Origin of the sequence: Shewanella sp. WXL01, assembly GCF_012263345.1 — a bacterium.
In the GTDB taxonomy this organism is placed as follows: Bacteria; Pseudomonadota; Gammaproteobacteria; order Enterobacterales; family Shewanellaceae; genus Shewanella; species Shewanella maritima.
This window is the reverse complement of sequence record NZ_JAAIKQ010000001.1, coordinates 692,060-749,730: the sequence shown is the minus strand read 5'-3', so window position 1 is coordinate 749,730 and position 57,671 is coordinate 692,060. Positions and strand designations below refer to the sequence as shown.

The following is a 57,671-nucleotide window of genomic DNA, read 5'->3' as shown; positions in this document are numbered from 1 at the left end:
TGCACCAAAATTTAATCCAATTACCGAAAATGGCGACAGCGTTAAAGTGGCGCTAGTACAAGGTAATATCCCCCAAAGTATGAAGTGGGAGCCAGAGAACTTATGGCCAACCATGGTCAAGTACATGGACTTAACCCGCAATCATTTTGATGATGAATCTAGCCTAGACATAGTCGTGTGGCCAGAAGCGGCGATCCCAGCACCAGAAGTGTTAGTCAGCGACTTTTTAGTTGGCACTAATGACGTGGCACGCTTTAACAATATCGCCATTATTACCGGCATTATCAGCAAGAAACCATCAGGTTATTACAATGCGCTCGTAGTGCTTGGCAATCACTTTAATAAACAGCAAAACCAGGGTGATTATGAGATTAATGGCAGCAACGAGTTTTTAAAACATCACTTACTGCCGATAGGTGAATTTGTGCCGTTTGAGTCGCTACTAAGGCCGCTGGCACCTTTCTTTAATTTGCCTATGTCATCGTTTATGCGCGGTGACTACCAACAGCCTAATTTGAACGCACTGGGTTATCAGGTCGCGCCAGCCATTTGCTATGAAATCGTCTTCCCAGAGCAGGTTCGCGCCAACACCAACATAGATACCGATTTACTACTTACCGTGTCCAATGATGCCTGGTTTGGCACGTCAAATGGCCCGCTGCAGCACATGGAAATAGCCCAAATGCGCGCCATTGAATTAGGTAAACCACTGCTAAGGGCAACGAACAATGGTGTAACAGCTGTAGTCGACCCTTATGGCAAAATAACCGAGCAATTACCTCAGTTTGAAACAGGTGTGCTGGTTACCGAGGTGCCTTTATATCAAGGTGAAACCTTGTTTATGCGATTTGGTCAACTCCCTCTACTACTCTTCTCTACTTTATTGCTACTATTATCCTTAGCATTTAAGTACAGAACTAAGTATGAAAAATAACCTATGCAAATCCGATAACATAAGAAAAGTCCAACAAGGGTTTACCTTAGTTGAGCTGATCGTTGTCATCATCATTCTAGCTATCCTCGCCATTGTAGCTGCGCCTAAATTTATTGGTTTAAGTTCAGAAGCGCGAACTTCAATACTTAGCAGCATTTCAGCGTCTGTAAAAACCGCCAACTCATTAGTGTATGCAAAATCACAAATGCCGAGTCTACAGGTGCAACCTGTAAGCGGTAGAGATGATTTGATTGATATAGATTTAGATAATGATGGTATTTTTGAAACGCGATTAAAATGGGGATATTTAGACAATACTGATATTGAAAAATGGATTGAGTTAGATGACGCTTTCACCATTCAGTATCAAGGTATTGCCAATACTTACATTGGTTATGACCTAGACAAAAATGGCCAAACGCTAAACGATAATTGTTACTTCCACTACGTACAAGCAGCTAATGCAACTACGCCCCCGCAACTAAGCATTGAAGCATCTGGCTGTTAGTCTGTTCAGTTCAGGACCTCTTTAGGCACTGAGAATAATCGAATTACACACACCATGCCCTCAAAATGCGACGTTGAAATAAGATAATTATCAGCTGTAAATCTACATACAGCTATGCTGCTACAGCACTAGTCGAACCTAGAGCCAATCGAACCTAGTGCCAAGTTAATGCAAAAATTATCTCTACTTGATAATGGTACATTGTTTAATTAAGCGCTTTCTGACAAGGTAAATCTAGTTCATGAGCCTGGTTCAAGTACCTATATTGCTAATATCTCCCTGGTTGCTTTTCGCCGGACCAACCCTAGGTGAAGATAAAAAGTGTATTCGTTCAAGGACACTGATGACCCATGCTCACACTCGTTGAATCCGTTTCTCTTTATTTCCAACGAAACCTCTTCTAGTAAACACGTTTGCTGGCAACTGACGTAAGTTGAACAAAAAAACGCATTAAACATGATTCACTGCAAGTCACTGAAACTATGAAACTTCCCTCTAGCTCATTAACACCAAGACATGCAGCCGTATCTGGCTCACTTAAAAAACATTGTTCGCAAATCACATCGCAGTACAGCTATAGACGGAGGTTATAGCTCGGCGTATAGTTCATCGCATAAGTCATTATGTTTATTAGCTTTTATTCGCACTTATTTAGTACTTGTGACGGTTTAGCCTAGTTTAAAACAACTAAACCATCAGCTAGTAAACGTATTTCAGTAGTAGGCATCAGGGATATCGCCATGACACATTACAGCAAAATCATTTTCGTTAGCCTTTTATCATTCATGCTCGCAGCTTGCTCGTCAAAGCCACCACAGGATGAAGTTGAAACAGTAAGAGTTGGCAAGGTGCAGCGAGTGTTGTACCAAAAAGTTGAGAAAAAGCCATCTATTGTCACTGTATTAGCTGGTGCCGCGGTCGGTGCGCTTATCGGCAATCAAATCGGTGATGGCAATGGTAAAACCATCGCCACAGGTGTAGGTGCGTTAGGCGCAGCTGCAATCACAGACAAAGCGCTAACTAAAGAATTCAATCAAGTGGTTTATGAAGTGTATGTGCCCGCTGAGCGCAAAAATATTGCCGTTGTCAGTGGCGATTTAGCGTCAACTATCTTTAAAAATGATCTGGTGGTGGTTTATAAAAAAGGCAAAAAAGTGACCATAGATGCTTACGGCCAATACTCGAAAGACAAGTATCAATTAGCACTGCAAAAGCTAGCAGATGGAACTTTAGAGTAACCGCCTTCTTATTAAGTCAGCGCGCGATTCAACCCCATGCGCAGCGAAGATAATGAACACTAAATCGCTGCTCTATGGTTACTCTAATCGTATTACTTCTGTTATCCACACCAAACATCTAAGCCTTGCATGAATGATGTGGATACTTAGATGTAATGGCATTTAAAGCCGTCGAAAACATGGATGTTTTCGTCTAGCATTCTTGTGAAACAAAGAGCTGTCGTGCTTGTGGCGTGCTTTAAATGCCATTGCAATGTAGAACACTAGCTAATAGCTACAATACCCGACAAATAACCCCTAAGGCACTAATACCAAAGGCTCTAGCTTACACCTAGGGCATCAGAGCTTCACGACTAAACTCAGTGCTATCGCATTCAGGACAGTCAGGAATAATCGATGGAAATTCAATATCCATTTCATGCTGGCACTGATTACAGACCACTTTCCCCTGATTAATCACTTCACCTGAACGGTAAACACCTTGGTGTTCAAAGTCGCTGGTAATTTCGTGCCATTGCACCTGGCTGCGATCAGACAGCTCGCCCAACCAATGCCAAAGCGTTTTTTCAAAAGCAATGACTGACGGGCTATGAAGAATATCTTCGGCGTGGGACTGTTTGATGTAGCTAGCGATGTCGCGTTTTAAAAACTCTTCCACTAACTCCAGTTCTTGATCAGAAGCGGCGCTTTTGAGCTTTAAAAACTCGCGCCCTTTGATAACAGAGACAAACAAACTTTTTGCAGTCAATGAGTTATCTTCTTCGTACTGGCGTTTTACTTGGTCGATTAAGGCTTGATATAAGTCTAATAAAGCAGAACTTCTGTCACTCATAATAAATACTCCTTCATCCGAACCTTTTTAATACATCACATCTAGTTTATTCTATGCAGTTATTCGTCACGCTAATCAGCGTTAGATCAAACAATGGGCGGCAAAGCCGGAAATAGATTGATGCAAGAGCAATATAATCCCTCAGAAATTGAATCCTCAGTACAACAGCACTGGGAACACAAAAAAACATTTGAAGTCACCGAAGATGCAAGCAAAGAAAAGTTCTACTGCTTGTCTATGTTTCCATACCCTTCAGGTCGACTGCATATGGGACACGTGCGTAATTACACCATAGGTGATGTTGTCGCTCGTTACCAGCGTTTACAGGGTAAAAATGTACTGCAACCTATTGGCTGGGACTCATTTGGTCTACCTGCTGAAAACGCGGCAATTAACAACAAGTCTGCACCAGCACCTTGGACGTACCAAAACATCGACTACATGAAAAACCAGCTTAAGCTTTTAGGCTTTGGTTACGATTGGAGCCGTGAAATTGCCACCTGTACCCCTGAGTACTACCGCTGGGAGCAATGGTTCTTCACTAAGCTTTACGAAAAAGGCTTGGTTTACAAAAAGACAGCTTCAGTTAACTGGTGTCCAAACGATGAAACGGTACTGGCAAACGAGCAGGTACAAGACGGTTGTTGCTGGCGCTGTGACACAGAGGTAGTACAGAAAGAAATTCCACAGTGGTTTATCAAAATCACTGACTATGCTGATGAGCTACTAAGCGATATCGACAAGCTAGACGAATGGCCTGAGCAGGTTAAGTCTATGCAACGTAACTGGATTGGCCGCAGTGAAGGTATTGAAATGACCTTTGGTGTTGCTGATAGCGATGAAACATTCGATATCTACACCACCCGTCCTGACACAGTAATGGGCGTGACTTACGTGGCGATTGCCAGCGGTCACCCGTTAGCAGAGCAAGCGGCAAAGAATAACCCAGAGCTTGCTGCATTTATCGAAGAGTGCAAAAACGTCGATACCACTGAAGCTGCGATGGCGGCGATGGAGAAAAAAGGTGTTGCTACTGGCTTATATGCTGTTCACCCAATCACAGGTGAGCAAGTGCCAATCTGGTGCGCTAACTTCGTATTAATGAACTATGGTACTGGCGCAGTAATGTCAGTTCCAGCGCACGATCAGCGCGACTATGAGTTCGCTACTAAATACGGTCTTGAGATCAAAGCAGTTATCAAGCCAACTGAAGGCGAGCTAAACATCAGCGAAGAAGCCTTCGTTGAAAAAGGCATTCTATTTAACTCAGGTGACGCTTTCCCTGAGCTAGACGGTCTTGAGTTCCAGGCAGCATTTGATGCAATCGATGCCAAACTTAGCGCTGAAGGTAAGGGTAAACGTCAAGTGAACTTCCGTCTACGTGACTGGGGCGTTTCACGTCAACGTTACTGGGGCGCGCCGATTCCTATGGTAACTTTGGAAGATGGCACTGTAATGCCAACTCCGGAAGAGCAACTACCGGTTGTATTGCCTGAAGATGTGGTAATGGATGGTATCCAAAGCCCAATTAAAGCTGACAAAGAGTGGGCTAAGACTCAGGTTAATGGACAAGATGCGCTGCGTGAAACCGACACCTTTGACACCTTTATGGAGTCATCTTGGTACTACGCTCGCTACTGTAGCCCGCAAGCTGATCAAATGTTAGATCCAGCAAAAGCGAACTACTGGCTGCCAGTCGATCAGTACATTGGTGGTATCGAGCATGCATGTATGCACCTATTGTACTTCCGCTTCTTCCACAAGTTACTTCGCGATATTGGTCTAGTTGATTCTGACGAGCCAGCAAAACGCCTACTGACTCAAGGTATGGTACTAGCAGACGCTTACTACTACACCAACGACAAAGGCGGCCGCGTTTGGGTATCGCCATCTGAAGTAACAGTTCAAGAAACTGACGACAAAGGCCGTGTCACCAAAGCAGTTGACTCACAAGGCAACGAGCTGGTTTACACCGGCATGAGCAAGATGTCTAAGTCGAAGAACAATGGTATCGACCCACAAGAAATGGTTGATAAATACGGCGCTGACACAGTGCGTCTATTTATGATGTTTGCTGCGCCACCTGAGTTGACTCTTGAATGGCAAGAATCAAGTGTTGAAGGTGCGCACCGCTTCATTAAGCGTTTGTGGAAAACAGCGTCTGACCATGTAGCTAAAGGTGAAGTTGTAGCGCTTGATGTTAAAGCACTAGACAGCAACCAAAAAGCGCTGCGCCGTGAATTACACAAAACCATCGCTAAAGTGAGTGATGACATTGAGCGTCGTCAGATGTTCAACACAGCGATTGCTGCCATCATGGAGCTAATGAACAAGCTGCAAAAAGCGCCAAGCAACAATGACCAAGACCGTGCATTAATCCAAGAAGCACTATCAGCGGTAACACGTTTGCTTTACCCAATTATCCCACACACTTGTTTCAGCATGTGGAAAGCACTGGGTAACCAAACTGATATTGAAGATAGCCTATGGCCAACGGTTGACGAGTCAGCTTTGGTTGAAGACAGCAAGCTAATCGTGGTGCAAGTGAATGGTAAGGTTCGCGCTAAAATCACAGTTGCAGCAGATGCATCTAAAGAAGATGTAGAAGCAGCAGGTTTAGCTGAAGCTCAGGTACAAAAATACACCGACGGTTTAAACATCGTTAAAGTAATTTATGTTCCAGGCAAACTATTAAGCATCGTTGCTAAATAAAAACTTAAGTAACATAAGCCACAACAGAGCGCACTAAGCTAATCAAGCTCACATGTGCACTCAAGGCTTAAGTTAGTTAATATAAGGCTCAGTATCCATGGTACTGAGCCTTATTTTTTGGCACACTATCGCCCACATGGCGCACCCGTTTACATTTACAGGAACAGTAATGCCTGCTCTTAGAACTTCTTCAATTACAACACTTTTATCGGTTGTATTACTTAGCCTAGCGTTAAGCGCCTGCGGCTTTAAGCTGCAACGTAGCTATCAAATACCAGAGCACTTATCGCAGCTGCATTTAGCCAGTAGCGACCAATACAGCGAGTTAACTCGTCTGCTAAGCGATCGCCTGCGGGTAAACAGCATCGACCTCGTTGACGCCAATAAGCAAACCCCAACATTGAGGCTGATAAACGACTCGTTAGAGCGCGCTACCCTGTCACTGTACCCAAATGGTAACGTGGCTGAATACGAGCTTATTTATCACGTGAATTACTCAGTGGCACTGCCTGATGGCGAGCCAGAATTTTTCGAAACCGCCATTCGCCGTGACTATAAAGACGATCCACGTACCGCGTTGGCAAAAAGCCGCGAAATGGAGCTACTCGTTAAAGAGATGCGTCAGCAAGCCGCTGACCGTATTGTGCAAACCTTAGCGACCATTAACTAGGCGGCAGTCGATTTAGCAAATAGCGTCTATGTAACAAGCGACTAAGTGCCCAGCAACCAAACCAAAAGCATTTAGACCAACAGCAACTGCTAGCTAACCATTTAAGCGTGATTGAGACAGATTAATGCGGGTTTATCCAGATCAACTAAAACACCAATTATCGCCCCTACCAAACGTCATCATGCTGTTTGGTGATGATCCTTGGCTCGTGGATAACAGCAAGCAACAAGTGCTGCAAGCCGCCCGCAAACAAGGCTTTGAAGAGCGAATTCAACTTACCCAAGAAACTGGCTTTAGCTGGAACGACCTGATCCAAGAGTGGCAATCAATGAGCTTGTTTGCCAGCCGCCGCGTGATAGAGCTAACCCTACCGAATGCCAAACCTGGCACAGATGGCGCGAGCGCATTTCAAACTATCATGGCAGACAACAACCCAGATGTGTTGCTCATTTTACAAGGTCCAAAACTGTCAGCTGAAACCAAAAGTAAATGGTTTAAAACCCTCGATGCCAAAGGCGTGTATGTACCTTGCACCACACCAGAGGGTAAACAATTTGAGCGTTGGTTAGATGGCCGCATCAAACATTACCAGCTGATCATTCATCATGACGCCAAAGCCATGATGTTTAGTTTGTTTGAAGGCAACTTGCTCGCCGCCGAGCAAGCAATGCAAATGCTGCAACTGCTTAGCCCAAATGCAGATATTAGCGCCCAACAACTGCAAGATTACTTTGAAGATCAATCACGCTTTAGCGTATTCCAGCTAACTGATGCTTTGTTATTGAACCAGCAAAAGAAAGCGCAGCACATACTGGCACAGTTGCAGGGAGAAGGCACTGCTATGCCAATCCTAATGTGGTCACTGTTTAAAGAGATAAATTTGCTGATGACCCTCAAGCTTGCCATGGCGCAAGGTGAGCCACTCGCTCAGCTATATGGTAAGCATCGCATTTGGGACAAACGCAAACCTTTATACCAATCAGCCCTTAGCCGTTTAGAGCTTGATCATATCGAGCACATGCTCGCCTTTACCTCTAAATTAGAGCTCAATCTCAAACAGCATGGTATTGAAGACTGGGTTGGCACCAGTCACTTATGTTTGTTGTTCGACCCGCGCGCCCATAACCGTCTGGCCCACATAGAGCTAAGTTAGATGCGTATCGGCATTTTAGGTGGCACGTTCGACCCTATCCACCAAGGGCATATTCAACCTGCGCTCGCAGTGCAACAGCAGCTTGAGCTCGATGAAGTTTGGCTGATGCCAAATCATATTCCACCCCACAAAAGCTCGACTCAAGTCAGCACGGCGCACAGGTTGAACATGGTTAAGCTTGAATGCGCGCAGCACCCAGAGCTTAAACTATGCGATATTGAAATTAACCGCGATTCGCCGTCTTACTCAGTTGTCACTTTGCAGCAACTTAGCGAGCAATACCCGCAGCATGAGTTCTACTTCATCATGGGAATGGACTCATTTGTCAATTTAGACAAATGGCATCAATGGCAACAACTATTCCAGTATTGCCATATTGCCTTATGCGCTCGTCCTGGCTGGCAGTTAGCGCAAGGCTCAAGCATGGCAAAGGTGTTAGCCAAGCGGCAGACAAGCCATCCAAAGCTGGCGAATTATTCAAAACGGGCAAGCACTCTAAGCCAAGCACTAACACGCGCTAAGTCCGGTAACGTTTTTATTGTCGATGCACCGCTACATGCCATTTCATCAACAGATATTCGCAACGAATTAGCTCGCGGGTTAAACGTTAAAGACAAACTCAGCCAAACGGTACTCGACTACATCAATCAGCAGCAGCTTTATCTAACCTAGATACAAACCGCTTGTTATCACTTGTGAGTATGCGGTAAAAAATCTACCGCGATGACTGCCTCATAATTGCGCACAGATAGCCATTTTGCGTATAATGCCCCGTTATTTTTGACTAATGAGGTACTTCGCGTGCAAGGCAGCGAACTTAAAGATTTCGTTCTCGATAAAATCGATGACTTAAAAGCCAAAGACATCACAGTATTAGATGTTTCAAATCAATCATCTATCACCGAAACTATGGTGATCTGCACAGGTACTTCTAAAACCCACGTGCGTGCGATCAGCGAGCACATCGTTGTTGAAGCGAAAGGCGCTGGTGTACAACCACTTGGCGTTGAAGGCCGTGACAGCAGTGAATGGGTACTGGTAGACCTAGGCGACGTGATTTTGCACATCATGCAAGATCAAACTCGCGAATATTACCAACTAGAAAAGCTATGGGCTGATCAAGACGCCTAATGAAACTTCAGCTTATTGCCGTTGGCACCAAAATGCCCACTTGGGTAACCACAGGTTTTGAAGAGTATCAGCGCCGTTTCCCTCGTGACATGGCGTTAGAGTTAATCGAAATTCCTGCTGGTAAGCGCGGAAAGAACGCTGACATTGCCCGCATTTTGCAAAAAGAAGGCGAGCAAATGTTGGCGGCGGTTAACAAGGGCAATCATATTGTCAGTCTCGACCTTCCTGGTAAAAACTGGACCACTCCTCAGCTAGCGCAGCAGATGGAAAAGTGGCAACTGGACGGTCGCGATGTCAGCTTATTGATTGGCGGCCCTGAAGGGTTAGCACCAGCATGTAAAGCCGCTGCAAGCCAAAGCTGGTGTTTGTCAGCCTTAACCCTACCGCATCCTTTGGTACGAGTTCTGGTTGCCGAAAGTTTATACCGCGCCTGGAGTATCAATAACAATCACCCATATCACAGGGAATAAAACTCACTAGCACGCAGATTACGGCTTTTGTTCCCTGCACTCTCCTGCTAAAGTGAGCCTCTAGGCAGCCCTAGCACCAAGCTAAACCCCAGATACATTATCAAAGTTGGAGAAAACTGAGTGTCGCCAAGAAAGCGCGTAACTATGCACGATCATGCTGCTGAGGCTTCGCTATTTAAGCGCCGTGCACTATTTACCTTTGTCTGTGTGGTGGCGTTACTTGGGGTGTTGTTGACCAACCTGTATAACTTGCAGGTGTCAGAATTTACCGATTATGAAATGCGCTCTAATGACAACCGCATTCGTGTTGTCCCTACTGCGCCAAGCCGTGGATTGATTTTCGACCGCAACGGCCAATTACTTGCCGAAAACCAACCTTTTTATTCCCTTGAACTCATTCCTGAAAAGGTCAAAAAAGTCGATGACGCCCTCGATAAGCTCAATAACATCATTCCACTATCCGCCGATGAGCGCGAATCAATCAAAGAAAAGCTCAAATACCATCGCCGCTTTAAGCCGCTGACGATTAAAACTCGCCTTACTCCAGAGCAAGTCGCAAGTTTTAGCGTCAACCAGCATGAATATCCGGGCATCTTTGTTGAAGCAGGTTTAAAGCGTTACTACCCACACCAAGAGCTAATGACGCATGTACTGGGTTATGTAGGTAAAATTAATAGTCGTGACAAAACCACGCTTGAGAAAAGCGGCGCATGGAAAAACTACGCCGCCACCAAAGATATTGGCAAGCAAGGTATCGAGAAATACTATGAGAGCCTGCTACACGGTAAGCCAGGGCATTTAGAAGAAGAGGTGAACAACCGTGGCCGAGTGATCCGCACTTTAAAAGTCACGCCACCAGAGCCGGGGCAAGATATTTACCTCACCCTAGATTTAAAACTGCAGCAAAAAGCCATGGAGCTTTTAGCAGGTAGACGCGGCTCAGTAGTCGCCATCGACCCACAAGATGGCGGCATTTTGGCAATGGTGTCGAGCCCAAGCTACGACCCAAACGCATTTGTGCATGGCATTAGTGGCAAAGCCTACAGTGCACTACTTAATGATAAATCCCGCCCACTAATTAACCGTGCCACTCAGGGGCAATATGCACCGGCTTCAACCGTTAAGCCACATATCGCCTTAATGGGGTTAGAAGAAAAAATCGTTACCGAAAAGACCCGAGTGTGGGACCCTGGCTACTGGCAAATTCCGGGTGTTGAGCGCAAGTGGCGTGACTGGAAAAAGTGGGGCCATGGTTGGGTAGATGTGTACCACTCTATCTCAGAGTCTTGCGATATCTACTTCTACGATCTGGTTTATAAATCAGGTATCGATAAACTGGCCAACTTTATGGAGCCATTTGGCTTTGGTCAAAGCACCGGCATAGACATTTTTGAAGAATCTATCGGTATCATGCCTTCAAGAGATTGGAAACGTATGCGCTACAACCAACCTTGGTATGTCGGCGATACCATTTCGGTGGGTATTGGTCAGGGATACTGGACCAGCACACCGCTGCAACTTGCCAACTCAGTGGTTACCCTTGCCAATAAGGGGCAACGCTTTACCCCGCATCTGCTCAAGTCACTCAAATCTGGTACGGTAAAAATCGACACACCAATTGATGAGCTACCACCTATTGAATTAAATAACCCAAGAAACTGGGATATTATCAATGAAGCCATGCGCCAAACCGCCCATAAATCGCGCTTTACCGATGCCAAATACACAGCAGCGATGAAGACGGGTACGGCTCAGGTATTTAGTGTCGGCCAAGATGAAAAGTACGATGAAGATACCATCGCTGACCACTTACGCGATAACGCGTTAATTGTTGCTTACGCCCCATATGAAAACCCAACAATTGTGCTTGCCGTGGTACTAGAAAATGCCGGTTGGGGCGGCGCTAATGCAGGCCCATTGGCACGAGCATTATTAGATGAATACTTATTACGTGATGAATTTATGGTGACTCAGTGACAACCCATCATCAAAAAAAGACAGTCTGGCAACGCATTCACATAGACCCGCCTTTGTTGCTTGGTCTACTTGCCCTGATGCTGTTTGGCGCCTTTGTCATTTACTCGGCTAGCGGCGAAGACCCAGCCATGATGAAGCGCCAATTTACCCGCATTGGTTTATCACTTGGCATCATGTTTATTGTTGCGCAAATTAACCCTGAAATATTGCGGCGTTGGGCATTAGAAATCTATCTCGCTGGCATAGGTTTGTTGGTGGCTGTACACTTCTTTGGCACCATCAATAAAGGTGCTCAGCGATGGCTTAACCTCGGCTTTATGGAGTTTCAGCCATCGGAGCTGATTAAGCTTGCTTTCCCTATCACTATGGCCTGGTATATCAGTCAATTCCCGCTGCCTCCGAAAAAACGCTACCTTGCGGGCGGCGCGATTATTCTGCTTATTCCAACGTTGCTCATTGCTAAGCAGCCCGATTTAGGCACCTCCATTTTGGTTGCAGCATCAGGCATATTTGTGCTGTTTTTATCAGGCATGAGCTGGATGATTGTTGGCGGCTGTGTGCTATTTGTACTCGCAATGCTGCCCATTTTGTGGTTCTTCCTGATGCATGATTATCAGCGCACCCGAGTGATGACCTTATTTAATCCAGAGCAAGATCCATTAGGCGCGGGTTATCATATTATCCAATCGAAAATCGCCATTGGCTCTGGCGGTATTTGGGGTAAAGGCTGGCTTGAAGGCAGTCAGTCACAGCTTGAATTTTTACCCGAGCGTCATACCGACTTTATTTTTGCGGTGATTGGCGAAGAATTTGGTCTGGTAGGCAGCTTACTGCTGCTGGCCATGTATTTGTTTGTTATCGGCCGTGGCCTAGTTATTGCCTCGCGAGCGCAAACCAGTTTCGCCCGCTTATTAGCCGGAAGTATTACTTTAACCTTCTTTGTTTATATCTTCGTGAATATCGGCATGGTATCTGGCATCTTACCTGTAGTAGGGGTGCCTTTGCCGCTGATCAGCTACGGCGGTACCTCCATGCTGACGCTAATGACAGGTTTCGGTATCTTGATGAGTATTCACACCCACCGCAGATTTATTGATAGGTAATACATGAAACAACGCTTTTTAACGCCGCTAAAAATCATGCTGACCTGTGCACTAAGCGCAAGTATCTCATTCACCGCGCAGGCTGAAGATGACGCCCAGGTAACCGAGCGCAAACAAGAGTTTATGCAAACTCAGCTTGAAAAAGGTTTTAGTAAAACCGAAATTCAGGCCTATCTTGACTCAGCTAACCATAATCAAGCCGTGCTTGATGCTATTTCAAAACCTTGGGAAGCCAAACCTTGGCATCAGTATTACCCCATCTTCTTAACCGACAAGCGTCTTGCTAAAGGACTAGAATTTTGGCGAGAAAACGCTGGCATCATTAAAAAGGCAGCTGAAAAGTTTCACGTCGACGAGCAAATCATTGTCGCGATTATCGGTATCGAAACTTTTTACGGCGGCTATATGGGCAAATATAAGGTGCAAGACGCCCTATATACTTTAGGTTTTTACTACCCGCCACGAGCCAAGTTTTTTCGCAGCGAATTTGCTAACCTGATGTCGCTGGCAAAAGAAGAACGACTCACCCTAGACAGCCTTTATGGCTCTTACGCTGGTGCCATGGGTTACGGTCAATTTATTCCATCAAGCTATCGTCATTACGCAGTAGATTTTAATGGCGACGGTCGCCGTGATTTACTTGGCAGTAAAGCTGATGCCATTGGCAGTGTGGCCAATTACTTCCACCAACATGGCTGGCAAAAAGATGCGCCTGTGGCACTAAAAATGACCTACAGTGGCGACAGTAAACCACAAGCTAAAGTGTGGAAGAGTGAGCGCCTGCATTATAAAGTGTCAGACATTATTAGCCCTGAGCTTAGCCTAGAGACAGCGCAAGATATCGACGTTTCTCAGTTAGCAATGCTTATTAAACTAGAACAAGTCGAGGCCGATGAGTATTGGCTGGGCTTAAATAACTTTTACGTCATCACCCGTTATAACCGCAGCCCACTGTACGCCATGGCCGTATACCAATTTAGCCAACAATTAAAAGCCGCTTACTATGCAAACTAAGTTTCAATCACTTACTGTTATCGCCATTGCGGCTGCAGCCTTGATGCTTAATGGCTGCTCAAGTAACAACCAGCCTAAGAGCCAGGATGAGCGTTATAGCATCAAGCATGATAAGCCTCCTAAAAACGCGCCAGATGTTAGTAAGGTTGAAGACGCTTACCCTAAATACGAGCCCTACAGTAAGCAAGGTAACAACATGACCTACACTGTGCGCGGTAAAAGCTACACAGTGCTCGATACAGGTAAAAACTTTAAGCAATCAGGCTACGCCTCATGGTATGGCGCTAAGTTTCATGGGCACCTCACCTCAAACGGTGAAACCTACGACATGTACTCAATGTCAGCAGCTCACAAAACCCTGCCGCTTCCAAGTTATGTCAAAGTCACTAATCACGCCAATAACAAGCAAGTTGTGGTGCGAGTGAATGATCGCGGCCCGTTCCATGAAGGTCGCATTATCGACTTATCTTATGCCGCTGCTTACAAGCTAGACATGCTAAAAACTGGCACGGCTAAAGTGTCTATTGAAGTTATCCATTTTGACTCACCTCGCTCTATTGCACTGGAGGAGCTGCGCGATGACTCAATTCACTTTGTGCAAGTGGTTGCTTCAAGCAATAAAGCCAAAGTTGAGCAAATTGCTGAGCAAATGGCCAAGCAGTTTCAGGTAAATACTCAAGTAGTGTCTGGTGATGGTTTACACCGCTTGCAGCTGGGTCCTATTGGGCAGCATTACCTTGCTGAGCAACTACTACTTAAAGTTAAACAAAGTGGTTACCCACAAAGCTATTTGCTACAGCAAAAGCCGCAGCAAACTCAATAGAAAACTCAGTTGTGACCTCAATATAAAGTTCAGTATAAACATCAATATTGCACTAGCAGAGCACCGACTCCTTCATTGGCTGGTTAATTTTCGGCTAATGAAGGAACCTTAACAATAATTCATTGCCTACTAGTGATATAATCTGCAAAATTACAGCTGCTCGACTAGCTAGTTAGCCTCATTTGTGTACCAGTTTTCAGCCTACGGCGCTTTTTCGGCCCTTGGTTAGGCGCTAAGGCAAAACACAAGATGCACTAAAATATTTCACAACTAGCCTGTAAATAGTCATTACAAAAGTTCCATTAAATAGAGACGTGCCAAATTCATGAAGAATATTGTTAATCGCCCAATGAAATCACTGTTCCTACTTTGTGCAGTATCCTTCTCAACCCTTGCTGCAACGCCGCAACCTGATCCACGTCCAACGCCAAACCGCGCGCCTGTTGTTACTCCTGATGCACCCAAAGTTGCAGCTAAAGCATTCGTGCTTATGGACTACAACACGGGTAGAGTCATCGCTGAAGAAAACGCTTACGAAAGCCTAAACCCTGCCAGTTTAACCAAGATGATGACCAGTTATGTGATTGGTCATGAAGTGAAAGTAGGTAATATCTCATTAGATGATGATGTAGTTATCTCAAAAAATGCTTGGTCAAAGAACTTCCCAGACTCTTCTAAAATGTTCATTGAAGTTGGCAAAACGGTAAAAGTAGAAGACCTTAACCGCGGTATTATCATTCAGTCTGGTAACGATGCTTGTGTCGCGATGGCAGAGCACATTGCTGGTACAGAAGATGCGTTTGTTGACCTAATGAACTCATGGTCAAAACAGCTAGGCATGGAAGACAGCTACTTTGAAAACTCACACGGTCTAGACTCTGATAACCACAAAACTACCGCTTATGACATGGCAATTCTAGGCGCTGCGCTTATTCGTGACGTGCCAGAAGAGTACCGCGTGTATGCCGAGAAATCATTTACCTTTAACGGTATCAAGCAATACAACCGTAACGGCCTGTTATGGGATAAAAGCTTAAACGTAGATGGCATTAAAACCGGCCATACATCTGGCGCAGGCTATAACCTAGTAACCTCTGCGACTAACAACGACATGCGTTTAATCACCGTGGTGATGGGCACTAAGAGCGAGTCAGCCCGTAAAGCAGAAAGTAAAAAGCTACTAAACTATGGCTTCCGCTTCTTTGAAACGATTACTCCATACAAAGCAGGCGACACCTTTGTTACCCAGAAGATCTGGTACGGCGATCGTGAAACGATCGATTTAGGCCTAGTCAGTGACACGCCAATCACCATAAACAAAGGCCAAGCCAAGAACCTAGAAGCCAACTTTGAGCTGGTAAAAGAACTGAAAGCGCCATTAGCTAAAGGCGAAACTGTTGGTCATGTTTACTTCCAGCTTGATGGTAAAGACATAGCTCAGTTCCCACTTGTTACCTTACACGAAGTGCAAGAAGGCAGCTGGTTTAGCAAGTTAATGGACTACTTCAAGCAAATGTTTGCTAGTTGGTTTGGTTAATCTGCAAGGGTTACACCTGAACCAGCTAAGTTCAAATAAACCTAATTTCAAATAGTTAAAGCCACAGTTATGTGGCTTTAATTTTTTAGCGCCCCAAAAGACTTGAATAAGGTATAATCAGCACCATATTTAGAGTTAAATCCAATCCAGCCCAAAAGAGTAGCGCATGTTAAACACCACTTTTGACGAAGTAATGGAATTTCCAAATTCTTGCCCATTTAAAGTTATCGGCGATGCTGATGACTCCTTAGCTGACCGTGTTGTAGCCGTTGCTCAGCAATTAGCGCCGGGCGATTACACACCAACAGTAAAGGCTTCAAGTAAAGGCAGCTACTACTCAGTTACCATTCGCATCACTGTGACCAGTAAAGAACACATTGAGCAAGCTTATACTGACCTAGCGGCAATTGAAGGCGTAAAACGCGTCCTTTAACACAAATCATTTCACGATTAGCGCTAAAGTCGAGTATAATCCCGACTAAATTAGTCAGGTACTTAACGTTAGCCTAATTCACTAACAGCTGATATCGATTCGCTGCCTAGTGACGCTCGTGCATCAATAAGGGGAGAGGTTGCCCTTGCAAACTCCAGCATTACACATCAGACATTTGGGACGTCAAGATTACGAGTCAATTTGGCACGCAATGCAGTCCTATACCGATAATCGCGACGAAAACAGCCAAGATGAGCTGTGGATTGTTGAGCACAACCCAGTGTTCACTCAAGGGCAAGCCGGCAAAGCCGAGCACATCCTTAATCCAGGCGACATCCCGGTTATTCAAGTGGACAGGGGCGGCCAGGTGACATACCACGGCCCAGGCCAACTGGTGGTATATCCTCTTATTGATATTAAACGCGCTAAAATTGGCGTACGTGAATTAGTCAACAAGATTGAGCAAAGCATTGTCGACATGCTCAACACCTATGGTGTTGAAGCATATGCTAAAGCTGACGCGCCAGGTGTCTATGCCAACGAGCGTAAAGTTGCCTCACTTGGATTACGCATCCGCAAAGGCTGCTCATTCCACGGTTTAGCACTAAACGTCGACATGGACTTAGCACCATTTCAACGCATCAACCCATGTGGCTATGCCGGAATGGAGATGGTGCAATGTAAAGCATTAAACGGCCCTCAAACGGTCGATGAAGCCAGTGAAAAGCTGATTCAAACATTAAGTAAAATATTGGGTTACCAAGAATTGGTACATCATCAAGGATTAGTAGAATAATTATGAATAGGCCTGAAAGATTACAACCCGGTGTTAAGCTGCGTGATGCAGACAAAGTCGCCCGTATCCCAGTTAAAGTCGTGCCATCTGAGCGCGAAACTATGTTGCGTAAGCCTGATTGGCTACGTGTAAAACTGCCAGCATCTAATCAGCGTATTACTGAAATCAAATCAGCACTACGTAAAAATGGCTTGCACTCTGTGTGTGAAGAGGCTTCATGCCCTAACCTATCTGAGTGTTTTAACCACGGCACAGCGACCTTTATGATTTTAGGCGCGATCTGTACCCGCCGTTGCCCGTTCTGCGATGTAGCTCATGGCCGCCCACTTAAGCCTGATGCTGATGAGCCAAAGAAACTGGCGCAAACCATCAAGGACATGAAATTAAAATATGTGGTGATCACCTCGGTTGACCGCGATGACCTGCGTGATGGCGGGGCTCAGCACTTTGCCGATTGTATTCGCGAAATCCGAGCTCTTAACCCAGAGATCAAGATTGAAATCTTGGTGCCAGACTTCCGTGGTCGTATTGATGCAGCACTTGATATCCTAGCGGTCGAGCCACCTGATGTATTCAACCACAACCTGGAAACTGCGCCAAAGCATTACCGCAAAGCGCGCCCAGGTGCAAATTATCAGTGGTCACTTGATCTACTTAAACGCTTTAAAGAGCGCCATCCAGATGTGCCGACTAAGTCAGGTCTAATGATGGGCTTAGGTGAAACCAACGAAGAGATTGCGCAAGTACTTCGCGATCTGCGTGAGCATAATGTAGAAATGCTTACCTTAGGTCAGTACCTTCAGCCATCTAAGTTCCACTTACCTGTAGAGCGTTATGTGCCACCAGCAGAGTTTGATGAGCTTAAAGACTATGCTGAAAGCATCGGCTTTACCCACGCAGCTTGCGGCCCTATGGTGCGTTCAAGCTACCATGCAGACTTACAAGCACAAGGTAAAGAAGTGAAGTAACTTAGACTCACTCGCAAATCAAAATAGAAAAGCCACTGTTATCAGTGGCTTTTTCGTTTCTCAATCATCAACCACCGCAAATAGACAAGACTAGATAACTCTCCAAAATGTGGTTTTACTACAAAATTAAAGCGATATTTTTCAATATCTTGAAGGTTTACTCTGACCCAAAAGCTATTCACCAACCTTGTCAGCTTAAATACTTAGCCCCCGATGCAATGACATTTAAAGCACGCGGCAAGCACGTCCTGTGGGCTCGACGAAAACATCCCTGTTTTCAATGGCTTTAAATGTCATTACACGCAGTCGCTGAAAAGTAGCAAACGTTGCTCCATTTTAGGGAGCTCACACAAAGTCACATTCTTTAGAAAGGAGTGATAGTTTACTTCTAAATCATCAAGCGCCACAGATAAACAAGGCTATGTAAAATCGCCAAAGTGTGGTTTTACTACAAAATTTAATCGATATTTTTCAATACCTTGAAGGTTTACTCTGACCCAAAAGTTACTGCCCCAAAAATTAGAATGCTCTTACCTAAATTGATAATCCATTAAAACGGCATCTTCTTTGCCGCTGTCAGTTGGGTAGTAGTTTTTGCGAATGCCACTTTGATTAAAGCCTTGTGATAGGTACAAGCCAATCGCGGCCTGATTGGAGGCTCGCACTTCTAGCAATATGCTCACGGCGTTATGTTGCTTAGCTTCAGTGATCACCTGCTCTAGCAATTGTTTACCTAAACCTAGGCCTTGAGCTTGTTGATGCACGCAGATATCCATTAAGGTCACTTCATCAACAATTTGCTGCACTATGGCGAACCCGAGCAGGGTTTGTTGGTCATTATAAATTCCAGTGACTCGATACAATTTACCAAAACAGCTTGCCAAAACCGCCTGCGACCATGGATGGCTATGGGCGCTTTGTTCTACTAGCAACATTTGTTCTACATCGGCTTCAGTAAGGGGTTGTAGAATGTACTGATTGGCTGATACTGAGTGAGATTCTGACATTGGTTAAACTATGATTGGTTAGACTATTAACTATGACTAGTGATGATAGCGTAAGTAGCTGGCGACAAGCCTGCTTTATATAGCATTTACTGGCTATTTTGATGGTCGCAAATTTGCTTCCAAAGCAGGCGCTTTTGCTCTGGGCTGGCAATGACATCTTGCAAAGGTTTACTCACGAGCCACGCAACTCTTGGCCGCATGGCCACTTTGCGCATATCCCAGACCACTTGTGGGCCTGAAACATGTTGGCAGTCGAAGTCGCACAGCTCTGGTGTTACCCCAATTAAACTTAAGATATGGTTGAGAAACGGGTGCTCGCTCATATCAGCATCAAGGTCATGAATCACCAGATAGGGCTTCCCCGGCTTATCCGCACCGCGCCAGCGGGTGATATTCATCGCATCAAGATAAGCAGATTTTTCCATAAGTAGCAGGTTTCTTTGCAAGTAAGTGAACTAGCTTAGTTTACGAGATTTTTGGTCGTGATAACACTTAAGTTAATCACCTTGATGATGCTGCGCTTTAACTTTGAACATAGCTTCGTCAGCTTTTGCCAGATAACCAGCTAGATCAAGCTCGCTATTATGCTGACGCTGGCAAACACCGACGCTATAGGCAATATCATAGGGCTTATTAAGGAGTTTGTTTTGCTCAGCAAGCTTATGCTCAAAGCGAGATAATATAATCTCGATCTCATCGCAATTCATGTGACTAATAAGCACCACAAATTCATCGCCGCCAAAACGGGCAACCACATCAGACTCACGAAAATTAGCCTTTAACACCTCGGCGAACGCTTGCAGGGCAACATCCCCCTGCTCATGACCATATTGATCGTTAATATCTTTAAAATAGTCCAGGTCGAAAAACAGTAAACTGGTACCCACCTGATATCTATCGCAACTTGCTAACGTTTGTTCGGCCAGCATTTCAAAACCGCAGCGATTAGATAAACCTGTTAATACATCTAACGTAGAGCGCTGCACACTAATCAACTCATCTTCAACTAACTTACCTAAATCCTCTAGAGCTAGCTTATCTTCATCTGAAAACTGCCTCGCCGTACTATCAATAATACATAAGGTCCCTACGCGAACACCGTTGGGCATCTTTAGCGGGTATCCAGCATAAAAGCGAATGAAAGGGGCTTGTTGCACTAGTGGGTTGTCGCTAAAGCGTGGGTCGATAGAAGCATCTTCAACAGTAAACACATGTTCTTGCACTATGGCATGTCCACAAAATGAAATATCACGGCTGGTTTCACAGGCATCTAAACCTTTAGCCGACTTGAACCATTGACGTTCGCTATCCACTAAGCTGACTAGGCAAATCTCGACATTAAACAAACGCTGTGCAAGACGTGTGATGCGGTCAAAACGTTCTTCAGCTGCGGTATCAAGTACATTTAAGCTGCGCAGAGTTTCAACTCTATCTTGTTCATTTTCAGGGATTGGCGCTGCGAGCATACAAAAATCCTGTTACTTATATTAGCTATAATATAAGCAGCAGAATTTAGAAAATTCAACCAATTCAAAGCTGCATTACACTACAACGACCCGAGTTAAATACTAGTGGGTTATAACTGTAAATACTGATTGTAAATACTAATCACTGCATCAGTATCGGCAGTAAACCTAGCTACTGGCACCTGACCTTTTTTATGCTGCAATGTCAGCTCATGGTTTGCATCACGCAATTGGCAATAGGTTTGAATAAGCTGCTGCGCTTGGGCAAATCCCATCAACTCGCGCTCAGCGAGCACTTCAAAAATGCGCACATTATCAGACCAAACAGTTAAACCTTTATCTTCATGGGCATGGGCTAACACCATAAATTGCGCAATAAACTCAATATCGGCTATGCCGCCAGGGCTTTGTTTTAAGTCAAAGGTTTCACTGTCCACTTTCAATAAGTGATCACGCATTTTAACGCGCATATCGCGCACCTCTTTGGCGAGTGAGACTTTATCGCGCTCAGTCTGCAGCACTTTAGCCCGTTGCTGGCTAAACTTGGCTGCCAGTGCATCGTCACCATACACAAAGCGAGAGCGCACTAACGCTTGATGCTCCCATGTCCAGGCCTCAGTAGCTTGATATTCGCCAAAACGTTCAATCTCACTCACCAGCAAACCTGACGCGCCAGATGGGCGCAAACGCATGTCGACTTCATACAGCTCACCAGAGGTGGTGCGAGTAGCGAACAAATGCACAATGCGTTGGGCAAGCTTCAAATAGAAGTGATTGTTGTCAATTGGGCGTTTACCATCAGTTTCACCAGCTGGTAATTTGTCATGCAGAAACACCAAATCAAGGTCTGAGCCATAGCCAAGCTCTAGGCCCCCCAACTTGCCATAGCCGATAACTGCAAAACCCATATTGCTCACGCTTGTGTCAGCTGGCACGCCGTGACGCTCAGCAACCTGCTGCCAGGCATGTAATACCACTTGCTCAATAATAGCTTCGGCCAGGTAACTTAAATGATCGCTTACTTGCATGACTGGCAATACACCTGTGACATCAGCAGCTGCAATTTTTAACTGCTGCGACAGCTTAAACTGACGCAACGCCTCCATTTGTTGCTCCATGTCATCATCGGGCACGCGCAATAGATACTGACGTAGCTCACTTGGGTAATCATCAATGGCTGTGGTGTCATATAACTGAGCGGGATCGATAAGCTCATCAAGCAGCATAGGGAAGTTAGCCAGCTCCTCAGCAATCCACGGGCTGGCACTACACAAGCGCACTAGCTGCTGCCTAGCACCTGGGTTTTCACATAACAGCTCAAGGTAAGTGGTACGGGTAAGAATTTTATCCAGCACCTTAGCAACCGGCATAAATGACGCGCTAGGCTCAGCTAACTGTAATAGCTCCTCCAGCAGCTTGGGCATTAGTTTATCGAGCGTTTCGCGCCCGCGGGGGCCGATTGAGCGTTGCAACACGGTCGCGCGCCACGACTTAATTTGCGGCCAAATATCATCATCTTCAACTTGCTGCTCAACAAGTAAAGCAGCCGCGTCTTCATCATCTTGGCAAATCCATAATTGGCTACCTAACGGGTCTTGATTATCTTGCTGCTCGTCACCACCAACCGTGGCATTAAAATGGCTGTGGATCTTACGCATCGCTGACTCTACATGGGTGCGAAGATCTGTTTCGTTTACTTTATCTAGCGCATGACATAAGCGCTGCCAGTGTAATTCTTCGCTTGGTAAGGTTTGGGTTTGCTTATCATCAATCGCCTGCAATAGATTTTCTACTCGGCGCAGAAAGATATAACTGTCTTTAAGCTCATTAACTGCTAAATACTCTAGTTGCCCAAGCTTATTTAAGGTTTCAATGGTGGCAAACAAGCTTTGCTGGCGCAATGACGGCTCTCGCCCACCACGAATAAGCTGAAAGCTCTGCACCACGAATTCAACCTCACGAATGCCGCCTGCACCCAACTTGATATTGTCGCTAAGTCTGCGGCGACGCACTTCTTGGGCAATAAGCTGCTTCATTTTTCTCAGTGACTCAATCGCTGAGAAATCAATATAGCGGCGATAGACAAACGGTCTTAATAAGTCATGCAACTCATCGCTATGGGCAGTCCAGGGGCCAAGTACGCGCGCCTTGACCATGGCATAACGCTCCCAATCACGACCTTGTTCTTGATAGTAGTCTTCAAGGCCGCTAAAACTGACGACCAATGGGCCTGACTCGCCATAAGGGCGCAGGCGCATATCGACTCTAAAGACAAAACCATCAACGGTGACTTGATCTAACAGATTAACCAGACGCTGCCCCATACGAATAAAAAACTGCTGATTGTCGAGCGAGCGGCGACCACCTTGGGTTTCGCCATGCTCTGGGAAAGTAAAAATAAGATCTATGTCTGACGAAAAGTTAAGCTCACGGCCACCGAGTTTACCCATGCCTAATATCAGCAAAGGCTGAGCATTACCCTGAGCGTCCATCGGCGTACCCAATTGCTTGCACATTTCGTCATAGAGCCAATCGCGCGCAGTAATCACTAAAGACTCGGCTAACGCGGATAAATCTAGCAATGATTCTTGCAGTGGGGTCAGATTTAAAAAGTCACGCCAAGCCAGACGCACCATGTGCAGATTACGATAATCACGCAGCGCTTTTTTCACGCCCTCTTCTGAGGTTTGCTCGGCGAGTAGTGCCGTTAGCTCAGTGCTAAATTGCGCCCGATCAACATCATCAATTAAGCCATTAAATAACAAAGGCACCCAATCACTATGCCGGCAAAGCTGCTCACCAATAAAATCACTCAAGGCAAAAGCTTGTTTTAGCTGCGCTTGTTGTGACTCACTTAATTGCTCGCTTGCTTGAGGCCAAGCCTCACACAGTTTTATCCAGTAACTTTCTGCTCGCTCAACTAGCAGTGCAGATAATGCCTTGTTACTTTGATTTTCCATGGCGATAATGTCTCCTTAACGCAATCAACGATAGACATATTATGTCACGAGTGCTATATCTAGACTCATACATCAGATTGATATTCATCGCAATAAGATGAAATTCATAAACCTCAGGTACTATACCCTGTGTGTGTTTGAATTATGAAATATATACCAACTGGAGAAATCATGTTTGGCAAAATTTCGGCGATATCCCGCTATCTGGTAACCATCACCATGGTGTTGTTACTGTCAGCGTGTGGCGACGACCGGCCAGAGCAAATCGCCAAGTACCAACAACTGGCACAGCAGCGCCTTTCTCAGCTCGAATCCGCTTTAAACCAGGGCGAAGTACGTAACGCCAACCTACTCACTCAATATGCACAAGTGCTAGCAGCTAAGCAGCCTGACATGGCGCCGCTAATCAACGAGCTTGCTAAAGATGCCACCAGCTCAGGGCCTATGTATAGCTCCCTTGCAAGACGTGTGACTGAGCTAAGCAGCAGTGCAAACTTTATTGATCTTGACCAGCAGCTAGAAGAGGCGCAAAACCTTTATCAAGCGGCTGATATGGCATTGTTTAACGACATGCTGTCAGACCCGGTCAATGTGATTGCCGATATGTCTAACGGCACACTCGCCAGAGTTAATGCCATGAGCCGAGAGGCCGAGATCGTTGCTAATGGCAGTGAAGACTTTGGTGCGGGTAGTCAGTTAGTCGGCAACCCAGCCTATGGCAGCTGGCAAACCAACTCTAGCGGTATCTCGTTTTGGGAGTGGTATGGCATGTACGCCATGTTCTCCAATGTTTTCAATCGGCCAATTTATTACGATTCTTGGTCAAACCGCCGAGGCTACAGTTATTACAACGATGTAGGACGTTATCGCTACACTTCGCCAAAACAAGCAAGAGCGCAAGACAGAGTATTTGATAGCACCAAAAAGCGCTTTGACAGCCAGGGCAAACGCTTCTCAAGCCCATATGCGAAAAACCGCACTGGCTCGACGAGCTTGTCACGCCAGTCAACCAGCAGCCCGAGCACCAAGAGTGCTAGCGCCAGCAGCAGTAAGTTCCGCTCAAATTATGCGAAAAGTAATAGCAGTAGTTTTCGCAATTCATCTACCCGTACCTCTCGTGGTACACGCAGAGGCAAATAGGTAAGGAAACGTCATGAACTTTTTTCAACAATATGGCATCACCACAGACTTGGTCATTATTCTTGGCATCGATCTCGCTATCGCCATTGTACTGCTAACCCTCATGCGCTTTCTGCAGGGCTGGAGTGCCAAAGTTAGCAGCCGTGAAGAGCTATCTGAGCGCGACAACTTTGCTTTTGGTATTAGCACAGCAGGTGCAGTCGCAGCCCTAGGTATTGTGCTAACTGGGGCAATTACCGGTGAAGCCGCCACATCTTACACTGTTGAAGCCATTGGCATGACAGCCTATGGTTTATTTGGACTGATTCTAATTAAGCTTGGTCGTTATCTTCACGACAAAATCGCCTTAAATGAGTTTGCTAAGAATGAGCAAATTTTAAAGGGTAATGTGTCTGTGGCTTTAGTTGATGCCGCTGCAGCAGTTGCTACTGCAATCATTATCCGCGCGGTACTGTTATGGGCAGAAGACCTTACTCTCGATACCTTTGTAGCGATATTTGCCGCCTTTATTATCTCACAGCTGATGATGGTGCTATTAACTCGCTATCGTGAAAACCAATACGCTAAACGTAATCAAGGCGCATCCATGCAACAAGCCTTGATGCAAGGGCAAACTGCACTGGCGATTCGCCACAGTGGTTACATGATTGCCATGGCGCTAAGCTTTAATGCTGCAAGTCACTTTATCTACTATGAGCCAACGGCATATCTGCACAATATTGGTGGTTGGTTAATCTTCTCAATCATTATGCTAGTGCTGCTTTCTACCATTATCGCTATCGTGAAAAAGCTGGTACTGGTTGGTATTGATATCGCTGATGAAGTGGAAAAACAGCACAACATAGGCACTGCAGCTGTAGAAATGGCGATCAGTATCGCTGTTGCTCTTATTCTTACCGCACTAATGGCTTAACTTGTATGACCCAAGCTTCACCCTCCCCACTAGCCGATGACAATGGGGAGGGCGCAATTGTTGACCCTGCCCTACAAAAACGCGTTAGCTGGTTTGACGATGTTTTATTGCTAGGCATTATGGCCGCGCTAGCGGGATGCGGCCTTATCTACGAATACTTACTGTCTAATTACGCTGGCCGTATTTTAGGTGCGCTAGAGGCCGCAATCTATACCATGATTGGCCTAATGATCGTATCTATGGGTATTGGCGCATTTGCTGCGCGTAAAATCCGATGTGCCTTTACCGGCTTTGCAACACTTGAGCTTGCCATCGCTCTATGCGGCGGCTTAGCAATCATCATTACCGCTGCAATTATTGGCTTTGGCCACGTGATGCCTGTTGCCATAGCATCACAGCTTAACCTGCCACCCGACCAATTACCTGATGGCGGCGTAATCCACACCTTTCAAGTCCTTAGCCATTACATCCCATACGCCTGGGGAGTATTGCTGGGTTTAATGATAGGCATGGAAATCCCACTTATCGCCCGCGTTCGTCAATCATTAAGTGAAGCGCACTTGCTCCACAACGCCGGCACCATTTACGGCGCTGACTATATTGGCGCCGGTGTTGGCGCGGCGATTTGGGTAGGCTTTATGCTGGCCATTGATATCCAATTGGCTGCAGCAATGACAGCAAGCGTAAACTTGATTGCAGGTCTGGCATTTATCTGGCGCTTCTGGCAGCAAATCCGTTATGTGAAATTACTGTTTGTCGGCCATATCATTGCCTGCGCTATTCTCGGCGTGTTGGCTTATAAAGGCCCGCAGTGGGAGCAAGGGTTCAACAACCTACTGTATAAAGATAATGTGGTGTATACCGAGTCGACCAGATTCCAACAACTGACCTTTACCGAGCGTTTACGAGGCAGTGGTAAACCGCCAGTTTATAATCTTTATATCAACGGTCGCCTGCAATTCTCTAGCATTGATGAGCACATCTACCACGATTTTTTAGTCCACCCAACGCTCGCTGCAAGCGCCAGAACCGACAACGTTCTGATTATCGGCGGCGGTGACGGTTTAGGGCTTAAACAGGTTTTAAAGTGGCAGCCTAAGTCGGTAACTTTAATGGACTTAGATGAAAAGCTAGTTGCGCTATTTAAGCAACCACCAGCTGATATGCCTAAGCGATTAAGTCGCGCCATGCTGGCGTTGAATGATGACGCCCTTAACGATTCTAGAGTTAATCTCATTTACGATGATGCCTTTAATGGCGTTGATAAACTCATAGGTGATAATCAAAAATTTGATGCCATCATCATCGACTTACCTGACCCAAGTCACCCAGACCTTAACAAGCTGTATTCAGATATGTTCTACCGCAAGGTTGCCGAGCTGCTTAGCGCCGATGGTGTGGTCACAGTGCAGTCGACCTCGCCTTACCATGCACCAGAAGCATTTATGGCAATAGGAAAAACCCTCAACGCTAGCGGATTTAACATCAGCCAGTATCATCACAATGTGCCTAGCTTTGGCGAGTGGGGCTGGACTAGCGGCACACTCAAAGGCGCACCAATGAAGAGCCGTATTAACAAACTTGACGCGCTGCCAGTTGAGATGGATTGGATTACCCTAGGATTAATGCAAGCATCATTCGAATTTCCGCTTCATTTCTATGATGATTTGCCGCAAATTAAGGTAAATGAGATTGGTTCGTTACAGCTCTATCGCTACCACCAAGGAGCATGGTCAGAGCAGGAGCTGATGAATCTTTTTTAATGGTGAAAAAAGGCGCTTGACATATTATGTCGTGGTGCTATCTTTAATCGCAGACATATTATGTCAATGAGGACAATTATGAACATCCATACAATTGCAAACCATCTAAATGGCTTATGCGACCAAAGTAAAACCGGCTTTCAATTCGACTGCTACCCGATTGACGGTGACGTAGAAGTATTGCAAGCCAACATTATCGGCCGTGAAGAAATTCCGGTGTTTGTTTCGGTTACTGACAATCAAATTTTGTGCATTAGCTACCTTTGGGGCGAAGATGAAGTTAACCCAGAGCGCCGTGCAGAAATGTTTGAAACCATGTTAGAACTTAACATTCCAATGCCATTATCATCATTTGCAAAAATTGACGATAAATATGTGGTTTACGGTGCTTTGTCTGTTCATTCAAGCATGGAAGAAGTTGAACAAGAATTAGCTGTACTGTCTGACAACTGTCTCGAAGTCATCGACGAGCTAGCCGACTATTTAAAATAAGGAGCCAATCATGGGTATCTTAAATAAAATTTTAACCGCGTTTCGTGGTGGTGCGACAGAAGTAGGTCAAAGTATTGTCGATGCCAACTCAACACGTATTTTCGAACAAGAAATTCGTGACGCTGAAAAACACTTAACCAAAGCTAAGCGTGAACTAACTGACGTGATGGCTAAAGAAATGCAAGCCAGCCGTGAAGTTGAGCGTCTGCAACGTGCAATTGCTGAACACGAAGGTTACGCAACTCAGGCTTTAGAAAAAGGTAACGAGGCACTCGCACTTGAAGTCGCTGAGAAAATTGCTCAGTTAGACCAAGAGCTTTCTGAGCAACAAAGCGCTAACCAAAGCTACACGGCTCATGCTGAGCGCCTAAAAACTCTGGTGAAGAAAACTGAGCGTCAGCTGTCTGATTACCAACGCCAGCTAAGCATGGTTAAGACCACTGAAAGCGTGCAAAAAGCGACAGCGACTATCACTGACTCCTTTGCCTCAAGCAACTCTAAGCTGCTTAATGCTAAAGACTCACTTGAACGTATCAAGGCACGTCAGCAACAGTTTGATGACCGCCTAAAAGCGGCTGAAACCTTAGATGACGAGAACAGCGACAAGTCTCTGCAAGCTAAACTAGCTGAAGCTGGCATTGGCGAGCAGAAGTCTAATGCAAGCGCTGTACTTGACCGCATAAAAGCGAAAAAAGGGTAATTAGCAATGGGATTTCTTAGCGGCCTATTTGGCAAAAAACAAGCTCCCGAGCGCACGCTCAGCAATCCCAATGAGCTACTCAAGGGTGACATGGTCACCCTTGATGATAGCTTTGCATTGCCGTCGCAATTAAGGGGTCAACAACTGAAAGTGGAAGCCATCCACACCTACGAGTATCAGCGCAGCCAGCAGTGCGAGTTTTTACTAAGAGGTGCCGAGGGCAGCGCTATTTTCATGGCTTATGTTCAAGACGACGACCCTTATTTAAGCTTTTCAATCAAAATCACCCGTGCAGATGTTGAACAACTATTCGACCTCGATGAGTTTGCGCAACTGTTCGAAGAGCCAGGCAATGCCACTTTGCATACTAATGAGTTATCAGCTGAGCTTGATGACTTATTTGGCCGTTGGTTAGCCCAAAGCTACCATCAGCAAGAGTTTGCCCAGTTTGGTTACTTCCACCGCGAGGACTATCGCAACCTTAAGCCGCCGCAAGATGAAAATGGCAAACGTGGTGACGCCTTTGAAAGCTACAACCTGGTCAATGGCGACGATACTCATGCTATTGATGTTGAGGTATATGAAGGTGGCGAAACAGAGGTCATGCTGACGCTATACCGTCCATTAAGCGATGTTCGCGACTACTGGCCAGGAAGCTAGGCAGGAGCAAGAGTAATGACGAAATCAAAAACCTTACCTGAAGCCTGGCTCAAAAACCAAAAAGCCGCCAAAGCAACGCAAGTGGCTTTTGATCTGGATGAAAAATTCCAGTACACCATTCGCAAATCGGCACTAGACGAAGGCTTAAGCCCGTCTGATCAAATCCGCACCATACTTGGCTTATCGATTTCAAAACGCCCTAAGCGTCCACGCTTAACCGTCTCACTTAGTCCTGATGATTATGTCTTGCTAGCGCAAAAGTACGATCTAACACCCGAGGACCAGTTGGAAATCAAAAAGCGGGTCATCGATGATCTCGTCGAGTTTGTTGAAACTAAATAAGCTTAATCGGTTGACTTAAAACGCACAGTCCTTAGCACTGTGCGTTTTTGTTATGCTACTCTGCGTACTAATACCATTTGGTATAAAGCAATGAGTTTTCAATAAATCATAAATGGATTGCTATGATTGATTCACAAAAATGGTCAGCCCGCATAAGAGAAACTACGCCCAGCCCGATTGAGCTAGCCATGATGGTGCTGTCGTTAGTGTCGGTGGTCGTGGTGCTCGCAATGACGTTCTCAAATCTTGACCGCGAAACCTATCGCTTACTGTTAGCTATCGACTCATCAATTTGTATCATCTTCTTAATCCGCTTTTTTGTAGGCTTGGTCAACGCTCGCGACAAAAAATACTATGTCAAAACCCATTGGATTGATTTTGTCGCCAGTATTCCGGCCATTGAACAACTTAGGTTTGCCCGTATCTTCCAGATCTTAAGGGTTATTCGCCTGCTTCGAGCTAGCCGCTCGCTGATTTTACCGCTGCTAAAACAACGCAAACAAACCACTCTCGCCAGCCTCTTATTGGCAATGGTGTTAATTCTAGCTTTCTCATCGATTCTGATTTTACTGGTGGAGTCTGGCGCACCAGATGCCAATATCACCACAGCAGAACAAGCTATCTGGTGGGCATTGGTCACCATCTCTACCGTCGGTTATGGTGATTTTTATCCTGTTACCACTGCAGGGCATGTTATCGGCGGCGTTGTGATTGTCAGTGGAGTAAGCTTCTTCGGGGTAATATCAGGTTATATGGCATCGGTATTCGTTGCACCTGATGACGCAGAGCGGCAGCAGGCACACCAAGAAGAAATAAAATCAGAGATTGAACGAGCACTAGAGCGTATGGAGCAAAATCAGCAAAAGATGGAACAAAACCAAACTCAAATGCTTAGTGAGATTAGCGAATTAAAAACTCAACTTGCTAAAGCGAAAAAAGAGTAACAAACACCTAGCTCCAAGACTGCTCTAGTAGCGCAGACAGTTCTTACCTTCATTTTTGGCGCGATAGAGCGCCATATCGGCCAAGTTAACCAGCTTTTTAAGTGGCGTTTGTTTTGCGTTGGCAAATGCGGCGCCGATAGACACAGTGACATCAAGCCCAGTGTCTCGCCAGGGAAGCTCAACAACGGAGCGTAAAATATCAGCAGCTATCTGCTCCAGCGTGTCTTTGTCTATACGTAAAAACACCACCAAAAACTCTTCACCGCCATAGCGAATGTTCATGTCGGTTAAGTTGCCGCAATAACTTTGAATGACATCACCTACCTGAGAAATTACCTTATCTCCCACTTGATGGCCGTATAAGTCATTAATCTGCTTAAAATTATCAATATCTATCATCAAAGCTGCATAGGTTAACCCGTGACGACAAGCGTAACGCTCAGCATCAAACGCATGTTGTGAAAAATACAAACGGTTTTTAAGGCCGGTTAATGGGTCGGTAATCGTTTGCTCGGCAAGAGATTTTTGACTGGCTTGTAATCTTAGACGCTGACTGCGGATCTGCCGATATTGCTCATAGGCTTTCCAGGTTTCAAAATCGCGGCGCAAACTAGAGATAGTGGCAATAAAAAACAGTCCTACCATAATTGAGATACGGTCGACCTCTCCGTCAAAATCATGGGCGATTCTTTCTGGCGCTATCATTACCAGGTAAATGATCAACATAGCCGTAAGTGCACAAAAACTATAGTGAAACGGCAAACGACTCAGTGCGCCAACGTACACCAATACTAAGGTGCCACCAAGTTGATAGTTAAAATCGCCAACATCTATCGCCAGTTGCCCAATATATAAAATCGACCAGTACACAACTAAAATAAGCGTAAATTCAGCAAAGTTGAGCAACTTGGGCTTATGACGTTTAAACCACAGCATCATGGCAAAACATAGGGCGGAAAGGGTTGTACGGATGAAGACCGCGGTTGAGAAGTCATCTTCTAAATGTTGGTAATCAAAGACCAGAAACAGCAAATAAATACTTACGGCTGACAGCACAAAATTAGAATAGGGAAGCATGACCTGATAGATCTGATAATGCTTAAAGCGCTGATATCCTATATGGGAACGCTTTTGTATTGAGACACGTTTGAAGTGCTCGAACATAAAGCCCCTAAGCCGTTAATTATTCGTGAATATATAAAGTGTAGAATATAATAGCGACCAATAGAATTGAATCTTTTCCTTGGTTAGTTTTACCGCCAAAACCACGGTAAAACTAACCTAAAATCATTCTAGGACAAATTAATCTTGCCCAAGTAATTTTTGCCACCAAGATAAAGGCTCACCACAGTTAGCTGCGGGTTGATAGCTCTCTGCAATCGCAGGCAGCATGACGACTTCACCACAATCAGCTTGCTTAGCCTGCCCCGTTGCAACCTCAAAGTAGCCATTCACAATGCCGCTTGGCGGCGACAAGCGTAAACTCAGCGGTGGACGATTTTTCAAAAACGCCTGATACACAGCCATTGCACCGCTACTGCCATAAAGCCCCGTCTTGCTGTTGTCGTCCTGACCAACCCAAATTGCCGCGACATTGCGCTCATCAAAGCCAGCAAACCAGGAGTCTCGACTGTCATTGCTGGTACCTGTTTTACCCGCCAGGCGCGTATTTGGGAAAGCGCGACCCAGGCGCTTAGCCGTGCCACTTCGTACAACCTGATGCATAGCATACTGCACTAGATGATCGGTTGCTGGCGCGATAGCAAGCTCGCTGCGTGGGCGCTTAGCTTTTAACGGCGTATTGTTTTCATCTAGCACAGACGTAACTGAAATCAGTCTACGGAAACGTCCACCATCGGCCACAGTTTGATAGACCTGCGCCACCATCAAAGGTGATCCATTCACCGCACCAAGTAGCATTGATGGGTACGTAGGTACTTCTTCAGACCAGCCAGCCTTGATTAACGTAGTCGCTACCGCATCAACGCCGACACCAATACCCACGTTCACTGTAGGTACGTTCATTGAGTCTTTAAACGCTGTCAGTAAGGGCACCTGACCACTAAACTCTTTAGTGACATTCTTTGGTGACCAAGTTTGTCCTTGACCGTTTTTGAGCGTTATAGGTTTATCATCTACCAAACTGGCAAGCGTATATTGCTGCGGCTCAGCCAACGCTGAGGCATAAACAAAAGGCTTAACCAGTGAGCCTATCGGCCTGCGAATATGCGCAGCGCGGTTAAAGCCATCAAAACTTGGCTGCTTGTCACCCACCATAGCGGCAACACCACCGGTATATTTATCGGTAACCACCATACCCACTTGCACATCCTTAGTGCGCTTATCTAGCTCAGCAAGGGTACTTACCACAGCTTTTTCAGCCGCCTCTTGCGCCATTGGGTCTAACGTGGTGTAAACCTTAATTCCTGAGCGTTTAAGCAATGACTCGCCAAATCGCTCATTAAGCTCTTGTTTAACCATGGCAAAGAAGGCTGGCAGTTTTTTATGAACCGAGCGCTTAGCACTGCGCAGGCCTAGCGGTGAGCCTGCAGCCGCTTTGTACTGGGCGACAGTTAACTTGTCGTTCTCCATCAGAATTCTCAGCACCAGATCACGGCGCTCTCTAGCACGCTCTGGGTAACGCCAAGGGTTGTAGTAAGACGGCCCTTTAATCACAGCAACCAAAAATGCTTGCTGATCCACTGTTAACTCGGCAATAGGCCTACCAAAATAGAACTGCGATGCTAGCCCCATACCGTGTACGCCGCGCGCTTTATCCTGCCCCATGTAAACTTCATTAAGATAAGCTTCGAGGATTTCATCCTTGCTATATCTAAAGTCAATGATCAGCGCCATCAAGGCTTCTCGGGCTTTGCGAACTAAACTACGCTGACTAGATAGGAAAAAGTTCTTCGCCAGCTGCTGAGTTAGGGTTGAACCTCCCTGCACTGTACGCCCAGCACTAATATTAACCATGGCCGCACGAGCGATCGCTGTCGGATTGACGCCGTGATGTTCAAAGAAGCTTCGATCTTCAATCAAAATGAGCGCATCAATAATGGTTTGCGGCATGTTAATGGTCGATACAAATAAGCGGTCTTCATCACCTGTGGCAATCATTCTATCGAGCAGTACGGGCTCGAGATGGAACACCGCAAGCTCGCGTTTATCTGACATGCGTTTAACCGAGTCAATGCCTTGCTCATCAAAGCTAATCATCACCCGTTGCTCAGCTTGATTACCTTCAGGATGCAAAAATGCTCGTCGCCATAGTTCAATACGGGTTTTCGATGCTGAAAACTCACCAACTTGTCTTGGATTTGCCACCTTGCGGTAACCAAGCATTTTGAGCTCTGCCATCAATTGCGGGTGATTGACTGCAGCTCCTGGATATAGCGCCATAGAGCGGCTAAATACCTGTGCCGGTAAATGCCACTTTTGTCCTTCAAATTTACGAGCAATAATTTGGTCTAAATAGATGGCGTAGAAGGTCACAGCAGCAAACGCAATTAACGTCAGCTTCCAGGTCAATGACCAGATCTTTCTCCCCCAAGACGAAGAGGCTTTTTTATTAGTTTTCTTAGCACGTTTCCCCGCTTTGTTAGTTGTTTTGCCCGCACTCTTACGCGGTGATTTTGCGGTGGTTTTCGCTTTTGCCATAAAAGGTATTTCTCAAAAATATATTGTTAGGCGCTTATGCGCCTGGTGTGCGCTTTTTAGTAAATTTTGTTGGCTGAGTATTCGCAGGATCATCAGGCCACAAATGCTTAGGGTATTTACCCTTCATCTCTTTTTTTACATGCTCATAAGGCCCTTGCCAAAAACTAGCAAGATCAGCAGTAACCGCAATAGGCCTTTGCGCCGGCGACAACAGCGACATAGTAATCACAAACTTACCATTAAATAAACTTGGGCTTTGTGCCATACCTAGCGCTTCTTGTAATCGCACTTTTAGCAAAGCACGTACACCTGCTGCTGTTTGTTGATTAGCATCATCCACTTGATATTCAATTGGCGCGCGCGTCCCGGTTAACATGGGCCAATGGCTTGGCACTTTTTCAGCAAGCTGTTGCTGCAAATTCCAATCTAGCTGATTCAGTAGCAAGCTAGCCACATCAAGCTTTTTAAGCTGCTCAAGTGTTTTAACCTCATTGAGATACGGAGCAAGCCAATCTTCTAGGCTAGCTAATAATTGCTGCTCACTAACCTCAGGCCAGAGCTCACCTTCAAACTGTCTCGCCAACGCCACCCTTAACTGCAACTGTTTGAGCTTTTGGACATGGTCGAATATCTCAAATCCTTGGCGCCTAATTTCAGCTAATAATGCGTTAATCACTATCGCTTGATCGATTTTATTAATCGACTCGCGCGCTAACACTACCTTGCCGATGCAGGTTTGCTTTTCGGCAATAAAACGCCCTTTCGCAGCATTCCATTCACCTAGGCTTTGCTCAGTCACAAGATAAGCAAGCTCACCATCAAATAGTGACTTGGGTAATCGACTGGCTAAGTAAACGCGACCATTTTGCTGATTAGCGTGTTCACCAAAATCGGCCACAACTAAATAGTCTTCATTGGCTAATGCTTCGGTTTCATCAAGGCTCACGCCGCAGCCATGACTGAGTAAAAACCGCCCCTGGCCTCTCGCCTTAGCGATTCTATCTGGGTAAGCAAGGGCTAGCAGCAAACTAATATCAGCATCACTGGCCCAGCTATTTACTGGTTGTCGAGGCGCTGTTTGCTTACCCTGACCTTTATCTTGCAGTCTATTTAGCCAACTTTGCACTTGCTGGCACACTTGCCCTTGCTCGGTTAACGGCAAATATTTAGCGATATCAACGCCTTTTTTCGGTAATCCACGCGCTTCAACAATCGCAGCTAGCGCACACGCTAGTTGCAACAACTGTGGGTTATCTGCAGCAATTTGTTTGGCTTTTAGCAGCATAAAAGCCAGGCGAGGATGCACGCCTAATTCATAGGCGCTGCGCCCCAAGGCGGTAATTTTATGATGACTATCCACCAGCTGCAGCTGCTGAAGTGTTTGCCATGCGAGTTGCTCATTCACTTTTGGTGGCATCGACAATAGCTGTAAATCTTGTAGTTGCGCCTCTCCCCAATAAGCACAATCAAGCGCTTGTTGGGTTAACTCAGATTGAGTAATTTCCGCTGCGGTAGTCGCGGCTAAACGCCCTTGCTGCTCCGCCCCCCAAAGCCTTACTGCTAGCCCAGCTTGTAGCCTGCCTGCACGGCCACTGCGTTGAATTGCCGAAGCCTGACTAATGCGTTTTAAACTTAAGCGAGTAACACCATTATTTGGGTTAAAGCTCGCCTCGCGCTGATAACCGCTATCAACGACAATTGTTATGCCATCTATGGTCAAACTCGACTCAGCCACGTTGGTCGCCAGCACAATCTTTCGCTTACCTTCAGGGGCGCGATTCACTGCCATTTGTTGCTGTTTAGCGCTTAACTCTCCATAAAGCGGGCAAATAAGGTAATCTTCAGGCAGGTGCGAGAGCAGTTCACTAAGACGAATAATTTCACCTTTGCCGGGCAAAAATGCCAATATCGAGCCTTGAGTATATTGCTCAGCATAGCCAGACTCACCTCTGGCAATATCAGCTATCACCTTGGCCATGTGATTTAACCATGGCGACTGAGTTGGCGCGGCCTTGTAAGCTAACTCAACCTCAAAACTTCGCCCCTGACTTTGCAAGCTCACGGCATCTGGCATCAACTTATCTAGAGGAAGGCCTGATAACGTCGCAGACATCGCAATAATCTTGATATCTTCACGCCAGTCTTGTTGCACCGCAAGAGCCAGTGCTAACCCCATGTCTGTGGTTAAATGACGCTCATGGATTTCATCGAACATCACCACATCGATACCCGTTAGCTCTGGGTCTTGCTGGATCATTCGAGTCAATACGCCCTCGGTAACGACTTCAAGGCGAGTTTGCGAGCTGACTTTAGTTTCACCGCGAACTCGATAACCGACAGTTTGCCCGATGGGCTCACCCAAACTTGCTGCAACAAAGTGCGCCACATTTCGCGCGGCCACTCGCCTTGGCTCTAGCATCAATATCTTGCCACTAATCTCTTGCCATTTAAGCATTTCAGCGGGCAGCGCAGTTGACTTGCCTGCACCGGTTGGCGCTTCAATAACAAACTGGCGATGTTCACTAATGGCTGCTTTTAACTGCGGGAAAATTTCGCTGATCGGCATAGCCGGTGATTTCGCACTATGCTGTGCATGGCTAGATTGATCAGCGACCAATTGAGCTGAATTGAGGGGTGAAGATTGAGTTGAAGCTTGTGGTTGCGATGGCATGAAGTTAAGAATTTTGGCGCTTAGAGCTGCGACTATCTATGCAAATAAATGATAAGCGCCAGTGTACTAAAAACCACTGGCTGCATCTAGAAAACCTGAGCTCGGGATAATAAATCGGTTTCTAACGGCTATTTTTGTCTATTTCTTTGTTGAAGCTACTTGCAATAGGCTAGCTATTGACGCGTAGCTTCGTCTTGAACTAAACAAAACTATCTCGTTAGAAACGTATCGCTAAGCCTTACTCTAGACTACAGAGTTATTGGCACTTCCTTATTCCGAGTTCAGGTTTAGAAAAGTAAAGCGCTGTTAACCAAGTCGTGAATAATAGGCGGTAGGTTAGATATCACCACCAATAAATTGCTCATTATCCTCAATCAACCAAGGATGTCGTATACCTGAATCTAGGGTTGATAATGGCGCAGGTTTATTAATGGCGTAACCTTGACCATAATCGACACCAAGATGCTTTAGCTTGAATCCAATTTCAGTGCTTTCAACAAACTCAGCAATCACTTCAAAGTTCATATCTTTACCCAATTGACAAATGGCATTCACAATCGCCTGGTCGCTTGAATCACGGCAAAGGTTCACCACAAACTGGCCATCAATTTTGACAAAATCGACATTCAAACATTTCAAATAGGCAAAGCTTGAAAAACCTGAACCAAAGTCATCAAGTGCCAGTTTACAACCTAATGGTTGTAATAAATCAATTAACGCAGTGGCTTGTTGCAATTGACTTACCGCTGCAGTTTCAGTGATTTCAAAGCACAGTTTATCTACTAGCTCTGGCTCTACCATCAAGCGCATTTCTAACCAGCCCATAAACTTTTGATCCGCGAGCGACATGGCCGATAAGTTTAACGACACCATAGACAGCTCACGCCAGGTTTCTAAATTATCACTGCCCCATTTGAGTAGGTTATCGATAACCCAGCGATCCACTCTCGACGCTAAGTTATAACGTTCGGCCGCAGGCAAAAACACCCCAGGCGAGACAAATTTGCCGTCGTCTTGCACCATTCGCAGCAAGATTTCCATGTGCAAACCAGACTCTGCTTTAGATAAAGGTTCGATTAGCTGGTAGAAAAGCTCGAACTGATTAAGTGCAAGCGCACCGGTAATATCAACCGAAGCTACCATCTGATTATAAAGCGTGTGAACTTGCGGATCATCGGGGCAGAAATAATGCCAGCGATTACGCCCCTCCTCCTTGGCTAAGCGGCAAGCTGCATCGGCCTGACTCATAACCTGATAAATGTCATCGGCGGTTTTATCTAGTTTAGCAATACCAATACTGGCGCTAACATTGTGCTGAACGTTTTTCCAAACAAACTCATGCTCAAATAGCTGATGACAAATACGTTTCGCGACTTGTTTCGCCGCTTCTTCATCGGCGTAATACATCAGCAAGCCAAACTCATCGCCACCTAGACGAGCAACGACATCACCTTTACGCAGTAACTGTTTGAGCCTTTTTGCCACTTGCTGCAGCAATTGATCACCGGCTAAGTGACCACTTAAATCATTGATCACCTGAAATTGGTCAAGATCTAAAAATGCCACACACGCTTGGATCTCTTCATCTTCTGCCAGCACTTCTTCAAGCAGGGCTTCAAACTGAATGCGATTAGGTAAACCAGTTAAAGCATCGTGGTTAGAGTGAAAAGATAACTCATCAGCCAAGCGATAACGCTCAGTGATATCTTCAACCATCAACAGCAGTTGTTTTTGCGAGTTCATGGCATGACAAAAACTAAACTTGTACCAATGCTGCTGAATTCCCGTTTTTAATGGCAGCTCACAAAATGCCTGGCGCAGCATGCCTGTGCGCACTATGTGAAGTGTATCTTCAAGTAATGGATGATCATCTGACTGCATTAAATCATAAAGGCTTTGACCTTCGATTAGCGGCAAACTCTGGTTAGCTACCTGATTTTGCACCACGACACAGTCATTTACATCAACCAAGGCACATGCCATTGGAAGCTGCTGAAACAACTCTTGATATTGGCGCTCTTTATTCTCAAGGAGATAAGATACTCTTCTTAGCTCCATTGCTGAGGCGACTTGGAAGGTAATATCTTCTAAGTAGAAATGGCGGCAACTATTAACATCATCTTTGCGAACAACTTCAATTGGCTGATTATGGATGTACACGCAAGCTAGCATCACACGAACATTACCTACCGTGACCGCAGGACTCACCGCAAGGTGCAGCCACTGGGGAAGTTGACTTAACGCGTGTGCAAACTTGCTGGTGTCCATTTGCTCTGATGGTGGTATATCTCCATCAGTCAGGCTTAGTTCAAGCGCAAATTCATTGGCAAGCAATAGATCCAGAAACTCAGTGTCAGATAACAATGCTTGAGTAAATAGGCTTTGACTGTCGCGCTCAAGGGTAAAATAACTGGCGACTTGACGTTTCGCGGTATCAACCACCTCTAAACTAGGCGCAAAAAGGTTGTCTTGTTGACTTGTGACGATAAATGCGGCATCGCAACTGACTTGGGCACATACTTGAATCAAGGCTTCGTCGAGCAATGCAAGGGTTGTAGCATGTTCATCTGTAAATCGTCCTTCAGATAACACACTTTTTAAAAGCTGTGGTGTACTGTTAACCATTAATCCACTCTAATTTTGATTAGCAATCCAATTTGCACTCAGGGGTGGAGAAGTAACGCTGCGATTGACTCACCGATTCATAGCTTGGCTTCACAACGCTACATAGGTAAGCATAGATGACAATGACTATTATTTCAGAAACATTGATTTAGCAAACTCTAACCGACCAATATTTATCGCTAACCTCACCTTAGCTAGGACATCATTTTTATGTCAGAAAACAAGTTACAAAATACCGTTAAGCGACTGTTTGTCGGCTTTGATATTTCTGCGTCCACACAAATTAAGTTGCGCCAAATTGCGACAACTGTGACTTCCCCACTTTTAATGACAGCGCAACCACTGCTGTCATCTTGTTCCCAAGTCCCCATTGAAAACATGCATGTTACTTTAGGTTTTTTAGGACAAGTGAATCAAGAAAAAACCACCAATGTTTACAATTCGCTACAAAGTTTGCGAGGTAACGCATTTAGTATCGATTTTGGCCAGATTAGCTATTGGCAAGCTACCAAAATTTTATGTATTGAAGGAAGCGCACCGCCAGCATTAACAAATTTGCATCGCCAGATACAAACTATCGCGGCTGATCTCGAGTTATATCAATCTAAATATGAATACCGGCCGCACATCACCCTTGCCCGCCCAATACGAACCGCTAGCTCGGTTACTCACGCTGATGTTGAAGAGCATTTAAGCCAGTTTAACCAACAGCTGCACCCCATAAAAATCGAATTCGATCAGCTGCATTTATATGAATCACTCAATGTTGGACAAGGCCGACCTCCTCGCTACCAGAAACTCTACACTAGAAAACTCGGTGCTTAGCACTAAGATGTCCAATACTGATATTCAATAACAAGAGCTACATTCAACCTGGTGCGGGTTAAGCACTTGGATTCTGAATATGGAGGAGCGTCCAGAAAAAAGCCGCCTATATAAGGCGGCTTGGAACTCAAGAGAGTTAATGCTACTCAATCAGTAGCACTAATTAACCGAGAGCATTTAGTCATTAAGAATTTCGGCAATAGTCAGTACGCCATGCGCGGTCGCACCAGCAGCCCATAAGCTACCAGAGTTGTTTTCAAACGCGGCAGCAAGGTCCATATGTAACCAGTTAGCTTCATCTGACACAAAACGCCATAGGAAGCCAGCCGCATTAGACGCGCCACCAGCGCCACCACCTTTAACAGGACGGCTATTCGCTGTGTCGGCATAAGGTGATGGGCACATATCTTTATGCCAAGGGTCTAACGGCAACGGCCATACGTTTTCAGAAACGCGGCTTGCACAGCGCTGCGCTAATTGCAGAGTTTCAGCTTGCGGTGAGAAAATCGCGTTGTAGCTACCGCCAACAGCCATCATGGCAGCACCAGTAAGGGTTGCGGCATCAATAATCAATGGCGCTTTAGTTTCACTTGCCGCTTGCAGGCCATCAGCTAACACCAATCGACCTTCCGCATCAGTGTTAACCACTTCTACCGTTACACCATTCTTATAAGTAAGAATGTCGCCTAGCTTGTATGCATGACCACTAATTAGGTTCTCAGCGCAGCATAAGAACAACTTAACGCGCTTGTTCAAACCTTGCTTCATCGCTAAACCCAAAGCACCAGTCACAGTTGCCGCACCACCCATATCGCACTTCATGGTCAACATGCCTTCAGACGGTTTAATGCTGTAACCGCCTGAGTCAAAGGTAATGCCTTTACCCACCAGTGCAATATCTACTGGTGCGTTGTCATCACCTGTTGGGTTGTAGTCAAGCTCTAATAATGCCGGTGGACGCTCACTACCACGGCCAACTGCATGAATACCCACCCACTGATTATCTAGCAAGCCTTGACCTTCAATAATATGGCTCGAAACCTTATCACCACCAATATTTTGCAACCAATTTGCGGCACGTGCAGCAAGCTTAACGGGAGACAGATTCTCTGGTGTGTCATTGGTTAAGTCTTTAGCAAATTGCGCCGCTTCAAACTGATGTGCTAGTAGGCTTTGCTCAGCATCTGTGCCGCACCACTTCACCTCAAAGTCACCTTTAGTTGAAGTAAAACCTTGCGAGAACGCCCATTGAGTGTGCACATCCCATAGTTCGCCTTGTAACTGCACATGGTTAATGCCCTGATTACGCAATTTACGTGCTGCAGCCTGTACATGTCGTAAACCATCTTGCTCAACCATATGAACGGTTGCCTGATCGTTTTCGAAACTTACAGCAGCATTTCCCCAAGGGCCAGTGGCCGCTTGATTGGATAATTTAACAATCATAAATTGCATAGGTCATTCCTTATATCATTATTTTATTAATGGCCGCTCTCACGCGCCCCCAAAATGCAGCTGTTTTAGTAGACACTTCAGTTGCACTTGTTATTTGCGCCTAGTGTAGGCTGAACAATTAGATTATTCCAAGGGAAAGTTTGTTAACATCTAGCTCAAAATAATGATGAAAAATTAGATTGATGAATTATTCTCCCGCACTACTCGAAGGTAAGTTAATTAAGCGTTACAAGCGTTTTTTAGCCGATGTACGCCTAGCTGACGACTCAGTTATCACCATCCACTGCCCAAATACCGGCTCGATGAAAAACTGCCTGTTTGAAGGCCACCGGGTGTGGTTTTCCACCTCTGACAACCCCAAGCGTAAATACCCCCATACTTGGGAGCTAATGGAAAGCGATCAAGGTCACCTTATTGGCATTAACACAGGTAATGCTAATGCCCTAGCGCAGGAAGCCATTGAATCAGGCGTGATTACTGAACTTCAAGGCTATGACGAACTAAAGCGAGAAGTGAAGTACGGTGCAGAAAATAGCCGAATAGACATACTGCTATCTAGCCAAGAAGGGCGAAAGTGTTATATTGAAGTCAAAAGTTGTACTTTACTTGAAGGGAATACAGGGTATTTTCCTGATGCGGTCACCACTCGCGGACAAAAGCACATTCGAGAGTTGGTCACCATGGTACAGCAAGGCCACCGCGCCGTATTATTGTTTGTGGTACAGCACAGTGGAATTTCAACCGTCAAACCAGCAGCCCATATTGACGCAAAATACGCAGACTTACTAAAAGACGCGATTGAACAGGGTGTAGAGGTACTGGCTTATAAAGTAGCCATGTCTACCACAGGTGGACGAATCGAAACAGTTTGTAAATTTATTGTCTAAGTCATAAAACAATAAATTAGCAAATAAAAAATTTGCCTCGCTATATAGATTTTGCTATAGATAGCGACCTCAAATTTTTAAGACGCCCTTAAAAACGCAACAATACAGGAGATGCGTTATGCCTGAAGGCACTAAAAAACTTGGCGTACTCGCTATCGCAGGTGTAGAACCTTATCAGGAAAAACCTGGTGAGGAGTATATGAATCAAGATCAGTTAGATCATTTTAAACTGATCTTAGAAGCTTGGCGCAACCAACTACGTGAAGAAGTCGATCGCACCTTGAACCATATGCAAGATGAAGCGGCAAACTTCCCAGATCCTGTTGACCGTGCAGCGCAAGAAGAGGAATTCAGCCTAGAGCTACGCGCACGTGATAGAGAACGTAAACTGATCAAAAAGATTGAGAAAACACTACAAAAGATCGAAGAAGACGATTTCGGCTTCTGTGACTCTTGTGGTATCGAAATCGGTATCCGTCGTCTTGAAGCACGTCCTACAGCAGATCAATGTATCGACTGTAAAACACTAGCTGAAATCAAAGAAAAGCAAATGGCTGGCTAAGCCACTGCTTTTGTGGGGTGAGACTTCTCACCCCTATGATTCCCTCTTATCTTTTACCCCTTTCAGTCGCTAGTCGCCGCTTTCTATGACTAACTACATTGGTCGTTTTGCTCCCTCTCCATCTGGCCCTTTGCACTTTGGCTCTTTAATTGCTGCATTGGCAAGTTATCTGCGTGCCCACGCCGAGCAAGGCCAATGGCTACTGCGAATGGAAGATCTTGACCCACCACGCGAAGTCGCAGGTGCCGCAAACGATATCTTAAAAACCTTAGATGCTTATGGACTACGTTGGCACGGGCAAGTCATGTACCAAAGTCAACGCCATCAAGCCTACCAAGACTGCATTGATGAGCTAATCACATCTAATCAAGCATATTTCTGCCAGTGTACTCGCAAGCAAATTCAACAAGCTGGCGGTATTTATAGCGGTCATTGCCGCGCTCTGAATCATCAAGATGGTTCCATCCGTGTTATTAACCAGGCACAAATTGCCACATTTGATGATCAGATTATGGGCAAGGTTAATGTAGCAGCAGACTTTGCTAGCGAAGATTTTATTATCAAGCGCCGCGATGGCTTATTTGCCTATCAGTTAGCGGTAGTTTTAGATGATGCAGAGCAAGGTATCACTGAAGTGGTGCGCGGTAGCGATCTGCTTACCTCAAGCTGTCGCCAATTGAGTTTATTTGCCATGCTCGGGCTTGATGCCCCAAAATGGGCGCATGTGCCCGTTGCCAGTGTTGAGCCAGGCTTTAAACTGTCCAAACAAAACCACGCACCGGCGATTGATATAAACAAACCTCAAGCAAGCATAAATGCGGCACTAGCCTTTTTAGGGCAGCAAAAAGTTGATGTTGATCGCGTTGACATTATGCTTAAGCAAGCTGTCTCACAATTCGATATCACACGCGTCCCAAAGCAAACTGAAATATTGATTTAAGCGACTTGGAAACTCGCTTATTGCTGGCGTTGGGTATATCATAGCCGCCAGATTTTTAATCAACCATTTTATCTGAACGAGGTGCATTATTTTTCGCCGTATTAGTCAATTCTGCAAACAGCTATTTGATTCATCAGCTGACGAGCAAGCAGAAGAAACACAATTACAAGCAGATGCATCTGGCCTGACAATTGTGGCTAGAAATAATCACGACATTTCCCGTCGTCAAATTAGTGAGAATGCGCTCAAGGTACTTTATCGTCTGCACAAATCTGGCTTTCAGGCTTATCTAGTCGGTGGCGGCGTGCGCGATATTCTTTTGGGTCTTGAACCGAAAGATTTTGATGTAGTCACCAATGCGACGCCTGAAGAAATTAAGCGCTTATTTAGGAATTGCCGTTTAGTTGGCCGCCGTTTTCGTCTGGCGCACATTGTATTTGGTCGCGACGTTATTGAAGTTGCGACTTTACGTGGTCATCACGAAAGCAATGGCAACAACGACAAAGTATCGAAATCGAATGCTCAAGGTCGCCTACTAAGAGACAACGTATATGGCACGATTGATGAAGATGCCGAGCGCCGCGACTTCTCTGTAAACGCCTTATATTACGATATCAGTGATTACTCAATTCACAGTTACTCAGGCGGTATTCAAGATCTCGACCAACGCATCATTCGCTTAATTGGCGATCCTGAAACGCGCTACCGTGAAGACCCTGTGCGTATGCTGCGTGCAGTGCGCTTTGCAACCAAGCTTGATATGCAAATTGAGCCGCGCACCGCAGAGCCAATTCGCGAGCTTGCACCACTGCTAAAAGGTATCCCCGCTGCGCGTATGTACGAAGAAGTGCTTAAGTTATTCTTCTCAGGCAAGGCTGCTGCGAACCTTGAAATGATGCAAGACTTTGATTTGTTTGAGCCATTGTTCCCACAAATCGATGCATTATTACAAGACTCACCAAAAGGCAGCATGGCAAAAATGCTTGATGCTGTGATGCGTAATACTGACTTACGTGTGGCGCAGGACAAACCGGTCACGCCGGCATTTTTCTACGCAGCTCTGCTGTGGTACCCGCTCAAGCAACGCGCCGATGATATCGCGCTAGAAAGCGGTTTAAGTATTTACGATGCTAACGTTGCCGCTATGGGCGATGTAATGGAGCAGCAGTGCCGCACCATTAGTATCCCGCGCCGTTTTAGCACTCCAGCTAAGGATATCTGGCAGCTACAACTGCGCCTAGAGCGCAGCCAAAGTGCGCGCGCATTCAAGTTACTTGAACACCCTAAATTCCGCGCAGCTTATGACTTATTGCTGCTACGCGCTGAAGCTGAAGGTGGCACAGCCGCTAAGGTTGCTAGCTGGTGGACAAGCTTTGTTGAAGGTGATGAGCAAACTCGCAGCGATATGGTCAAAAAAGGCAAAGGCAACCAGCGTAATCGTAACGCGCAGCAGCGCCGTCGCCGCAGAAAACCAGCCAATAAGAAACCTGCAGGCGAGTCGTAACTGGCGAGCCTGTTAGAGAGTTATCTTCACGTGAGTAATCAACAAGCACATAATCTGGTTTATATCGCACTGGGCGCTAATCTTGATAGCCCTAGTGCTCAGCTTAATAATGCCGTTGCGGCGATGAAAGCCTTAAGTCTTGATGGCCAAATTCAAGTCTCCAGCTATTACCGTTCAGTGCCTATGGGTGATGTTGAGCAGCCAGATTATGTTAATGCAGTAGCTTGCTTTATCACTCAACTCGCACCAATTGAATTACTCGATGCGCTGCAGCAAATTGAGCTTAATCAAGGCCGCGAACGTCTAGTTCGCTGGGGACCACGCACCTTGGATTTAGATATTTTGCTCTATAATCAACAAACCATTGAGCTACCTAGGCTCACCGTGCCCCACTACGGTATGAAGCAGCGTAGTTTTGTTCTTGTTCCCCTTGAAGAAATATCACCCGAACTAACCTTGCCTTGTGGCAGCTCAATCAATAAGCTAGTCAATCAAACTATGCGAGACGAGCTACAAAAACTGCCCGCTTAAGTTTATCAAATGCCCAACTAGGGTTAAGCTGCATGCAGATATCCCTCGCAACAATCAAATGTAATTAAGAGTCCATTATGTCTAAAGTTACCAGTTCAACCTTGATGAAGTTTAAACAAGAAGGTAAAAAATTTACCGCGTTGACCGCCTACGACGCTAGCTTTGCTGGCGCTTTTGACAGTGAAGGCATTGATGTACTGCTTGTCGGTGACTCTATGGGTATGGTGCTACAAGGCCATAGCGACACCCTACCTGTCACAGTCGATGATATTGCCTACCACACAGCTTGCGTACGCCGCGGTATTGAGCGCACCTTACTTATCGCTGACATGCCATTTATGAGCTACGCTACGCCAGAGCAAACTATGCAAAATGCGACCAAGCTAATGCAAGCTGGCGCCGCTATGGTTAAAGTTGAAGGCGGTGAGTGGCTGCTAGAAAGCGTAAAAATGCTGACACAGCGCGGCATTCCTGTATGTGCTCACCTAGGCTTAACGCCTCAGTCAGTGCACGTATTTGGTGGTTTTAAAGTGCAAGGCCGCGACAATGAAAATGCCCAGCGCATTATTAATGAAGCCAAAGCCATGGAACAAGCCGGCGCACAGTTATTAGTGCTTGAGTGCATCCCTGCACAGCTTGCTAAAACCATTACTGAAGAGTTGACCATTCCTGTGATAGGTATTGGCGCAGGTAAAGACACAGACGGCCAAATCCTAGTGATGCACGATGTATTAGGTATTTCTAGCGGCTATATTCCGCGTTTCTCTAAGAACTACCTAAAGCAAACTGGTGAAATTCGCGCAGCGGTAAAAGCCTACATTGAAGAAGTTGAACAAGGTATCTTCCCAGGTGAAGAGCACACCTTTAACTAATTTAAGTAGAAATCCATGCGCCTGCTAATCTCAGGCGCATTTTATTACAACCGCTTTATACACTATAAACGCCTAGTAACAAGCGATACATCAACCTCAATTCAACACCCTCGTTTATTTAAGAGTGTCCCATGAAAACGATTTCCAGCATCCAAGATATTCGTCAGCAAGTTAGTCAATGGAAACAACAAGGCAAGAAAGTCGCATTTGTACCGACTATGGGCAACTTGCACCAAGGTCACCTAACCCTGGTTAAAAATGCCAAACAACAAGCTGACGTTGTAGTGGTTTCTATTTTTGTAAACCCGATGCAATTTGGCCAAAACGAAGACTTTGACGGCTACCCGCGCACTTATGAGCAAGACAGTAAAGCACTAATTGAAGTTGGCGCGGACTTACTGTTTATGCCAACACCAGACATCATCTACCCGAAAGGATTAGATAAGCAAACCTTTATCGAAGTGCCTGAAATTGGCGATGAGTTTTGCGGCGCCACTCGCCCAGGACATTTTCGCGGCGTTGCCACTGTGGTAAACAAGCTATTTAATATCGTCCAACCTGATGTTGCATTATTTGGTCGCAAAGATTTTCAGCAATTGCTCATCATCAAAACCATGGTCGAAGACCTATCAATGCCAATTGAGATCATCGGCATTGATACCATTCGTGAGCCATCGGGTCTGGCTATGAGCTCTCGCAATGGCTATCTAACGGCTGATGAAAAGCAACGTGCAGCCAAACTCAAACAAGCCATGGACTACATAGCACAAGGGCTACAGCAAGGTGAGGAACTAGCAAACGTTCGCCAGCACGCTATTGAGATGATTGAACAAGTCGGCTTCAAACTTGACTATATCGAGGTTCGCAGCGCAGTGACGTTAAAACCTGCTAATGCGGGCGATAAACAGCTAGTTATCTTAGCCGCAGCCTATCTAGGTAAAGCACGCCTGATTGATAATATGGTTTTCGAGCTTAAATAGTCTGCAACATTAACTCATATTATCAGCACAATAAATGTAACTAAATGCTTACTCGCGCTGCTTGTAAGCATTTAAAAAACATTAAAAAATCTATAATTCCCGCAATAAAAACATTGTTAAAAAACTGGTTTTATCGTTAAAATTAAGCCATAGTGATCGATAGCCTTGTTAGTCGCTTATACTAAATAAGGTAGCTCTCACGTAAAAATACCGGAGTTAATGGAATATCTTCAATACGATCCCTACGTGAAGGCTATACTGTCTGGAACACATATCGTTAGCAAAAGGACCTGTCGCCCCCTATGGCAACTCGACTGTTTTTTATACTCGCTCTAATTCTGCCCTGCTTAGCTCAGGCGGATACGAGTACCATTTACAAATGTATGAAAAACAATAAAGTCGTTTTCAGCCACACAGTGTGCCCACAAGAATTCCGCCAGCACAAAATTGAATACGAGTTAGGCATCGCCACCGAAACCGATTCCGACAAGAAAAAAGTCAAAAACGATCCACTGAAAGCCCTGTTAAAGAAGCAAACCATTTCTCGAGAAAAACTTTTGCAGTTACTAGATGGTGAGATCTATCGTTTAAAGCAAGAAAACAGTTACTTTGAAATTTTGCGTGCCAGTGAAGTACAAAAGTTAGACAGAAAACACTACTGGCAAAGTAAAGAAAAAGACGACCCAAGCTATGGGCTAGAGCTGGAAGAAATTAATCAACGCTTTGACGATTTAACCAATAACAACCTCAGTGTGATCAAATTGCTTAATCAGCACAAAATGAAGATTTCGGCCGAGACACCACCAGACTTACTAATGAGTCAGTAAACTTAAATAGCAAAAGAGCAGCCATTGGCTGCTCTTTTTGTTTACCGCGAATATGCTATGTTATTCAGGCTTAAACACACCAATCATGGCACCGCTAGACTGCTTAGCGACAGCCTGATCAGCTTGCTGCTCTCGGTAATCACAATCTGTGCATTCAACGGTTTCAATACCATTGTCCATAAACAGCACAATACTATCCTGGGCGCCGCATTTTGGGCATTTAGCCCCAGCTACAAAGCGTTTTTTTACTCGTGCCATATATCACTCTTGTTGTTTTTAGTTATCTATATTGATGCTAAGCACTATTTTGCCACGTTTTAATAGCTCACCACCAATATTGTGGGAAAAAACTGCGCCTTTGGGGTATCATGCGCCCCATATTCGATATCTAAGCCAAGTAGTTTTTCATGATCAACATTAGCCAAGCCCAGCTTATCCGTGGCAGCAAAACCTTACTCAATGAAGCCTCACTGACAGTCTACCCAGGACATAAGGTTGGGCTTGTGGGCGCTAATGGCACAGGTAAATCGTCACTGCTTGCGTTAATTAAAGGACAGCTACAACTCGACAAAGGTGAATTCAACATACCTAGCGGCTGGCAAATTGCCTCGGTAGCTCAGGAAACACCGGCGCTGGATACCAGTGCAATTGAGTATGTCATTGATGGCGACGCTGAGTACCGTGAGCTAGAGCAGCAATTGCATGCAGCTCAGCTAGCCGATGATGGCAATGCTATCGCGCTAATTCACGGCAAAATTGATGCAATTGGTGGCTATGCTATTCATGCACGCGCGGGCGCACTACTAGCTGGTCTTGGCTTTAGCGAAGCACAGCAGAGTAATCCAGTTAAAAGTTTTTCCGGTGGTTGGCGTATGCGCCTTAACCTGGCTCAAGCGCTGCTGTGCCGCTCAGACTTATTGCTGCTCGATGAACCAACCAACCACTTAGACTTAGATACTACATACTGGCTAGAAGGCTGGATTAAAACCTATCAAGGCACCTTAATCTTGATTAGTCACGACCGTGATTTTATCGACGGTATTGTTGATGAAATCGTACATGTTGAGCATCACTTACTTAATTACTACAAAGGCAACTACACCGCCTTTGAGCGTATTCGCGCAGAACGCATGGCGCAGCAACAAGTAGCCTATGAGCGTCAGCAAAAAGAGCGCGCGCACATGCAGTCATTCGTTGACCGTTTTCGCTACAAAGCCAGCAAAGCAAAGCAAGCTCAAAGCCGCCTAAAAGCACTGGAAAAAATGACCGAGCTGTTGCCATCTCACGCACAAAGCCCGTTTACCATGGCGTTCAAAGCGCCAGATGCTTTACCTAATCCGCTAGTTGCCATGGAGCAAGTTGCCGCTGGTTATGGTGACAAAACTATCCTGAATAGGGTCCAACTCAATCTGGTCCCCGGCGCGCGCATTGGTTTACTCGGGCGCAATGGTGCAGGTAAATCAACACTGATTAAATTACTTGCCGGGCAACTTGAAGCGCAATCAGGTAAGTATCAGCCAAACCCAGGGCTTAATATTGGTTATTTTGCTCAGCATCAGGTTGAGTTTTTGCATCTGGATGAAACGCCAATGCAGCATCTTGCACGCCTAGCACCTAATGCCAAAGAGCAAGATCTGCGCAACTTCCTTGGCGGATTTGGGTTTGACGGCGATATGGCTCTGTCGGTTGTAAAACCATTTTCTGGCGGTGAAAAAGCCCGTTTGGTACTTGCGCTATTGGTATGGCAGCGCCCTAACCTACTGCTGCTCGATGAACCGACCAACCACTTAGATTTAGAAATGCGTCATGCACTTACCGTAGCCCTGCAAACCTTTGAAGGCGCAATGGTCATTGTGTCGCACGACCGTCACTTACTGCGCCTAAGCTGCAGTGACTATTATTTAGTTGATAGCGGTGAAGTCACTCCTTTCAATGGCGATTTAGATGATTATCACCAATGGCTTTTAGATGCAGCCAAAGCCGCAGCAGCGAGCGAGAGCAGCTCAACTAAGGACTCAGTACCGCAAATTGATAAAAAGCAGCAAAAGCGTTTAGAGGCTGAATTACGTCAAAAGCTATCTCCGCTGAAGAAAAAGCAAGCCAAGCTAGAAAAAGACCAAGAAAAATGGTCAACACGCTTGAGCGAACTTGAAACCCAATTAGCTGATACCAATATTTACGATGCCGAGAACAAGGCAAAGCTCACCAAGGTACTGGATGAACGAGTTGAGCTTACGCAGGCGATGGAAGAAAGCGAAATGGACTGGCTAGAGCTTCAAGAAAGTATCGAAGCCATTGAGCAGGAAAATTCTCCACTTTAGTGCTTTACTTAATAGTCTGTTAAGGATGCCCCAATAGCATGAGTTCAATTACTGCTAACACGCTTAAACCAATGCGTGCTAGTACTTTGCACTATAGCTTAGGGGCAAAATCATGGAGAGATTTATGACAGCTTTTGATCACCCTGCGTTAGATCAGCAGTTATGGCAACATTGTGAGCAAGCCTACCTAGCGAATCCTAATCGCTATATCAGTTTACAAGACAACTACCACACCAATGTGAACCTCATCTTGCTGGCAGAGTATCTTGATGCTCAGGGGTATTTCATTGCTAAAGCAAGCTGGCAGTCGCTGGCAAAGGCAATTGCAAGGTGGGAAGAGTTTGTACTTATCCCCTATCGCACGCTACGCCGTAAAGCCAAAGCACACACCAGTGAGGACGAGTATCAAAAAATGCTCGAAGTTGAGCTGATCATGGAGCGTAAATCACAGCAAATTATCCGCGCACAACTGGTTCGCACTGAAGGTGAAAGCAATCCGCAGCAATCGAATATTGCCGCTTACCTTAGTTTATTTGGTTTAGATGAGACCATTATCAGCACGCTCAACTAATCTGAAAAACTCAATATATCCGCTCTAAAATAGATGATAAAAAGGCGCTTTAAACAAAGCGCCTTTTTGATATCTTCCCGTAACTCAGCCTAAATTCAGCTAATAACAATACCCAGACATCTACCTAGGTAATTTCAGTGCTAATAGCGCCGCGAGTAAAATAAATATCGCTGACACAATCAAGCAAACCGTTAGACCGTAAGCACCAAAAAGCCAACCCGATAGTACGGTGCCAATTAAGCGCCCCATCGCATTGGCCATATAGTAAAAGCCAACATCCAGCGATACACCATCATCTCCGGCGTAGCTAACAATCAAGTAACTATGCAGTGATGAGTTAATCGCAAACAACACGGCAAAGACCATCAAACCCGATAGCAATACTGCGCTCACCTGCCAGTTAAAATGCAGTGATGCAGCAATAACTAACGGTACACTCACCAGTGGTAGCGCCCAGGCAAATGCCGCTTTACCGTTTGGCACCTTACCTTGCTTCTTACCAGTAAAATACGGCGCAAAGGTTTGCACTATGCCATAGCCAATCACCCAGCAAGCTAAAAAGCCGCCAACATACCAATGATCCCAATCAAACTGGCTAGCAAGGAATACGGGCAGCGCTATCACAAACCAGACATCACGGGCACCAAATAGGAACATGCGCGCCGCAGACAAATAGTTAATCGCCTGACTCTTAGAGAAAATTTGCGAAAATTTAGGCTTGTTTTTGGCTTTACCCATGTCTTGCTTAAGCAGCATGATGCTCATAAGCCAAACCAGTGCCAGCGCGATAGCCATAATCATGATTGCGGTTTGAAAACCAAAGGCGCTAAGCAGCGCGCCACCTAAGAAAAAGCCCACGCCTTTTAAGGTGTTTTTCGACCCTGTTAAGATCGCCACCCATTGATAAAGTTTACCCTGAGCATCACCAGGCACTAGCAGCTTGATGGAGCTTTTAGCACTCATCTTATTCAGGTCTTTCGCAATGCCAGATAGCGCCTGGGCCATCATTACCCAAATGACTGTTAAGTGAGTTTCGGGCACCAATAGCATAGCAAGAGCAATAACTTGCATCGCCAGACCAATATTCATGGTGCGATTAAGCCCGAGCCTTGCCCCTAACCAGCCACCGACTAAGTTAGTCACCACGCCAAAGAACTCGTAAAACAAAAACAGCATGGCAATTTCTAACGGCGCATACCCAAGCTGATGAAAATACAGCACCACCAGCATGCGCAGCGCGCCATCGGTTAACGTAAACGCCCAGTAATTACCAGTAACGATAAGATACTGTTTAATCGCATCGGGCAGTGAGCTTAACTTAGTCAGCAGTGACATATTACTTGTCCTGTAGTCCTACCATACGCATTAACTCAGCAGTGCGGTTAGCATAGCCCCACTCGTTGTCGTACCAAACATATAGCTTCACTTGAGTGTCATTAACCACCATAGTCGACATAGCGTCAATGATGGCTGAGCGCGGATCGGTGCGATAGTCAATCGACACAAGCGGTCGGGTTTCAAAGCCTAAAATGCCTTTAAGCTCATTGTCTGCAGCATCTTGTAATAGCGCATTAATCTCTTCAACTGTGGTCGGCTGATTCATTTCAAACACACAATCTGTGATTGAAGCATTGAGTAAAGGCACGCGAATAGCGTGACCGTTTAAGCGACCTTTTAGCTCTGGGAAGATATGGGTAATCGCAGTTGCTGAGCCCGTCGTGGTTGGAATAAGGCTCATTGAGCAAGCGCGGGCGCGGCGCAAGTCTTTGTGAGGTGCATCAATAATGGTTTGGGTATTAGTGATGTCATGAATAGTGGTCATAGAGCCATGTTTGATGCCTAACTTTTCATGCAACACTTTAACCACAGGCGCTAAACAGTTGGTAGTGCAAGATGCTGCTGTCACAATTGGATGCTGCTCTGGGTCGTAAAGGTCATGGTTAACGCCAACAACGACATTTAACACACCTTCTTCTTTCACTGGCGCGGTAACCACAACACGCTTAACACCTTGATCAAGATACGCTTGCAGCACAGCCTTAGACTTCATTTTTCCCGAGGCTTCAATCACTACATCGCACTGTGACCAATCAGTGTCGCTAATCGCCTTGTTTGATGAACAAAGGATAGTTTTGCCGTCCACCACAATGCTATCACCTGAGGCAACCGCCTCGTGATGCCACTTACCATGAATAGAGTCAAAGTTAACCAGATGAGCTAAGGTTTCTGCATTACCTGCTGGGTCATTAATTTGCACAAACTCAACTTGATCCCAGTCGAATGCGGCGCGCATAGATAAGCGTCCCATACGGCCAAAGCCGTTAATACCTACTTTAATTGTCATTACTTATTCCTCAATACATTAAAACTATCTATAACTCATAAATTTGCTGGCGAATGCTTGCAGCTTTCTCGTCGCACCTAGCAGCATTTACCATTGCGTGTTGGTCGGTCGCCCATTTGCGCCAATCGCTGCTGACTTTGGGCAATATATGTTTGGCTATTGTGTAAGCTGTCTCGCAGCACTTGCTGCATCCATTGAGGTAGCGATTGTGAAATGCGGTAAAACACCCACTGCCCTTGGCGGCGGTCTTGCAGTAAGCCCGCTTTGCGCAGCTGAGCTAAATGACGGGAGATTTTTGGCTGGCTTTCATCTAATGCTTGCATCAATTCGCAAACACAAAGCTCCTGCTCCGTTGCGATCAATAACAAACTCAATAGTCTGGTTTCATCGGCAAGTGATTTATAAAACGTAAGTGGCGATACACCAGTTTCAAGCAGCTCAGTAGCAGGCGAATCCTTTGGAATAACTTCATTTGCAGCTTGTGTCATCAGTCTTCACCTCTAAATAAACCAATAAAAATGAACTTGTGAATTAGCATAGCAGGGTCAGCACATATGACCTGAAGTTCTACGCTAAATATTCGAAAATAAATATATATGAATTTTCGAATGTGTCAAATCAAATTTTTACTGTTGATTGAAATTAGCGAGTTCCATTCAGTAGAACTTTACCTGAGAGCCAAACCTCAGGCACAAAAAAGGGCTGAATAATCAGCCCTTTTGCTCTTAGCCTTTAGCTCTTAGCCCTTTTAATGGCTCATGGTTAAACCAATCTAAGCTAAACTTTGGTTACTTCAAACCACGACGAATCAGTAGTGCATCAGTTGTTGGCTCTTGACCTCTAAAGGCCTTGTAAGCGTCCATTAAGTTCTTGCTGTTACCCACAGCTAAGATGTTTTTACGGAAGTTATCGCCGTTTTCAATCGTTAGGCCACCATTCGCTTGTACGTATGCATATGCATCAGCAGCTAAGATCTCACTCCACATGTAAGCATAGTAACCCGCTGAGTAACCGCCGCCCATTGAGTGTGAGAAGAAAGCTGACTTATAACGAGGAGGCACAGCTGCAATGTCTACGCCGTGCTTTTTCAGTGCAGCATGCTCGAATTCATTAATATCGCCAATCTTGTCAGAAGCTGAAACTGTGTGCCATTCCATATCTAGCAGCGCAGCTGCCATATACTCAAGGGTGTCGAAGCCTTGGTTGAAGCTGCGAGAAGCAATCACTTTATCCAGTAGGTCTTTTGGAATTGGCTCACCTGTTTTGTAGTGCTTAGCATAGTTAGCAATCACCTGTGGGTGCGCCGCCCAATCTTCTTGGAAAGTCGATGGGAACTCAACAAAGTCACGTGATACTGCAGTACCCGCGAGGCTTGGGTATTTCACATCAGAGAAGATACCGTGCAGGCCATGACCTAACTCGTGGAAGATGGTTGTTACATTGTCATAGCTAACTAATGTCTTTTCACCTTCTGGGCCTTTAGGAATGTTCATTACATTCACAACCACTGGCTTTTGCTCTAAAAGCTTAGATTGACCAACGAATGAAGACATCCACGCACCGCCACGCTTACCGTCACGAGCAAAGTAGTCCGCATAGAAGATAGCTAGGCTATCACCGTTAGCGTCAAATACTTCGTATGCTTTTACATCTTCATGGTACACAGGTAAGTCAGGGCGCAGTTTGAAGCTAATGTTGAATAGTTTGCCCATGGTGTAGAACACACCGTCATTTAGCACGCGGTCAAACTCAAAGTATTGCTTAACTTCAGCTTCGTCTAGGTTGTACTTATCTTGACGAACAAGGTCGGCGTAGTATGCCCAGTCCCAAGGTTGCAGCTCAAAATTACCACCCTTGGCTTTAATCATGGCTTGAATATCAGCCGCTTCAACTTTAGTTTTTTCAACAACTGCTGGCACCATAGAACCTAGCATGTCGTATACCGCTTGTGGTGTTTTCGCCATGCTAGTTTCAAGACCAAAGCTCGCCCAGTTGTCGTAACCTAGCAGTTGTGCTTTTTCAGCGCGCAGCGTCGCCAAACGCGCAACGATTTTACCGTTATCAGTTTTACCTGATTGAGCACGATTTGCAGAAGCTTTCCATACACGCTCACGTAGCTCACGGTTATCTAGCGAGGCAAGAATTGGCTGACGTGTGGTGTTAGTGATGTTAATGGCGTATTTACCATCGTGACCTGCTGCTTTTGCAGACGCTGCAGCAGACCTAATTTGTGAATCAGAAAGACCAGCAAGCTCGGCAACATCATCAACAATCACTTGAATGTTTTTGGTTTCTTGCAGCAGGTTTTGACCAAACTGAGTCGTCAGCGTTGAGTGCTCAGCATTAAGTGCACGAATGGTTTTCTTTTCAGCGTCTGAAAGTTTGGCACCCGCGCGGATAAAGTTTTTGTAAGTGGTTTCAGCTAGGCGCAGTTGCTCGCTATCTAGACCTAGTTGATCGCGTTTGTTGTATAGGGTTTCAACACGCTCAAATAACTTAGGGTTTAGGTTAATGTTGTCTGAGTGACCTGCAAGCTTAGGCGCCATAGTCTTTTGAATTTGGCGACGTTCAGCGTTGCTGTCTGTACCAACAAGGTTAAAGAACACGCGTGATACGCGAGTTAATAACTCACCTGAACGCTCCATCGCAACAAAAGTATTTTCAAATGTCGCTGGCGCAGGGTTGTTAGCAATGGCGTCGATTTCTTTTAGGTGCTGCTGCATGCCCAGCTCAAATGCTGGCATGAAGTGCTCATCTTTAATCTGAGTAAAGTCAGGTGCTTGATATTGCAGCTCGCTTTTGACAAAAAATGGGTTAGCGACAACTTGCTGCTCAGTTGCAGATACGGCTTGTTGTGGTGCGCTTGTGTTCATCTGCTGACATGCAGTCATTAGCAGAGTCGAAGTAATTGCCACAGCAATTAATGACTTTCTCATAGATTAACTCCATTATTGTTATTTTGAATAAACGGTGACGTTACAGATACGGCAACTATTTAGTTGAGCAAAGCCAGATTTACTTGAGCCAAGCCAAATAAATAGTTATCTATAAACACTGCCTAGATAAGTACGGAGCATGTCTACAGCTAATCGTCACAGCAACGTCTTAATGCATAAGTAACGAATCAAGCATACTAATGTTATGTTGTAACGAGTGTAAAGGTGTAAAATGTAAGGAAAGCTATTGAGATACAAAATAGGGTGAGTTGTTAATAAAAAGTGTGATCTAAATACTGTAAAACCCGCATTCTCAGAGCTTTTTATTCATGTCTAAACTCACAAAATGAAAGTGGTAAGTTAAGGACTAAAGCCACTATTATCACTTATCAGAAATATTTCGCTCAAAGTTAACTTCAACCTAGTCTAGATTAAGCATACGATATGCTGCTCCCAAGTACATTGAGCGAACTT

Annotated in this window: 51 protein-coding genes (1 of these 51 cut by a window edge); 36 read left to right on the top strand and 15 right to left on the bottom strand. The window is 45.4% G+C overall.

Features of this window, described 5'->3' with window-relative positions:
- The 3 genes from lnt to G3R49_RS03145 all read left to right on the top strand — a co-directional run.
- A protein-coding gene (gene lnt / locus G3R49_RS03155; RefSeq protein WP_167868615.1) for an apolipoprotein N-acyltransferase crosses the window boundary here: on the top strand, positions 1-934 show its 3' portion. The gene continues 635 nt to the left of window position 1, outside the view; only the last 934 of its 1,569 coding nucleotides appear in the window; its start codon lies beyond the left edge, outside the window; the stop codon is at positions 932-934.
- On the top strand, positions 924-1,442 hold the full coding sequence (locus G3R49_RS03150; RefSeq protein WP_130598337.1) for a prepilin-type N-terminal cleavage/methylation domain-containing protein: 519 nt from the start codon (positions 924-926) through the stop codon (positions 1,440-1,442). The genes lnt and G3R49_RS03150 overlap by 11 nt, the downstream gene beginning before the upstream one ends.
- A 740-nt stretch (positions 1,443-2,182) precedes the next feature.
- Positions 2,183-2,680, top strand: coding sequence for a glycine zipper 2TM domain-containing protein (locus G3R49_RS03145; protein ID WP_130598339.1), 498 nt, complete (start codon positions 2,183-2,185; stop codon positions 2,678-2,680).
- Positions 2,681-3,011: 331 nt separating this feature from the next.
- Here G3R49_RS03145 and G3R49_RS03140 read toward each other — a convergent pair whose 3' ends face one another.
- Positions 3,012-3,512, bottom strand: a complete 501-nt coding sequence (locus G3R49_RS03140; protein ID WP_167868614.1) for a zinc ribbon-containing protein — start codon at positions 3,510-3,512, stop codon at positions 3,012-3,014.
- Positions 3,513-3,632: 120 nt separating this feature from the next.
- On the opposite strand from G3R49_RS03140, the gene leuS reads away from it, so the two are divergent.
- The 14 genes from leuS to lipA all read left to right on the top strand — a co-directional run bounded on the left by leuS (position 3,633) and on the right by lipA (position 18,299).
- Positions 3,633-6,224: a leucine--tRNA ligase gene (gene leuS / locus G3R49_RS03135; RefSeq protein ID WP_167868613.1), complete on the top strand. Its 2,592-nt coding sequence runs from the start codon at positions 3,633-3,635 to the stop codon at positions 6,222-6,224.
- Between the two features lie 169 nt (positions 6,225-6,393).
- Positions 6,394-6,894, top strand: coding sequence for an LPS assembly lipoprotein LptE (gene lptE, locus G3R49_RS03130; RefSeq protein ID WP_130598345.1), 501 nt, complete (start codon positions 6,394-6,396; stop codon positions 6,892-6,894).
- 124 nt (positions 6,895-7,018) lie between these two features.
- A complete protein-coding gene (gene holA / locus G3R49_RS03125) occupies positions 7,019-8,047 on the top strand; it encodes a DNA polymerase III subunit delta (RefSeq protein ID WP_130598347.1) in 1,029 nt (342 codons plus the stop codon).
- Positions 8,048-8,719, top strand: a complete 672-nt coding sequence (gene nadD, locus G3R49_RS03120; protein WP_130598349.1) for a nicotinate-nucleotide adenylyltransferase — start codon at positions 8,048-8,050, stop codon at positions 8,717-8,719.
- Positions 8,720-8,848: 129 nt separating this feature from the next.
- Positions 8,849-9,178: a ribosome silencing factor gene (rsfS, locus tag G3R49_RS03115; RefSeq protein ID WP_130598351.1), complete on the top strand. Its 330-nt coding sequence runs from the start codon at positions 8,849-8,851 to the stop codon at positions 9,176-9,178.
- Positions 9,178-9,648, top strand: a complete 471-nt coding sequence (gene rlmH / locus G3R49_RS03110; protein WP_167868612.1) for a 23S rRNA (pseudouridine(1915)-N(3))-methyltransferase RlmH — start codon at positions 9,178-9,180, stop codon at positions 9,646-9,648. Before rsfS ends, rlmH begins: the two co-directional genes overlap by 1 nt.
- A gap of 120 nt (positions 9,649-9,768) precedes the next feature.
- Positions 9,769-11,625, top strand: a complete 1,857-nt coding sequence (gene mrdA / locus G3R49_RS03105; RefSeq protein ID WP_167868611.1) for a penicillin-binding protein 2 — start codon at positions 9,769-9,771, stop codon at positions 11,623-11,625.
- Positions 11,622-12,728, top strand: a complete 1,107-nt coding sequence (gene rodA, locus G3R49_RS03100; RefSeq protein ID WP_167868610.1) for a rod shape-determining protein RodA — start codon at positions 11,622-11,624, stop codon at positions 12,726-12,728. Before mrdA ends, rodA begins: the two co-directional genes overlap by 4 nt.
- A gap of 3 nt (positions 12,729-12,731) precedes the next feature.
- Positions 12,732-13,742 carry a lytic murein transglycosylase B gene (gene mltB / locus G3R49_RS03095; protein ID WP_167868609.1) on the top strand — a complete coding sequence of 337 codons (1,011 nt, stop codon included), beginning with the start codon at positions 12,732-12,734 and terminating at the stop codon, positions 13,740-13,742.
- Positions 13,732-14,565, top strand: a complete 834-nt coding sequence (locus G3R49_RS03090) for a septal ring lytic transglycosylase RlpA family protein (protein WP_167868608.1) — start codon at positions 13,732-13,734, stop codon at positions 14,563-14,565. Before mltB ends, G3R49_RS03090 begins: the two co-directional genes overlap by 11 nt.
- A 325-nt stretch (positions 14,566-14,890) precedes the next feature.
- The gene (locus G3R49_RS03085; protein WP_130598363.1) at positions 14,891-16,102 is read left to right on the top strand and encodes a serine hydrolase; all 1,212 of its coding nucleotides are present in this window, start codon (positions 14,891-14,893) and stop codon (positions 16,100-16,102) included.
- A 166-nt stretch (positions 16,103-16,268) separates the two neighbouring features.
- Positions 16,269-16,535, top strand: a complete 267-nt coding sequence (gene ybeD / locus G3R49_RS03080) for a DUF493 family protein YbeD (protein ID WP_130598365.1) — start codon at positions 16,269-16,271, stop codon at positions 16,533-16,535.
- 145 nt (positions 16,536-16,680) lie between these two features.
- The gene (gene lipB / locus G3R49_RS03075) at positions 16,681-17,331 is read left to right on the top strand and encodes a lipoyl(octanoyl) transferase LipB (RefSeq protein WP_167868607.1); all 651 of its coding nucleotides are present in this window, start codon (positions 16,681-16,683) and stop codon (positions 17,329-17,331) included.
- 2 nt (positions 17,332-17,333) lie between these two features.
- A complete protein-coding gene (lipA, locus tag G3R49_RS03070; RefSeq protein WP_130598369.1) occupies positions 17,334-18,299 on the top strand; it encodes a lipoyl synthase in 966 nt (321 codons plus the stop codon).
- 530 nt (positions 18,300-18,829) lie between these two features.
- Here the strand turns inward: lipA and rimI are convergent.
- The 4 genes from rimI to glnE all read right to left on the bottom strand — a co-directional run bounded on the left by rimI (position 18,830) and on the right by glnE (position 23,738).
- On the bottom strand, positions 18,830-19,306 hold the full coding sequence (rimI, locus tag G3R49_RS03065; RefSeq protein ID WP_167868606.1) for a ribosomal protein S18-alanine N-acetyltransferase: 477 nt from the start codon (positions 19,304-19,306) through the stop codon (positions 18,830-18,832).
- 86 nt (positions 19,307-19,392) lie between these two features.
- Complete coding sequence (locus tag G3R49_RS03060; protein ID WP_167868605.1) at positions 19,393-19,731, bottom strand: DNA polymerase III subunit psi; 339 nt, start codon at positions 19,729-19,731, stop codon at positions 19,393-19,395.
- A gap of 72 nt (positions 19,732-19,803) precedes the next feature.
- On the bottom strand, positions 19,804-20,772 hold the full coding sequence (locus G3R49_RS03055) for a diguanylate cyclase (protein WP_167868604.1): 969 nt from the start codon (positions 20,770-20,772) through the stop codon (positions 19,804-19,806).
- A gap of 110 nt (positions 20,773-20,882) precedes the next feature.
- A complete protein-coding gene (gene glnE / locus G3R49_RS03050; RefSeq protein WP_167868898.1) occupies positions 20,883-23,738 on the bottom strand; it encodes a bifunctional [glutamate--ammonia ligase]-adenylyl-L-tyrosine phosphorylase/[glutamate--ammonia-ligase] adenylyltransferase in 2,856 nt (951 codons plus the stop codon).
- Between the two features lie 165 nt (positions 23,739-23,903).
- Between glnE and G3R49_RS03045 the strand changes: the two genes are divergently transcribed.
- From G3R49_RS03045 to G3R49_RS03010, 8 genes are all read left to right on the top strand, one after another.
- Positions 23,904-24,872: a hypothetical protein gene (locus tag G3R49_RS03045; protein WP_130598377.1), complete on the top strand. Its 969-nt coding sequence runs from the start codon at positions 23,904-23,906 to the stop codon at positions 24,870-24,872.
- A gap of 13 nt (positions 24,873-24,885) precedes the next feature.
- On the top strand, positions 24,886-25,785 hold the full coding sequence (locus G3R49_RS03040; protein ID WP_167868603.1) for a DUF350 domain-containing protein: 900 nt from the start codon (positions 24,886-24,888) through the stop codon (positions 25,783-25,785).
- Positions 25,786-25,790: 5 nt separating this feature from the next.
- A complete protein-coding gene (locus G3R49_RS03035; RefSeq protein ID WP_167868602.1) occupies positions 25,791-27,548 on the top strand; it encodes a polyamine aminopropyltransferase in 1,758 nt (585 codons plus the stop codon).
- Positions 27,549-27,626: 78 nt separating this feature from the next.
- Complete coding sequence (locus tag G3R49_RS03030; protein ID WP_130598383.1) at positions 27,627-28,040, top strand: YjfI family protein; 414 nt, start codon at positions 27,627-27,629, stop codon at positions 28,038-28,040.
- Between the two features lie 10 nt (positions 28,041-28,050).
- Positions 28,051-28,740: a PspA/IM30 family protein gene (locus G3R49_RS03025; protein ID WP_130598384.1), complete on the top strand. Its 690-nt coding sequence runs from the start codon at positions 28,051-28,053 to the stop codon at positions 28,738-28,740.
- Between the two features lie 6 nt (positions 28,741-28,746).
- Positions 28,747-29,400 carry a hypothetical protein gene (locus tag G3R49_RS03020; protein WP_167868601.1) on the top strand — a complete coding sequence of 218 codons (654 nt, stop codon included), beginning with the start codon at positions 28,747-28,749 and terminating at the stop codon, positions 29,398-29,400.
- A gap of 15 nt (positions 29,401-29,415) precedes the next feature.
- Positions 29,416-29,742 (top strand): hypothetical protein, encoded by a 327-nt coding sequence (locus G3R49_RS03015; RefSeq protein WP_130598388.1) that lies wholly within the window; start codon positions 29,416-29,418, stop codon positions 29,740-29,742.
- A 122-nt stretch (positions 29,743-29,864) separates the two neighbouring features.
- Entirely contained in the window at positions 29,865-30,686 is an 822-nt protein-coding gene (locus G3R49_RS03010; protein ID WP_167868600.1) for an ion transporter, read from the top strand.
- 24 nt (positions 30,687-30,710) lie between these two features.
- Here G3R49_RS03010 and G3R49_RS03005 read toward each other — a convergent pair whose 3' ends face one another.
- The 4 genes from G3R49_RS03005 to G3R49_RS02990 form a co-directional block, all read right to left on the bottom strand.
- Positions 30,711-31,850 carry a GGDEF domain-containing protein gene (locus tag G3R49_RS03005; RefSeq protein ID WP_167868599.1) on the bottom strand — a complete coding sequence of 380 codons (1,140 nt, stop codon included), beginning with the start codon at positions 31,848-31,850 and terminating at the stop codon, positions 30,711-30,713.
- Between the two features lie 138 nt (positions 31,851-31,988).
- Positions 31,989-34,346, bottom strand: a complete 2,358-nt coding sequence (mrcB, locus tag G3R49_RS03000) for a penicillin-binding protein 1B (RefSeq protein WP_167868598.1) — start codon at positions 34,344-34,346, stop codon at positions 31,989-31,991.
- A 34-nt stretch (positions 34,347-34,380) separates the two neighbouring features.
- Positions 34,381-36,912, bottom strand: a complete 2,532-nt coding sequence (hrpB, locus tag G3R49_RS02995; RefSeq protein ID WP_167868897.1) for an ATP-dependent helicase HrpB — start codon at positions 36,910-36,912, stop codon at positions 34,381-34,383.
- 441 nt (positions 36,913-37,353) lie between these two features.
- A complete protein-coding gene (locus tag G3R49_RS02990; protein ID WP_167868597.1) occupies positions 37,354-39,642 on the bottom strand; it encodes a bifunctional diguanylate cyclase/phosphodiesterase in 2,289 nt (762 codons plus the stop codon).
- A 210-nt stretch (positions 39,643-39,852) separates the two neighbouring features.
- On the opposite strand from G3R49_RS02990, the gene thpR reads away from it, so the two are divergent.
- Positions 39,853-40,467 (top strand): RNA 2',3'-cyclic phosphodiesterase, encoded by a 615-nt coding sequence (thpR, locus tag G3R49_RS02985; protein ID WP_167868596.1) that lies wholly within the window; start codon positions 39,853-39,855, stop codon positions 40,465-40,467.
- 177 nt (positions 40,468-40,644) lie between these two features.
- Here thpR and pepB read toward each other — a convergent pair whose 3' ends face one another.
- Positions 40,645-41,922 carry an aminopeptidase PepB gene (gene pepB, locus G3R49_RS02980; RefSeq protein WP_130598400.1) on the bottom strand — a complete coding sequence of 426 codons (1,278 nt, stop codon included), beginning with the start codon at positions 41,920-41,922 and terminating at the stop codon, positions 40,645-40,647.
- Positions 41,923-42,104: 182 nt separating this feature from the next.
- Here pepB and sfsA point away from each other — a divergent pair, with 182 nt between their 5' ends.
- From sfsA to G3R49_RS02940, 8 genes are all read left to right on the top strand, one after another.
- Positions 42,105-42,809, top strand: a complete 705-nt coding sequence (gene sfsA / locus G3R49_RS02975) for a DNA/RNA nuclease SfsA (protein WP_167868595.1) — start codon at positions 42,105-42,107, stop codon at positions 42,807-42,809.
- A 118-nt stretch (positions 42,810-42,927) separates the two neighbouring features.
- Positions 42,928-43,371 carry an RNA polymerase-binding protein DksA gene (gene dksA / locus G3R49_RS02970; RefSeq protein ID WP_130598404.1) on the top strand — a complete coding sequence of 148 codons (444 nt, stop codon included), beginning with the start codon at positions 42,928-42,930 and terminating at the stop codon, positions 43,369-43,371.
- Between the two features lie 85 nt (positions 43,372-43,456).
- Positions 43,457-44,311 (top strand): tRNA glutamyl-Q(34) synthetase GluQRS, encoded by an 855-nt coding sequence (gluQRS, locus tag G3R49_RS02965; protein ID WP_167868594.1) that lies wholly within the window; start codon positions 43,457-43,459, stop codon positions 44,309-44,311.
- Between the two features lie 193 nt (positions 44,312-44,504).
- Positions 44,505-45,815: a polynucleotide adenylyltransferase PcnB gene (locus G3R49_RS02960; RefSeq protein ID WP_130598408.1), complete on the top strand. Its 1,311-nt coding sequence runs from the start codon at positions 44,505-44,507 to the stop codon at positions 45,813-45,815.
- A gap of 30 nt (positions 45,816-45,845) precedes the next feature.
- Positions 45,846-46,346: a 2-amino-4-hydroxy-6-hydroxymethyldihydropteridine diphosphokinase gene (gene folK / locus G3R49_RS02955; RefSeq protein WP_348633900.1), complete on the top strand. Its 501-nt coding sequence runs from the start codon at positions 45,846-45,848 to the stop codon at positions 46,344-46,346.
- Between the two features lie 77 nt (positions 46,347-46,423).
- Entirely contained in the window at positions 46,424-47,218 is a 795-nt protein-coding gene (gene panB, locus G3R49_RS02950; RefSeq protein WP_167868593.1) for a 3-methyl-2-oxobutanoate hydroxymethyltransferase, read from the top strand.
- A 131-nt stretch (positions 47,219-47,349) separates the two neighbouring features.
- Positions 47,350-48,198: a pantoate--beta-alanine ligase gene (panC, locus tag G3R49_RS02945; RefSeq protein WP_167868592.1), complete on the top strand. Its 849-nt coding sequence runs from the start codon at positions 47,350-47,352 to the stop codon at positions 48,196-48,198.
- Between the two features lie 302 nt (positions 48,199-48,500).
- On the top strand, positions 48,501-49,025 hold the full coding sequence (locus G3R49_RS02940) for a DUF4124 domain-containing protein (protein WP_130598414.1): 525 nt from the start codon (positions 48,501-48,503) through the stop codon (positions 49,023-49,025).
- Positions 49,026-49,085: 60 nt separating this feature from the next.
- On the opposite strand, the gene G3R49_RS02935 is transcribed toward G3R49_RS02940, so the two are convergent.
- Positions 49,086-49,283, bottom strand: a complete 198-nt coding sequence (locus G3R49_RS02935) for a YheV family putative zinc ribbon protein (protein WP_130598416.1) — start codon at positions 49,281-49,283, stop codon at positions 49,086-49,088.
- A 149-nt stretch (positions 49,284-49,432) separates the two neighbouring features.
- Between G3R49_RS02935 and G3R49_RS02930 the strand changes: the two genes are divergently transcribed.
- Together G3R49_RS02930 and G3R49_RS02925 are read left to right on the top strand one after the other, a co-directional pair.
- A complete protein-coding gene (locus G3R49_RS02930; protein WP_167868591.1) occupies positions 49,433-51,346 on the top strand; it encodes an ABC transporter ATP-binding protein in 1,914 nt (637 codons plus the stop codon).
- Between the two features lie 124 nt (positions 51,347-51,470).
- Positions 51,471-51,917, top strand: a complete 447-nt coding sequence (locus G3R49_RS02925) for a TIGR02444 family protein (RefSeq protein ID WP_207234104.1) — start codon at positions 51,471-51,473, stop codon at positions 51,915-51,917.
- A gap of 120 nt (positions 51,918-52,037) precedes the next feature.
- Here G3R49_RS02925 and arsJ read toward each other — a convergent pair whose 3' ends face one another.
- The 4 genes from arsJ to G3R49_RS02905 form a co-directional block, all read right to left on the bottom strand.
- Complete coding sequence (gene arsJ, locus G3R49_RS02920; protein WP_167868590.1) at positions 52,038-53,252, bottom strand: organoarsenical effux MFS transporter ArsJ; 1,215 nt, start codon at positions 53,250-53,252, stop codon at positions 52,038-52,040.
- Between the two features lies 1 nt (position 53,253).
- Positions 53,254-54,261: an ArsJ-associated glyceraldehyde-3-phosphate dehydrogenase gene (locus G3R49_RS02915; protein WP_167868589.1), complete on the bottom strand. Its 1,008-nt coding sequence runs from the start codon at positions 54,259-54,261 to the stop codon at positions 53,254-53,256.
- A 77-nt stretch (positions 54,262-54,338) separates the two neighbouring features.
- Positions 54,339-54,749 (bottom strand): metalloregulator ArsR/SmtB family transcription factor, encoded by a 411-nt coding sequence (locus tag G3R49_RS02910; protein ID WP_167868588.1) that lies wholly within the window; start codon positions 54,747-54,749, stop codon positions 54,339-54,341.
- Between the two features lie 300 nt (positions 54,750-55,049).
- Positions 55,050-57,197, bottom strand: a complete 2,148-nt coding sequence (locus G3R49_RS02905; protein WP_167868587.1) for a M3 family metallopeptidase — start codon at positions 57,195-57,197, stop codon at positions 55,050-55,052.
- Between the last annotated feature and the right edge of the window lie 474 nt (positions 57,198-57,671).

Coding starts and splice junctions, on each gene's coding strand:
- G3R49_RS03150 (WP_130598337.1), top strand. CDS start 924: ATGAAAAATAACCTATGCAAATCCGATAACATAAGAAAAGTCCAACAA.
- G3R49_RS03145 (WP_130598339.1), top strand. CDS start 2,183: ATGACACATTACAGCAAAATCATTTTCGTTAGCCTTTTATCATTCATG.
- G3R49_RS03140 (WP_167868614.1), bottom strand. CDS start 3,512: ATGAGTGACAGAAGTTCTGCTTTATTAGACTTATATCAAGCCTTAATC.
- leuS (WP_167868613.1), top strand. CDS start 3,633: ATGCAAGAGCAATATAATCCCTCAGAAATTGAATCCTCAGTACAACAG.
- lptE (WP_130598345.1), top strand. CDS start 6,394: ATGCCTGCTCTTAGAACTTCTTCAATTACAACACTTTTATCGGTTGTA.
- holA (WP_130598347.1), top strand. CDS start 7,019: ATGCGGGTTTATCCAGATCAACTAAAACACCAATTATCGCCCCTACCA.
- nadD (WP_130598349.1), top strand. CDS start 8,048: ATGCGTATCGGCATTTTAGGTGGCACGTTCGACCCTATCCACCAAGGG.
- rlmH (WP_167868612.1), top strand. CDS start 9,178: ATGAAACTTCAGCTTATTGCCGTTGGCACCAAAATGCCCACTTGGGTA.
- mltB (WP_167868609.1), top strand. CDS start 12,732: ATGAAACAACGCTTTTTAACGCCGCTAAAAATCATGCTGACCTGTGCA.
- G3R49_RS03090 (WP_167868608.1), top strand. CDS start 13,732: ATGCAAACTAAGTTTCAATCACTTACTGTTATCGCCATTGCGGCTGCA.
- G3R49_RS03085 (WP_130598363.1), top strand. CDS start 14,891: ATGAAGAATATTGTTAATCGCCCAATGAAATCACTGTTCCTACTTTGT.
- ybeD (WP_130598365.1), top strand. CDS start 16,269: ATGTTAAACACCACTTTTGACGAAGTAATGGAATTTCCAAATTCTTGC.
- lipA (WP_130598369.1), top strand. CDS start 17,334: ATGAATAGGCCTGAAAGATTACAACCCGGTGTTAAGCTGCGTGATGCA.
- rimI (WP_167868606.1), bottom strand. CDS start 19,306: ATGTCAGAATCTCACTCAGTATCAGCCAATCAGTACATTCTACAACCC.
- G3R49_RS03060 (WP_167868605.1), bottom strand. CDS start 19,731: ATGGAAAAATCTGCTTATCTTGATGCGATGAATATCACCCGCTGGCGC.
- G3R49_RS03055 (WP_167868604.1), bottom strand. CDS start 20,772: ATGCTCGCAGCGCCAATCCCTGAAAATGAACAAGATAGAGTTGAAACT.
- G3R49_RS03045 (WP_130598377.1), top strand. CDS start 23,904: ATGTTTGGCAAAATTTCGGCGATATCCCGCTATCTGGTAACCATCACC.
- G3R49_RS03040 (WP_167868603.1), top strand. CDS start 24,886: ATGAACTTTTTTCAACAATATGGCATCACCACAGACTTGGTCATTATT.
- G3R49_RS03035 (WP_167868602.1), top strand. CDS start 25,791: ATGACCCAAGCTTCACCCTCCCCACTAGCCGATGACAATGGGGAGGGC.
- G3R49_RS03030 (WP_130598383.1), top strand. CDS start 27,627: ATGAACATCCATACAATTGCAAACCATCTAAATGGCTTATGCGACCAA.
- G3R49_RS03025 (WP_130598384.1), top strand. CDS start 28,051: ATGGGTATCTTAAATAAAATTTTAACCGCGTTTCGTGGTGGTGCGACA.
- G3R49_RS03020 (WP_167868601.1), top strand. CDS start 28,747: ATGGGATTTCTTAGCGGCCTATTTGGCAAAAAACAAGCTCCCGAGCGC.
- G3R49_RS03015 (WP_130598388.1), top strand. CDS start 29,416: ATGACGAAATCAAAAACCTTACCTGAAGCCTGGCTCAAAAACCAAAAA.
- G3R49_RS03010 (WP_167868600.1), top strand. CDS start 29,865: ATGATTGATTCACAAAAATGGTCAGCCCGCATAAGAGAAACTACGCCC.
- G3R49_RS03005 (WP_167868599.1), bottom strand. CDS start 31,850: ATGTTCGAGCACTTCAAACGTGTCTCAATACAAAAGCGTTCCCATATA.
- mrcB (WP_167868598.1), bottom strand. CDS start 34,346: ATGGCAAAAGCGAAAACCACCGCAAAATCACCGCGTAAGAGTGCGGGC.
- hrpB (WP_167868897.1), bottom strand. CDS start 36,912: ATGCCGATCAGCGAAATTTTCCCGCAGTTAAAAGCAGCCATTAGTGAA.
- G3R49_RS02990 (WP_167868597.1), bottom strand. CDS start 39,642: ATGGTTAACAGTACACCACAGCTTTTAAAAAGTGTGTTATCTGAAGGA.
- thpR (WP_167868596.1), top strand. CDS start 39,853: ATGTCAGAAAACAAGTTACAAAATACCGTTAAGCGACTGTTTGTCGGC.
- pepB (WP_130598400.1), bottom strand. CDS start 41,922: ATGCAATTTATGATTGTTAAATTATCCAATCAAGCGGCCACTGGCCCT.
- sfsA (WP_167868595.1), top strand. CDS start 42,105: ATGAATTATTCTCCCGCACTACTCGAAGGTAAGTTAATTAAGCGTTAC.
- dksA (WP_130598404.1), top strand. CDS start 42,928: ATGCCTGAAGGCACTAAAAAACTTGGCGTACTCGCTATCGCAGGTGTA.
- gluQRS (WP_167868594.1), top strand. CDS start 43,457: ATGACTAACTACATTGGTCGTTTTGCTCCCTCTCCATCTGGCCCTTTG.
- panB (WP_167868593.1), top strand. CDS start 46,424: ATGTCTAAAGTTACCAGTTCAACCTTGATGAAGTTTAAACAAGAAGGT.
- panC (WP_167868592.1), top strand. CDS start 47,350: ATGAAAACGATTTCCAGCATCCAAGATATTCGTCAGCAAGTTAGTCAA.
- G3R49_RS02940 (WP_130598414.1), top strand. CDS start 48,501: ATGGCAACTCGACTGTTTTTTATACTCGCTCTAATTCTGCCCTGCTTA.
- G3R49_RS02935 (WP_130598416.1), bottom strand. CDS start 49,283: ATGGCACGAGTAAAAAAACGCTTTGTAGCTGGGGCTAAATGCCCAAAA.
- G3R49_RS02930 (WP_167868591.1), top strand. CDS start 49,433: ATGATCAACATTAGCCAAGCCCAGCTTATCCGTGGCAGCAAAACCTTA.
- G3R49_RS02925 (WP_207234104.1), top strand. CDS start 51,471: ATGACAGCTTTTGATCACCCTGCGTTAGATCAGCAGTTATGGCAACAT.
- arsJ (WP_167868590.1), bottom strand. CDS start 53,252: ATGTCACTGCTGACTAAGTTAAGCTCACTGCCCGATGCGATTAAACAG.
- G3R49_RS02915 (WP_167868589.1), bottom strand. CDS start 54,261: ATGACAATTAAAGTAGGTATTAACGGCTTTGGCCGTATGGGACGCTTA.
- G3R49_RS02910 (WP_167868588.1), bottom strand. CDS start 54,749: ATGACACAAGCTGCAAATGAAGTTATTCCAAAGGATTCGCCTGCTACT.
- G3R49_RS02905 (WP_167868587.1), bottom strand. CDS start 57,197: ATGAGAAAGTCATTAATTGCTGTGGCAATTACTTCGACTCTGCTAATG.